Genomic DNA, 57,671 nt, shown 5'->3' on the forward strand with positions numbered 1-57,671 from the left:
AGCTGCCATCTTCTTCGACAATCGCGGTCGCCGTAACCGTGTTGCCATTTTTGTCCGTTACCGTGATTTCTAACTCAGAGCCTGGTGGGATATCCGTGGTATCGCCCGTGACTGTAATGCTTGGCCCCGTATTGTCGACTTCAGTCTCAACAATGATTTCAGACTCAACAATATCTAACTCTACTGTTGACTGATCCGTTACAGGATTACCATCGGTATCAGTCGTAGAGGTATCTATGGTAATTGGACCGTCCGTGAGGTCCGTGACATCAACTTCTTCTGAAGTATAACTACCATTTTCCTCAACTACGGCTGATGTTGTTACCGTATTATTGTTTTTGTCTGTAATTACAATTATGACAGTATTTCCGGGTGGCACATTCGTTGTATCACCAGTCACAACAATAGATCCAGTGTTCGGATTATTGACAACCGTTGTCAAGGTACCTGGATCATTTACAGTTGAACCATCAAAAATCAACCCATCAAAACTCTCAGTTCCTGAAATACCGAACTGGAAAGAAAGCGGATCAACAGCTTCAACAATTCGTGTTAACTGAACAAAAGAAGCACCGCCTCCATCTGGTGCACCATCTGTACCAGCGGCAGGAGCCTCTAACTCATCAAGCAAATCACCTTCACCATCAAGAGCTGCCAGAATAGCATCCAACGTAGGATCGACAACGACACTTTCATCAGAAACATCAGGTGCGGTACTGCGCTGAGACGCTGACATTAACAGCGACTGCTCTGAGCCCACCGAAACCTGCTCACCACCAAAGTCAAGAACAGCTTCAGATCCCGTTGCTGTGACTAATGTTTCACCAGGTAGCAACACATCACCAACTTGAAGCAAACGCAAGCTACCATCTATCGATCTTGCCCACACGTCACCAGTCAAACTGGTTACAATAGCTACATAGTTTTCCATAAAATCAGCACCTTAGGTTAAAACTGCATTTGACAAGAGATAATAACAATCACTTATCTATAGGATTTATATGATGTACATACTAATCATTAACTGACAAATAGGTATTGTACCGATGTACAATCTGCATCTTTCTTCATAACATTATTGAAACACAAAAAAATAGATAAGAAAGAAAACACTTTCCCAACACGAATAGTTAAGCCCAGAACAGAACAAAATACGGATAAATTAAAACAAATGATTTATTTTTAAGCGCAGCGACTGTAATAAACCGCAAATCAAAAAAAGCTACAATTCAATGATCCCTAGCAACTATTGTGCACTCTTCCACACTGTTTTATGATAACGTACTTGATTCTAATTACTTAAAAATAAAACAAATCCAAATACAGAAAAAAAAGAAAAAACAGAACTTTCTAGATCGGCTATTCTACTTAACAAGGACTTCGGGAATATGATCAACAGTCGAAAAAGTAACACTCTATGCGCTCTAATTGCTAGTTTATGCTTATACTCCACGAGCACACTTAGTCAAGCTGAAACAGCATCCACCCATTTTCCCGATGTTGTTAAACACGCAATTGAAAGCAATCCAGAAATCCAAGCCAACTGGCACAACTTCATTGCTTCTGGATATGATATTGATGGAGCACGAGGCGGTTACCGCCCAACCATAGATTTTCTTGCATCCTACGGCTTCGAATGGAATGACTACAAATCCAAACGCAGCTACGATGGCGCTTCAGCTCAGATAACACTAACACAGATGCTGTATGACGGATTACGCACGTCTAACGACGTTAAGCGCTTTAGTAATTTTCAACTTGTTCGCTACTTCGAATTGCTTGACAGTATTGAGAACACGACCCTTGCTGCATTAAAAGCCTATGAAGATGTGCTTCGCTTTCGAGAACTCACCAGATTGGCAGAGGAAAACCTTGCTGAGCATATTTCTGTCTACAATCAAATTGAAGAAAGCGCTAGAGCTGGCGTTGCGCGACGTGCTGATTTAGAACAGATCAGTGGCCGACTGTCGCTCGCAGAAACAAACTTGCTCATTGAGCTATCTAACCTTCACGATGTTAGTGCTCGATATTTACGTATTGTTGGCAAACTTCCCGAGGACAACCTCAACACTTTACAACTTAATGACAGTTTAATTCCAACCAGTACTCGAGAAGCCATCAACTTAGCCTATCAAGCCAACCCTGGATTCCAAGCTGCTATTCGTAATCTAGAAGCAGCAAAAGCCAATGAAAAACTCCAAAAAGGATATTTACTTCCAGAGCTTAGCTTCAACGCCAGACACACAACCAGAACTTTTGACTCGCAAGGGTTGAACAACCAAGAGTCGGAAAGCCGTGCAGCGCTTGATTTTCGCTTTAATATTTACAAAGGTGGGCGCGATATTGCCAACATCAATAAAGCGGGTCATGAACGCTTAGCAACGGAGTCTCAGAAAGACAACTCCTGTGTTATTTTACGTGAAGCTGTTCAAACTTCGTTAAACAATATACGTAAGCTTGATGAACAAATTCCATTTTTAAATCAACATCGAATTTCTTCTGACAACGTGCGTACAGCTTACAAAAATCAATTTGATATTGGACAGCGATCTCTACTGGACGTGCTTGACTCAGAGAATGAGTTCTTTCAAGCCAGCCGTGCCTATGTCAATGCACTCGCGGATAGAAATATCGTGGCAGCCGAATCCCTAACACTGACTGGACAACTTCTGACGGCATTAAACATTGTACGTGAGGGCATACCAACTCTTGAAGAACTTAGGGCTGATGATCTAGATCCTAATAATTTTGCTTGTGAAGCCCTTGACATAAAGCAACTTACAACTCAGCGTTAAGATTGATAAGAACGATTTGTCATTTACATGACTATCGATACTACCCAAAGCGATAGTCATGTTATTCACATTTAAGGGACCTTATGTCGACAACAGCAGCTTCAGAAAATCGTGGCGGAATTCTTGTAGATTGCTTATTAATTATTTGTAAGCATCATGACAGAGCCCTTTCACGCGAGTCTGCTATTGCTGGCCTACCGCTTGAAAAGGGCATTCTAACTCCTTCTGTATTCCCTAGATCAGCCAAACGAGCCGATTTATCCTCTCGTTTCTCAAACACAGCTCTGCATTCGATCTTACCTGAAATGCTGCCTGCTATTTTAATTCTCAAAAAGGATAATGCCTGCGTACTATTGGAAATTAACCAAGAATCAAAAACAGCTAAAGTTATATTCCCACAGATCAACTCATCAAAAGCATTAACCGTTCCCATATCAAAACTGGAATCAGGCTATACAGGCAATGTCATTTATGTCAAACCCGAACTTCAATTTGATAAGCGTGCCCCGGAGATTAAACAACTAAAAGAACGTCATTGGTTCTGGAGTGTTATTAAAGACAATCGCCGGATTTATCGTGACGTTATACTATCTGCAATAATGATTAATCTCTTCGCTATTGCCATGCCGCTATTTATCATGAATGTGTACGATAGAGTCGTACCCAATCATGCAACAGATACATTATGGGTGTTGAGCGCCGGTGTATTCCTCGTTCTTTGCTCAGATTTAGTTTTAAAGCTCATGCGAAGCTGGTTTATTGACTTAGCTGCAAGCCGAGCCGATATCAAACTATCATCCTCTATTATGGAGCGTGTGCTGGGCATGAAACTTGTAAATCGCCCTGCATCATCAGGCTCCTTTGCCTCAAATGTACAGTCGTTTGAATCGATCCGAAGCTTTATCGGCTCCATGACAGTCGTTTCACTCGTTGACCTTCCCTTCGTCGCTTTTTTTGCCATTATAATAGCGATTATTGGATGGCCGCTGGTTTTACCCATTCTTTTTGGTGCAACCTTAATTCTCCTATATGCACTCTCAGCACAAAGCAAAATGCATAAGCTCTCCGAAGACTCCATGCGCGCTGGCGCAATGCGAAATGCCACATTGGTTGAAAGCATTTCAAATATTGAAACCTTAAAATGCTTTGGCGGTGAAAGCAAAATCCAATCAATATGGGAAAAAACAACACAATTTTTATCACGCAATACATCTCAGATGCGCTTGATCGCCTCCTCCATCACTAGCGGCGCTCAATGGGTGCAACACAGCGCTGCTGTTTGCATCATTATTATTGGCGTCTATATGATCATTGACGGCCAACTTACTCAAGGCGGCCTTATCGCAGCTTATCTTTTGTCTTCTCGAGCAATGGCCCCTATCAGCCAAGCTGCTGGTCTTTTATCACAGTATCACAACGCCGCAACAGCTATGCAATCTCTTAACGATTTAATGGAGCGTCCCGTAGAGCGGCCTGCAGGGAAAAACTGGGTGAGTCGCCCGAGATTAAAAGGCGATATTGAATTTAAGAATGTTAGTTTTCGCTATCCTGATGACGAAAGACTCGCGTTATCTCGTGTTAGTTTTAAAATCAAGGCTGGTGAGCATGTCGCTATTTTAGGTAGAAATGGCTCTGGCAAAAGCACCTTAGAAAAATTAATACTTGGACTCTACGAACCTGAATCCGGAGCCGTATTAGTTGACGGAGTTGATATTAGACAAATAGACCCTGCAGAACTTAGACGAGATATCGGATACGTCCCGCAGGATATTGCGTTATTCTTTGGCTCATTAAAAGACAATATAATCACCTCATCATCAAATGCTACAGATGAAGAGATTATTCAATCTGCCAACATTAGTGGCTTAGCCCCCTTTATTAATGCTCACCCTGCCGGGTTTGATATGCCTGTGGGTGAAAAAGGACAACTCCTTTCAGGTGGCCAGCGCCAAGCTGTTGCCATCGCACGCGCTGTTATCAACAACCCACCCCTTCTGCTATTAGATGAGCCCACAGGCTCCTTAGACCACTCAAGCGAAGAGTATATAAAACAAAATCTTCAGACGTTTGGTCAAAATAAAACTATGATCATCATCACACATAGAACATCACTGCTTGCACTAGCTGATAGAATTATAGTGATTGATGGCGGCATGATTATGGCGGATGGCCCCAAGAACGATGTAATGGAAGCCTTACGACAAGGGCGCGTCGGGAGTGCATCATAATGGCCGATACTAAAACGTATAAAACAACAGAGCAAAAGGGTTTTGAAAAGCTGGGCACTCTTACAACAAGTGTTGGTGATAAAGGCATATCCGTTATTGAAAAGCTCTTCGGACGCATTTTAAATCAATCGGACAACTCTGACTGGTCCGCTGATGCTGAATGGGCTCATATTCAACAAGAACCGGTCCGCGGTCGACGTCTTTTGTATGTCATGGCCTGCACTCTACTACTCTTAATCATTTGGTCTGCATTTGCCCCCCTAGATGAAGTTGCACGTGGAGATGGAAAGGTGATTCCATCTCAACAACTGCAAATCATACAATCGTTAGATGGCGGCATTGTAGAGGGAATTCTCGTGCGCGAGGGTGAGATTGTTGAACTAGGCCAAACACTGATTAAAATTGACCCAACTCGCTTCATTTCCAGCTTTAGAGAAAGCCGTGCTCAATTTTTAGCCCTAAGCGCTGAGGTTGCTCGTTTGCGCGCCCTAACAGATGGCGTTGAACCGACTTTCTCTGAGGAACTAGAGCGCGAAGCTCCTGAAATTGTTGCACTCGAAAGACGTCTTTACTTTTCAAACCTAGAGGAGCTCCGTGAGCAGAGTGGTATTTTTGAACAACAGCTTGCCCAACGCCAACAAGATCTTCGCGAAGCTCGTGCGGCACGTGATCAGTACGCCCGCTCCCTTTCATTAAGCTCCCGTGAACTTGAGGTCACTCGCCCCTTGCTCAGATCAGGTGCAGTGTCAGATATAGACATCATACGCTTAGAAAGAGAGGTCTCGAATGCTAGAGGTGAAGTTAATCGTGCAGAAGCCGCGATCAGCCGTGCCTCCGCAGCTATAGAAGAAGCCCGCAATAAAATACGAGAAGCTCAACTCAATACATCCAATAAATGGCGTGCCCAACTCTCAGAAAGCCGAGCCAGACTTGAAGCACTCTCTGAGGCAGAAACAGGACTCGCTGATAAAGTGACTCAAACTGACATTCGCTCACCCGTTCGAGGTACCGTACAACGTTTGTTTGTGAATACCGTCGGAGGGGTTATCACACCCGGTAGAGACATTGTAGAGATCATCCCCTTAGATGATGCCCTGATTATTGAAGCAAGGATTCAGCCAAAAGATATCGCATTCATTCGACCAGGGCAGCAAGCCATGATCAAGTTCACGGCCTATGATTTCGCTATTTTTGGCGGCCTAACAGCTGAAGTTCAGCACATAAGTGCTGATACTATAACAGACGAAAAAGATAACACTTATTATCTTGTAAGATTGCAAACACACAACTCCGGCTTCGCAGATGACCTGCTAATCATTCCAGGCATGACAACACAGGTCGATATTATGACAGGCAAAAAAACTGTTCTTGAATACTTACTAAAACCCGTGTTACGTGCGACTTCTCAGGCGATGACAGAACGATGAATATAAAAAATACATTTATTACGGACGATAATCTAAAAATTTCTCGCTGGTCTATGGCATTTCCAGATGCTGAGATTATTTCAACAACACAATTTGAACCACAGTTTCATCAGTCTGACGTTGTCTGGATCGTGGTTGGCATCAAGAATTGGCAATCTCTCATTTCTGGATATACACAGCTGGGAATACCCGTGATTGCATTATCTAAGCGCATGACACTTCCAGAACTCCGTCAAGCTTTAGAAGCAGGTGCACGAGCCTATGTCGAAGCACTGGCTAACGTTAATACATTAAAACAAGTTGCGGAAACGGTAACCAATGGCGCTATGTGGTTACCCGCCCCCCTACTCACGCGTATTATTGGTTCACTATCAAATATACTATCAGAACCAACAAATCGTCAGAAGTCCCCCTTAGACGCTTTAACGCAAAGAGAGCGCCAAGTGACGGAGGCCGTTGCGCAAGGAGCCTCTAATAAAGAAGTTGCGAAGTTATTAAACATTACTGAGCGAACTGTCAAAGCCCATTTAACCTCTATTTATGAAAAACTTCAGGTTAAAGATCGGATGCATTTGATGCTAATCGCTAGAGTCGGGTCTTAGAGACCTTCTTTAATTAACGAGAATAAAGGATGTTCGCATGTACGTTAAACGCAATCACGAAGCAAGAATCATAGCCGTAAGCGTTGAGAAAAGTGCTGACTTTTATGAGTGGATTGAAGATGACGCTAGTGAGCTCATCAGCTTTCTACCTTTTTCAGCACAAGACTCAAAGACGGGTTCACTTGCGTTTAACGATACGGAACTGATCCGTGTTGTTGATGACTTGATAGATCTGCTCACTGAAAAGCAAATCATTCAATTCACAGAGCTTCCTCAAGCGGCTCAGTTAAAGCTGTTACGACGCCAAACACTCAGAAAAAAAACAAATAGATTAGATCTTCTCTCCGAAGACTCAGAAGAGGAGACGATTCATTTAAACTAACACGATACCCGACTAGACTGATTATTAACGGCTGCAATGATTAAGTAATCTTAGCAAGATTGTTGAGTAAAATTGCAGGCAACCTAAAATGTCTCTAAAAGAAACGCCTTCTAGAGCTCAGATGCATGGAAATATGGATATGATAACTCAGCACAAAAAAAAGCTTCTTCCTCGCGTAGTTGCAGGTCTATGCTTATTATCGACAGGTCTTCTAACCCAAGCACACGCAACCACTATTGCTGACATCGCCAAAAGAGCGATTGAAGGCAACCCTGAAGTGCAAGCAAGCTGGCATACGTTTTTAGCCTCCGAATATGATGTTGACATAGCACGCTCAGGCTTTCGCCCCACCTTGGATTTTTTAGCCAGCTATGGCTATGAGTGGCGTGATTACGGCCCAAACAGCAGTTTTGATGGCGGGGCTGCAGAACTGTCAATGACACAGATGCTCTACGATGGTTTTAGAACCTCAAGCGAAGTAAAACGCCTCAGTAGTGCTCAACTCGTTCGGTATTTTGAGCTAATGGGCACCATTGAGTCGACAGCTCTTAACGCGCTCGTTGCGTACGAAGATGTCATGCGCTACCGTGAGCTCGTGAAGCTTGCCGAAGAAAATTTGGCAGAGCATATTTCTGTCTTTAATCAAATTGAAGAAAGTGCTCGCGCAGGCGTAGCAAGACGCGCAGATCTTGAGCAAATCAGTGGACGCTTATCCCTAGCAGAATCAAACCTGTTAACAGAAATGTCTAACTTACATGATGTCAGTGCACGATTCTTAAGAATTGTTGGTGAGTTACCGCCTAGCGATATGTCTCCTATTGGCATGACTTCAAGCCAAATCCCTGCATCTGTTGTTGAAGCATTAAATTTGGCTTACCAAGGCAACCCAGACTTTCATGCTGCGATTCGGAACATCTCAGCCGCCGAAGCTGCTGTAGGGACTGAAAATGCAAACTTCCGCCCACGTGTTAACCTAAATGCACGTTATGGTATGCAAACATTTGACGATGTTGGAAACAGCAACAATCAAGCAGATGGACGTGTTGCTATCGAGTTTCGTTACAATTTACTAAATGGTGGTCGTGACCAGGCCTCATTGCGCAGAGCCTACGAAGAGGTCAATATTGCAAAAGACCTACGTGATAAAGCCTGCGTCGATTTGCGTCAAACCGTTCAGATTGCATATAACGATGTTCAAAAACTTGATTTGCAACTCCCTGCGTTGAATCAGCATCGCTTATCATCTAATAACGTTCGTAATGCCTATAAAAACCAGTTTGATATTGGGCAAAGAACATTATTAGACGTCCTTGACTCTGAGAATGAATACTATCAGGCAAGCCGTGCCTATACGAATGCGCTATATGACAAAAGCATTGCGATGGCAAGAACCTATACAGGCATGGGTCAATTGCTACCCGCACTCAACGTTGTTAGGGACGAACTGCCTTCATTAGCCGAACTAGGTGACGAATCCACTCAATTGGATACCTCTTCTGCCTGTCCAATTATTGAAGTTCCAACACCCGCTCCACGCTTAAGCGCTATGGATCAACAAGAGTCTTCATTACGTCAAAACCTCCAAGGCAGTGGTGTTGATGTTCGTCGTATTGGTGATGCTATACAGTTAATAATGCCTGGTAACATTACGTTTAACACTGATCAATCAACTATACAGCCAACCTTTATTCCGACGCTCAATGAAGTTGCCAAGATTTTAAATGAATACCCAGAGTCACGAGTAACCGTTGAAGGACATACGGATAATCAAGGCTCCCTGCAATACAACCAGCGCCTATCGGAAAGACGCGCGTCCAGTGTAGCAGATTACTTAGTTAGTCAAGGCGTCAATCGTCCCCGATTGAGCACTGCAGGCTACAGCTACAATCGTCCTGTAGCAGATAATGCGACGGCCGCTGGACGTGCTCAAAACCGTCGAGTTGAGATTACCATTCGTTAAGTAAAACAAGGCACTGGAGCGGGCTTTCTTATTTAAAGAGAGCCAACTCCAGGTCCCGTGATTCCATCGACCCCAATTTCTTTTAATCGCTTAGCCTCTTCCTGATTCTGAACACCATCAGCAATTAAGAGCAGGCCTATTGAATGGCCTAACGTACACAAACCTCGCAAAAAAGCTTCGCTCGAACCGCCATCCGCTAAATCTCTAACAAAGGCACTATCGATTTTGATGTAATCTAGTCCCAACTCTTGCAAGCTCTTAATCTTAGCAAAATCAGCCCCTGCTCTCTCTAAACCTAACTTACACCCAGTTTGCCTTGCCATGGCACAGAACTCTTTAAAGACATTTAAGTGCAAAATGGCCGACCGTTCAGGAAACTCTAACCACAGCTGCGAAGCTTGTTGTGGATAGGCATTTAAAACTTCGATCACTTTTTGTCTTGCACCCACATCACACAAGGTCTCAACTGACATGTTTACTGCGATAGAGTGGTGCTTTAACTCAACTCCCTCATCGGACAAGACATGATTAAGCATAGCTAAATCTAATGTGGGCATCATACCTAAGCGACGTGCCCAAGGTATAAAATACCCAGCATTTCTTACAACGCCACCCAACTCAAGTCGCATCATAGCCTCACTTTGAAGTAGGTTATTCTCACTGCTCATAACGGGATAATACACAGCTCTAACACCCTGATGCCCAACCGCTTGATACAAAGCTTGTCTCCACTCATCAGCCGAATGAAAACAGGCATCTATCTGACGCACATCGGACACTTCTCCACAGGTTTTCTCACGCTGCTCTGCAATCGCTAACATGCTATCAAGATGAACAAACAGGGTGGCACGCTTATCCTGCGAGGTAAAATAACAGGCGGCATGAGGAAGCATTATCCGTATGGTCTCATACTGATTTGACAAGTCTAATAATTTTGTTTCCAACGCTGCGGAGATTAAGCGCAAATCACTGGCCTGACTTAACAACAACGCAAAGTCACTTCCATTTAAACGCCCGATATAACCATCACTGTATTGCTCAGTATACTGCTCAGTCAACTCGCGCAGGGCTGACGCAACTTGCTTTAATAATTCATCTGTATGTTTATGTCCCAACGCTTGGTTAATATCGGCCAAGTGATGAACACGCACGAGAAACATCGCATGATGACTATCAGAATCAACGCCACCTAAATGAGCATCCAATAAATTAATAAAATACTCGCGATTGGCAACCCCCGTTAATGGGTCGTGCTGATATTTGTAACGAAGTGCCTCCAATCGCTGAGCTTCACTTTCTAACATCTGGCGAATGCGACTAGATAAAATATTCATAGCCCTTACCACTCGACCAAACTCAAGTGTTTTAGGGACATCCGACATAATAAAGCGCCGCCCGCCGATGGCTTCAGCTTGGGTTACGACATCGTCCAATGGACGCGTAATCACTTTTAGAATGAATGTTCCTAACAGCCCGCAGGTTAACGCCACGGCGGATAACCAGAACAATAAGTTTCGTGTTGTAGCCCATAAAGCCTCATAGGCATAGCGAGTGTGACTCTCGACATACAAGGTACCAAACTGATGCCAACCATCCTGCACCTGAGCGACACCAGGCTCAATACTTAAAGGTGCCAAGCCCAAAAACCAACCGGGTATTTGTGAACCCACTTCTCCCTCATAGAACTTACGTTGCAAGCTATTGCCTTCAGGATCAATCAACTCAATACGGTTATAATGGCCAGTATCAAATTGAGCCGCTATCAACAACTCAAGCGTCACTGGATCCTTCTCTAACTGGGATAGCGTGAGCGCTAGAGAATTGGCATTATCAATATTTTTAAGTGTTAACTGCTCTTCAAAATACGCTTTTGCCGTATAGGTACTGATTGAAAAACTGCTAATGAATGCCAATATCATTAGAACAACAACGGCTATCCATAACTGCTTAATAAGGGACATTAAAAGTGTCCTCCCTCACGATGGTTAAAAACATCATTAAAAACTAACCCCTTCTTGTTGAATTCGATCCAGAACACTTCTCCATCTTGATAAGCGCGCCGTCGAACTGGCCGCGGGTGTTGCAGAATTACCTGCCCACAAACCCTCGCTATTAAAGCTGAATACAGGAGTTAAGTCGGGACGCCTTGAGGCGGGTTCCACTGTCGAGATCAAACTATCCAGAATCAAAGGCTCGGCAGTGGGATGCGGGTAGTAACCAAGAACCATGTGAGCTTCGGTCACAGTGCTTCGCGGGCCACCTGTTCGTGCTCGAACATATATTAATCGCAAATTATTATCGCTAATCCCTGCTTTTCGTAGACTAATGTACTTAGCGATGGCGTAGTCTTCGCAGTCTCCCATCCCTTTCCCTAAGGTTTCAAGAGGACTCGCCCAATAATCCTCAACGCCCCATAGACGAATATCGGTTTGATAGCGAAGGTGACGATGAAAAAACTGATTCACACGCTGAATTTTATCTTGATCGGATAGGGATGCTATCTCGTTCAGCATGCGCTCCCACTCCCGCGAGACACCCACTCTTGAGGCACCATACCGACTTTCCATTAACTGATGAAAGCGTGTAAAATCAATGGCGACACGACTGAAGGCAATAGCGGACAGCTGCCAATAGACCAGCAGCACTGACAGTACCAAAAAGCTGGACACTTTTGCCCAGGTCTTTAACATAACCATTCGTCTTTGTATTTAGACATAACGCTTAACATCCAAGTTTGTCATCTTCAAAGAATTCACCTAGATCGCGTAAAAAAATTTACGTTACAGGAATAAGTACATACCAAGTTAGTATAAACTAAGCTTTCAATTTCACTGACTGATTCTATAGAATACAGCGTCCGTAATAATACTTTAGTCACAGGAGCACTCTATTGGCCTCTAACGTCAACACCACTGAGCCTCAGGTCAATGCATCTGGATCTGACAACTTAGCGCTCATGAAGCAAAATGCTGCTGAAGCAGCACGCCTTCTTAAGGCACTTGGCAACGACAGCCGCCTACTTATTTTATGCTATCTGGATGGAAAAGAGCTATCGGTCAGTGAATTAAATGCCTGTCTAGATCTTAGCCAATCCGCTCTATCACAGCACCTTGCGGTACTTCGCAGAGACGGCTTAGTCAAAACACGTCGCGAGTCGCAGACAATTTATTACTCATTGCATGGTGATAAAGCCATACGATTAATCGGCACCCTCCACGAGATTTTTTGTCCACCAGAAGCCTAAACTCGTAAAAGACCTGAGGCTACTGTTGTAGCCTTAAGCGCTGCCAATCCTCTGAAGGCTCATTTAGCATCATTTTCATATCAACCACATCTTCTTCTGGGTTGTAGCTATTCTTAAATCCCAGCTTTCGAGCTAACCCTTGCATCCCTTTATTCGCTGGTAACGTTGACCCAGCCAACATGAGCGTTCCCTTAGCTCTGCAATACTCTATCACTTTTTCCATTAACACAACACCAAGTCCCTCACCCTGCAAATCATCTCGAACCACTACTGAAAACTCTGCTTTAATATTGTCTGCATCGGTTACTGCCCGGACAACACCCAAAGTTTCCACTCCCTCCCCTTCTAGTTTTGGCGCAGAAACAATCAATGCCATTTCACGATCATAGTCAATCTGAGTCCAATTCGCTAACTCTTGATGCGTGGGTACACCTCGGCTATAGAAATAACGCAGCCGTATTGATTCAGGCGATAGCTGTTTATAAAACTCAAGATGCGCAGGCTCATCTTCTCCACGAATAGCGCGCAATACTGCAGGCCGACCTGATTTCTTTAATTGTATGAACTCGGTTAAGTGCTCTGGATAGGGCGAAACTGCTGGCAGCATAGGGTCCGCCAGAGAAACACATACATCAATTACCAAAATACCTCTCTTATTCAAAAGCAAAGGATTGATCTCCAATGCTTTAATCTCTGGAAGATCTATTGCTAATTGACTCAATTTTATCAAAACATCACATAAATTTTTGATATCGCGCTCTAACCAGTCACTATTCTCCTCAATCACTTTATAAGCACGCGATTCTTTAACCAACTGATAGGCTAAAGCGCTATTCAACGGAGGTAGCATGACTTTTCTATCCGCCATACTATCCACAACATAACCACCTACCCCAAACACAATTAACGGACCAAACACAGCATCCCGCGTAATACCTAAATTTATTTGCAAAGATTGAAAGCCACGTTTCATTTGCTGAATCGCAAACCCAAAGGTCTGCTCAGATCGATACCGCTCACTCACACGGTAGGCTAGTTTTGTAGCTGAATGTCGAACCTCAGGAATAGAATACAAATCGAGCGCTAAGTCCTGCCAACGCATCCGCTCATGTTTTTCATAACTAAATGGATAAATATTGCCCTCATGCAAAGCCTTGATCGCAATTGATCCGCCTAATTGACTGGCAATATCAACAATGGCCGAGATATCTGTTGCATAGTGTGTGTTAGCGGTAGGAATATCATACAAGTCCAATAAATGACACGCTTCAGCATGTGTTAGGTAATCTCGATCACTCTCTTTGGCTTGCTGAATCAAATCATAGGCTCGCTTGCGATTTGGGGCATTGTCTAACTGATAAGGTGCTGGCGTTTGTCGCATGACGGCTTGATTACGGTGGTATTCAACCATGTACATAAACGCGTCAATCGCTTCCTCCGGCGTCAAAAACGTTGTAATACCTGCACTATTGCACGTATTACGTGCGGCTATCGCGGTTTCTCTTCCCATCCAGCAGGTTAAAACATTACGAGGGGTTTTACGAACGGCTTTAATCACCTCAGTTGCCGTAGCAACACTTGGCGCAAATCGTGTCGGCGCATGGATGGTCAAAATAACATCCACCTCAGGATCCTTGCTTAAAATACTAATGGCATCAGCATACTGTGCTGGCGTTGCATCGACATTGAGGTCAATAGGGTTCATACCATTCCAATGGCCGGGCAACTTATCAGCAAGAAGCTTGACCGTCTCGGGACTAAGCTGAGACAACTGACCTTGTTTGCGAATCAAACGATCATTGGCTAGAGCATTTGGCCCCATGCCATTGGCAACGATAGCAATCCGCTCACCGCGCATGGGCTTCATACGGGTTAATGTTTCAAGCGCATTAAAAAGATGGTCTGACGTTTCAACTCGAACAACACCTGCGCGCTTAAGCGCAGCATCAAATGCCAAATCAGCATTACTTAAGCCATCCGCCACGTCAACTTTAATCCGACCATCGTTGATAACACCGGACTTCAACACCAATACCAGCTTGTTTCGAGAAGCCGCACGTAATGCCGAAATAAAGTTACGAGATGTTCCAATGACGCGATCCATCTGAAGTAAAATGGCGTGAGTTGTAGGCTCGCCTGCTAGATAATCGATGATTGAAGGCACATCAACATCTATACCGTCACCGAGCGTCAGAAAGTGAGAAAAACCAACCTCCTGCCCATTGGCCCAATCAATCATAGCGGCACCAATCAACCCCGATTGCCCTATATACGCAACTCGCCCTTTTTTAATATTGATATGAGATGAACTTGCGTTCATTTTTGAACCCGGCACCAACAAACCAATACAATCCGGCCCCAGAATTCGAATACCAAAAGAGCGCGCAGCATCTTTAACTTCATCTTTGACGCTCTTGTGCGTAGCTGAAGGAAGATACGCTAACCCAGAGGTGAGTATCATAGCCGCCTTAACTTGATAGGCTCCCAATTTACGCACCCAGGAGGCAACTTGCTGAGCGGGCGCACAAATAATTGCAAGATCTGGCACCTCAGGGAAAGATGCTAGAGAGTCGTAGCACTTAACGCCTGCAATACAAGAATCCCCATCCTCCCCTATGGCCATTAGCGGCCCAGCAAAACCGCTGTCAATCAAGTTTCCTAAGACTATATTTCCAAGGTTATTTGACTCGGCCGTGGCACCAAACACTGCGATAGAACGAGGCTTGAAGAAACGCTTGAGGTATTTGGTTGACATGTCGTTTACCTTACTCAATGTTAGTCTTAGGATCTTCATTTATGCTATCTTACGCGCTTAGCAACTGCAGCAAAAGTACAAATATCCCCATATAGCTGATGCACATCAATTGAAACAAGGGTAGTCGCTTAGTGTTAAAGTACAACTGCTAAATGGCGCAAGATCTCAATGTTTAGGTGTTCATTTTTCTTAGTTAAGAGTATTGATGCATAATACTTCATTAAGTTTTAAACTTAGGCTACAGAACAACCTATTGATCGATACGCTAACGAACATACGGAGAGCTTCATGCGCGAAAAACAAACGGAACTTGATTTAGCAATTAAATGCTGTCGCTCCAGTTTTATCCATGTCGGAATTTTTAGCCTCTGTATCAATCTTTTGATGCTTGTTCCTGCTTTATACATGTTGCAAGTGTATGACCGTGTTATTGCAAGCGGCAGTGAATCAACACTTCTGATGCTGACACTGATTATGGTGGTTTTATTAACAACAATGGGCATACTGGAATGGGTTCGTTCCAGCATCATGCAAAAAGTTAGCAACCGCTTAAACCACCAACTATCACCAAAAATGTTTGATGTCAGCTACCGCCAAGCACTCTATTCAGGCGGAACATTGGTCTCCTCCCAACCCCTTAAGGATCTCAACGGAATACGTCAATTCTTATCTAGCAATGGCCTGTTTGCATTCTTTGACTCACCTTGGGTTCCTGTATACATCTTTATCCTATACCTCTTTCATCCGTGGATAGGTAGCATGGCACTCGGCAGCGTGATCATCTTAACGGGCTTGGCTCTGCTCAACGAAAAAGTCACACAATCCGCTCAAGCAGCTGCAAATAAAGAACTCACTCAAGCCGCTAACTCGGTTAGTAAAAACTTACATAATGCCGAAGTTATTGAATCCATGGGGATGCTGTCCCACATTCGCCATCGATGGTCCGTTAAGAACAAATCAGCACAAGCGTTTCAAATTCTCGCAAACGAACGTGCCGCTATCCTCTCTTCCGTCTCTAAAACCTTTCGGATCATCATTCAATCGCTCGTCCTAGGACTCGGCGCTTACCTCGCCTTGCAGCAGGCGATATCGCCCGGAATGATGATCGCAGGCTCGATTCTGTTAGGACGCGCTTTAGCACCGATAGATCAAATGATCGGCGTTTGGAAACACTTTATTACGGTCAGGGAGCAGTATGCGCGCTTGCACAACACGCTTGAAACCGACATAGGCCCACACGAGCAAATGTCACTGCCTGAACCGATTGGCGAAATTACAGCTGAAAACGCAGTCATCTGCGCTCCAGGGTCTCGAGTTCCCATCTTAAAAGGCTTGTCTTTTTATGTTGCGCCTGGCGATATGATTGGTGTCATAGGTCCAAGCGCAGCCGGAAAATCCACCTTCGCAAGAGCCCTATTGGGCATTTGGCCAGCGTTAAGTGGAAAAATCAGACTGGATGGTGCGGACATTTTCACATGGGACCGTGAGGAGCTTGGTCCTCACATTGGATACCTCCCACAAGACATAGAGCTTTTCGAAGGAACCATTAGCGATAACATTGCTCGCTTTGGCAAAGCAGATCCTAAAGAAGTCGTCACAGCCGCTCGATTAGCCGGTGTCCATGACATGATTCTTCGACTGCCGGACGGGTATGATACGTACATTAGCACACAAGGAGGTACGCTCTCAGGTGGTCAACGTCAACGAATTGGGCTTGCGCGCGCACTGTATGGGAAACCAAAATTTGTAGTACTTGATGAACCTAACTCAAATTTAGATCATCAAGGAGAAGCCGCGCTTGCACAAACCCTGAAGTACTTAAAACGCATTCGTGCAACCGTCTTTATCATCACCCATCGAACAAATGTTCTCAGTCTTGTCGACAAACTCATGGTATTAAATCAAGGCACTCTAACGCTCTATGGACCTAGAGATAGAGTTATTGCTGAGCTCAACAAAGCCAACGCAGGGCAAATTAGCCAACAAAACAACCCAAGCACCTCAGATGCTAAAGAGGCGGAATAGACATGAAACTACCTTCCCTCTCGCCTTTGCCCATTTTATCCGCGGAAGATACCGAGACAGCACGCGCACTGTCTGACGCGCATCCCAAACGCTTAGGGTATATTCTTTTACTGCTGACCTTCGGTATTTTTGGAACCTGGGCAAGCTTAGCGCCCCTTGAAGGTGCGGCACATGCGCCTGGGATAGTAACCGTTGAGAATTATCGAAAGACCGTTCAACACTACGAAGGAGGACGTGTTAATTCTCTTCATGTACGAGAAGGGGATTGGGTTGATGAAGGAGCGCTCCTACTCACTTTAGATGATACGCAGTTTCGCGCAGAACTAGACATTATCGGCGGTCAACTGCTTGCCAGCCGAGCCAGTGAAGCCAGGCTTCGAGCCGAACGCGATAAGCTCGACTCGATTGTCTTTCCAGATGATTTTGATAGAAACGATACAAGAGTAAGCGAAACATTAGCCAATGAGCAGCAATTGTTTGCAGCACGTCAAAACTCGCATCAAGGTGAAATCGACGTTTTAAAACAACGCATCAATCAGCTTGAAGAGCAAATACGTGGCTTAGAAGCAATTTCTCGTAGCAAACAGTCTTTAATTTCCTCTTATCAATCTGAACTTCAAGACTTAAATCGCTTACTGGCCAATGGCTTTGTTGATCGCCACCGTTTGAAAATAGTCGAACGCAATATTTCGGAGCTTCAGGGAGAGGTTGCCGAAAACCGAGCCATGATAGCTGGTATCCGAGTTCAACAAGGCGAAACTCAGCTACAAATCCTTTTGGTTGAAAAAGAATACCATACCCAGATAGTTAATCAGATTTCAGATATCCAAACTCGCATCTTTGACCTTCGAAAACGCTATGAGGCCACGCTAGACCGAGTGGAAAGAACTCATGTTTTTTCACCCGAATCAGGTCGCGTCATAGGCATGAAAGTCAACACTATCGGGAGCGTTGTGCAACCGGGAACTCAGATAATGGATATTGTTCCAGATACCGTGGACTTAATTATTGAAGCCCAGATATCGCCTGTTGACATAGATCGCGTTTTTACGGGCAAACTGGCAGACATTCGCTTTAGTAGCTTTAAAGCTGCCACTACACCGGTTATTCAAGCACAAGTCGTTCACATCTCGGCGGATAGACTTATAAACGAACAAACGGGCGCCTCCTACTTTTTAAGTCGTTTAGAATTGACAGAAACCGGACACAAAATGCTAGAAGACCATCAGCTGTCCCTAGTACCAGGCATGCCCGCAGAAGTGTTGATCAATACAGGACAAAGAACCCTTCTTCAATATCTGACTCAACCCATCACCAACACTCTCGCGAGATCATTTATTGAGGATTAACACAACTCCAGCTGTTTAAAATCTAAAGGTACAATATTAGTACAATACATTTATAGTCTATAATCGAAGCAACGTTTCACCAATCTAAACACATTAACAAGGAGCAAAGACATGTCTCTCTTAAAAGGCATCGTTAACTTACTGACTGGCAACGGTCAAAAAGTGATTGGTACTAAAGATAACGATCAGATTACCGTTGACGGAGATGTCAACATCGCAAAGCTGAAAGCAGGTGACGACACTCTTAATGTGTCTGGAAATGCTGACTTTATCAGCGCGGGATCTGGGAATGATACCGTCAACGTCCAAGGTAATGCAGGCCATGTTTACCTAGGCAAAGGCGATGATGAATTAAATATTGGCGGAGACCTGAAAAAAGTGTTTGCAGGCTCCGGAGACGACACAATCAATGTGGATGGCAACCTTGGCAAAGCGTTTCTTGGAAAAGGTGATGACGAATTAAATGTTGCTGGTAGTGCTGGAATCATTTTTGCCGGATGTGGCGACGACAAAGTAAAGGTTGATGGCAACTCAGGCCTTGTGTCACTTGGTTTTGGCGATGACGAATTAGACATCGGCGGCAACTCCAAAATTGTGTTTGCCGGCCCTGGCGATGACAGTGTAAAAATCGGTGGTGATTCTGGCAAAGCCTTTCTTGGAAGCGGCGATGACACCCTTTGCGTTGATGGCAACTCTGGATTTGTTTCAGCCGGATCAGGTAATGATACTGTCAACATTCAAGGTAATTCGGGTATAGCGTTTTTGGGCAGTGGCGACGATTGCATCGAAGTCGGTGGAAGCTCGAAACTCATTTTCGCTGGTTCAGGCAATGACACCGTTGTCGTTGATCAGAATGCCAAATTCACTTCGCTAGGTAGTGGCAATGATCAGCTCTACGTCGGCGGCGATGCAGGCAAGGTCACATCTTGGAAAGGTGACAACCAAGTGATGGTTGAAGGCAACCTGAAAAGCGCATGGTTTGCACTGGGATCAAATGATCTTTATGTTGGAGGTGACTCCACTGGAATCATTCGCACTGGCGCAAAAGACGATCTTGTCTGGATTGAAGGCAATGCCAATAAAATTTTTGCAGGCCTTGGTAATGATAAAGTCTATGTTGCTGGCTCTGCTAATTACGTCGACATGGGCTTTGGTAACAATGAGGCCAGCATTGGAACACTCAATAAGGTCTTTAAGAGCTGGGCTGGCAACGACAAAGTCGTGATTGGAACGAATGATGGCTGTGTAAGCACGGGTGCAGGGAAAGATCAGGTATACATAGGCATCAATAACGGAAATGTGGATCTTGGCCTTGGCAATGATACCCTAACCTTAGGGTCCTTCGAGAATGGCAGCTATGCCAACGGTGGACTGGGCTATGATGTATTGAACATTGTCGGCGATGCAGACAACTTCTCAATCAAATCTAAATGGGGCTACCAATACATTACAGATTTGACCAGCAATGCCACAATGAAAACCAAAAACTTCCAAGAGATCAATTTCATAGATGATGCAACTGACAATCTAATCTCTGACTTCGACCTAAGCTTCACTAAGGATCTGAAAGCTCTGTCTTGCGGGTGCACAGGCGATGTAATCACCCTCTAATTCTTCTGCAGCAAGATCTACAAAAAGCAGGCCGAGTGCCTGCTTTTTGCTGTCTTTATCTTTTGGATCAACATAAATAGTTTTTCACATACTCCAACAATAAACCTTATAAAATATTTCAATTTTGCTAGCTGCCGTTTCAGCACTATATTCCCGTTTAAGGGGAAACAAAGCGGGATATAAGCCTATATCACGTTTTAAACCTTAAACTTGGATATCAGCAATTAAATTGCTATTTATTAACACTTGTCTGTGAGAGCAGAGCCGATGGGCACAAAAATCCGTGTCGATCAGGTCCCTATCGATGAGATAGAGGACTGGAACGAACAATTTTCAGAAGATGAAGATACAGGCCGCAGCCGTTTAAAATACAATGGAAAGCGTCGTCGTCAAATTGAAGACCTCATGGAAGAACGTCGTTTAATGAAACAAATAAGCGATGTCTTTGATGTGGCTGATGATCGTCTGTAACGTCTGATCACTTCTTCAAACCAACCGGATTATATACATCCGGTTGGTTTGTGTGGTCTTTGATCCTTAAGCTGCAGCACAAATGACATCGCCATGATCTTCTTGCTCTATAAGCGCGTGATGTAAAGCTTTAACGGCCCCTTCGTAATCACCTTCATCTACTATACACTGCATCTCAACTTGCCGTATCGATTGGTGTAAAGCTTGAATGCTAATATTATGCTTGGCCAATGCCGACACGGTTTTCGCTAAGATCCCTGACACTTTAAGATCCGAACCTATAGCCGATACAATCGCTACTTTATGCAACGTCACATCGGCACCTGAATACGCATCAGCAACTAAACGAACAGCTCTGTTCACCATTTTCCGTGAGCCTGCGACATAATACGTAATACTATTCGCATCCGAATCTCGATTAACAACATACAGTTTCAACTGATGCAACAGTGCCGATAGTTCAATGTCATATTGACTATCCCCTAGCATATCTTGATCAAAGATTTCGATAGCGAAGACATTGCGACGCCCGGCTATGATTTCAACACAGGGCTCGGCGCTCTTATAATCCTGGGTAATCAACGTCCCTGTATGATGAGGCTCAAACGCATTTTTTATGCGCAACTTAATGCCTTTTTGGCGTAACCCTTTTGCTGCTTTTGGGTGTATAGCCTCCATCCCTAGGTTAGACAACTGATCCGCAACATCATAATTTGTGCGCCCTATGGTCACTATTTTATCAACACCAACCACAGCAGGGTCTGCGCTGCTTAAGTGATACTCTTTATGAATAATTGCTTCAGCCGCTTGGGTCAATGTTGCGATTTTACTAAAGGTCATTTCACTATAACCACGATCAAACACCTTCATTACACCCTCTTTGCAGTGGGTATAACCTGTTACGATCGGCAATTCCGTTACCAAATCAACCTTTGCAAAATGCTCAATAATTGTCTCGTCAAAGGACTTAGGCTGACTCTGGTGCCAACCGGACAAGTCAATCAGCTTGGCATTAACACCTTCATTTTGTAAGGCTAATACAGTATTAAACGCACTATGACTTTCACCTAAAGACGCTAACATTTCTCTCACTTTCAGCAAGTGCTCGTCGAGCTGAAAGTGGCCACATGCGCATAACGATTGCAAACTCTTCATCCATGCTATGGCTTCATCAATTCGTGTGCTAATAAATGCATCTGACTGCTTACACACGCCTGGTTCAAACAGACTGGCATTGATCTCTAGCATTTGCGAGCGAACCAACTCTAGTGCTTGTATCCAAGCCGTCTCATTTTCGGCTTCGGCAAAACTGGCATAAACACCAGGCTCACCTGTTTTTTTATGTTCCAGTAAACGATTGGTTATCCCAGCATAAGCGGATACAACAAAGATGCGTTGATATAATTCAGCACCTTGACGCTCACCAATTAAAATAGTCTTTAACAATTCATCAAAGCGACTCATAGACGTGCCGCCAATTTTTTCAACCGTGTGCATGTCAACTCCTGTCATTACTTCGAGTCATCAACGGGGTAAACACCGTTTTCATCATGCACTTCTTTACCACTCAAGGGTGGATTAAAAACACATGCCATCTTCATTTCAGTCGTTGCACGCAATAAATGCTCGTCATGCTGATCCAGTATGTATAACATCCCCGGTTCAATTGGGTACACCTTTCCATCCGCTAAGGTTTCAATTTCACCCGTTCCGCTCATGCAATAGACAGACTCTAAATGGTTCTGGTACCAAATATGCGTTTCGGTATTGGCATATATTGTCGTGATATGAAATGAAAACCCCATTTGATCATCTTTTAACAACATCCTTGTGCTTTCCCAATTTTCTGAAACAACACGTCTTTCAGAGGCTTCACAGTCCTTCAAATGCCTGACAATCATATACTTCTCCTCAGCTTCAAATTAAGATGCTTTTCTTTGCTGTTCTGAAAGCGCTTTCGCAAAACACTCATTCAAAACACTCAATCCAAACTCAATCTGCTGATCCGTGATCACCAAAGGCACCAAACACTTAACAACCTGCCCATGCGCACCACTGGTCTCTATTACCAATCCTTTTTCAAATGCCAAACGGGTGACTCGATGCGCAAGCTCGCCGTTTTCACATTCGATACCACTCATTAAACCACGCCCCTTGAGCGTCATGGTTTTGAAACCATGTTTACGAATAATATCGGATAAACCTTTTCTGAGCATTTCAGCTTTACGTCTCACCTCAGATGCAAACACATCATCTTTCCAAAACGTCTTGAATGCGGCTGTCGCCGTTACAAATGCGTGATTGTTACCGCGAAAGGTTCCGTTATGCTCACCCGGAGACCATTGATCTAGCTCGCTACGGAAAATAGTCAATGCAAAAGGAAGACCGTAACCGCTGAGCGACTTTGACAAGGTCACTATATCAGGCTTAATGCCTACATCTTCAAAGCTAAAAAAGCGCCCAGAACGACCGCAGCCTGACTGAATATCATCCACTATTAGTAACATTTTATGCTTACGGCAAACGCGCTCTAAATTTCTTAACCAATCAAAGGACGCCGCATTTAAACCACCCTCACCTTGGATAGTTTCTACTATCACCGCCGCAGGATGATCAACACCACTACTAGGATCAGAAAGAACTTTATCTAAGTATTCAGTGGTATCAACCCCTTCACCTAAATAACCGTCGAACGGCATACGAGTTACGTCGGATAAAGAAGCACCCATTCCGCCTCTGTGGTGTTCATTACCCGTGCAGGCTAACGCTCCACCAGATACGCCATGAAAACCATTTGTGAACGAAATAATTTCGCTTCGACCTGTCACTTTACGTGCGAGCTTCAGCGCGGCCTCTACTGAGTTCGTGCCTGTGGGACCTGTAAACTGGACACGAAAATCCCCCATTCCTCTTGGTGCTAAAATAATATCGTGAAAGGTATTTAAAAAATCCTCTTTTGCACTGGAATACATATCAAGCCCATGCGTAATACCATCTGACAGGATATAGTCAACCAACGCCTTTTGTAGTACAGGGTGATTGTGACCATAATTTAACGTCCCTGCCCCGGCTAAAAAGTCCACATACTCAGCTCCTGCTTCAGTATAAAGCGACGCACCTTTTGCTCGATTAAACACGACTGGAAATGAACGCGAATAGGTACGTACAGTGGATTCTAATTGCTCAAAAATATTCATACTTGATTCCCTTTTACTTGTTAGTGTATTTGTGTCGTATTGCTTTGCATCGTGCCGCATTGCTGAACAATGAAAGGACCCGCTCGATACAAAACCTCATCTTCATGCTGCCCAGAAAAATGCTGCTCTTTTGAAAACAAAATCGATGTTTCCACGGGCGCAGACAATTCATTGAAGAACCCTTTAAACAACGCCTCAGATGCTTGATTACCAGGCGTAATAGTCGTTTCTAAATACGCAATGCCTTTATTGGCAGACACGCGTCTGACCAGCGCATGCAGCATACGCTTTGCAAGCTGCTGGCCACGGCACTCAGGTGCCACGGCAACCTGCCAAATAAACAGTGTTTTTAGACGTGCAGGCGGCACATAACCTGATATAAATCCGAGTAAATGCCCATCTGCCGACTTCACTGCAATTGAGGTTTGCGCAAAATCCGAGCACTGCAATAGATTGCAATAAACGGAGTTTGTATCTAAAGGTGGGCAGCGTTTAACCAACTCATACAAAGCTGGACCATCCGCTGGCTCGGGTGTACAAAAGTTTAATTCAGTATTATTCATAGCCTTTCTATATATTTGCATTCCTATGCTTTTTATTATAAAACATAATACAGAGGCTATTTCAACCCTAAATATGGGCATTCCATACAGAAGATGGCAAGAAAAGCACCCTAACACACAGAGAAACACGCACTAAATTCCATAGAATTGCGCTGAATACTATTGAAAGGTTTGACGATGATAAGTTTGCAATGCAAAGCGAATAAGGTTAAAAATCACCCTCAGATTTTGTTACCTAGCCCCCAACACAACCTCGCGAGCCTTATGCAAAAAAGTCAAGAACTCTTAGTCATGCTACGCCAGATAGTCAGAGCAACGGATATGTATGACAAGCACCTTAGCCGCATGACGGGCCTTACCCTACCGCAACTCTTGTTGATGCAAACATTGGAATCGAATGGGCCTATCACGGTAGGCTCATTAGCGAAGGAGATGAACTTAACACAAGCAACCGTGACCAGCATTTTGGATCGTTTAGAACGGAAGCTATTGGTAAAGCGCGAACGCAGTCAAAGTGACAAGCGTAAAGTGCACGTTGTGACGACTGAGGAAGGCATCGAACTGCTTAAATCCGCGCCAACGACGCTACAAGACGTATTCATACAGCAATTTGATCACTTACAGGCATGGGAACAATCAATGGTTCTTGCATCCTTCCAGCGTGTTGTAGAAATGCTGGACGCCCATCATATCGATGCGGCGCCAATGCTCGATATCGGCATATTAGACCGTAGTGAAGAGTCAAATTAACCCTATCTTCTCAATGAGCAGACCCGCACACATCTAAACGAGTGCGCTTGACTGCTCTATTTTGTTAGAATTGCCGTATCTTCTTTTTTTAATGGAACGCACTGCACTATGAGTAAGTTTTGGAGTCCGGCGATTCGTTCACTCGTTCCCTACACCCCCGGTGAGCAGCCAAAGGTGTTGAACTTAATTAAACTCAACACCAATGAAAACCCCTATCCACCCGCACCAGGGGTCACTGACGTCATTCGCGAATTCGACACCTCACGATTACGTTTATACCCAGACCCTGATGCGTCCATTTTAAAGCAAGGGTTAGCGGAATATCATAACATCGATAAATCTCAAGTATTTGTTGGAAACGGCTCGGATGAGGTCTTAGCCTTAGCATTCATGGCTTTTTTCCGTCATGGAACCCCCTTGCTCATGCCGGAAACCACCTATAGTTTTTACGAAGTCTACTGTGATCTATTCAACATAGACGCAGACAAGATTCCACTCAATGCAAACTTTGAGATCAATCTTGACGACTACACCTCAGAAAACACTGGCATTATTTTTGCGAACCCCAATGCGCCCACTGGCATCGCGATTACTTTAGATGAAATTGAAACCCTCCTAAAACGCAATACAGAAACGCTCGTATTGGTTGATGAGGCTTATGTTGATTTTGGTGCGAACAGCGCTATTGCGTTAATCAATCAATATCCAAACCTGCTGGTTTCACATACTTTTTCAAAGTCTAGATCTCTAGCAGGCATGAGAGTGGGTTGCGCTTTTGGCCATCCAGACCTCATTGCAGGCTTAGAGCGAGTCAAGAACAGCTTTAACTCCTACCCGCTGGACATGCTCGCCATCGCATCAGCCACTGAATCGCTTAAAGATGAAACCTACTTTCAAACCACCTGCCGACGCATTCAATCCACACGTGAGCAGGTATCCAATGAACTGAACAATCTAGGTTTTAATGTTTTACCTTCAGCGGCAAACTTTATCTTCGCGTCGCATCCCAACTATGATGCAAAAGAACTGATGCAATATTTGCGGGACAAGAACATACTGGTTCGTCACTTTACGCGCGCGGGAATTGATCAATTTTTACGCATCACTATTGGTACAGATGCTGAAATGTCAGAACTCATCACCGCTCTTAAAACGCATATTCATTAAACGACATGCACCAAGCCCGCCATACAACGCGCTTGGTGCACTTTACGCTCAAGATGGAATCATCAAGAGTCGCCTTCAACTCGATTTCCACCACAATGCCTGGCAATCGCAAGATTCTCAATGATTCTCTTCATCATTTCAGCAGCCGTATCTTCGGGACCGGATAAGCTCGACACCCCAACACTGACCGTACACGAAACATTCCCCGACGCTGACGGAATGTCCAACTCACTCACTAAACGACGTGCCCGCTCGCCAGCAAGAACGGCCTGTTCGTGATTTGTTTCGGGTAAAAACAGGCCAATTTGATCATCACCAAATCTCACTAAGAAGTCAGCGGTGCGCTTCATTTGATAAAGCGAGGTCACAATTTGGCGCAATAGCTGATCACCTGCATCCCAGCCAAAATCATCATTGACACGACTAAAATCATCGATATCAATCAACAACATACTGCATATTCCATCATAACGCTGCGCTTGCGCTATATTTTGCTCCATAACCGGTATCAAGGCTCTTCGGTTATACGCCCCCGTCAATGAATCACGCTGGGCTTGATGGCTGATTTTACGTTCTAGTTTTTTACGCTCATTAATATTGCGCAAAGACCAAACATAGGTGCTTGCATCAACACAGTTTAAACGCGTTTCAAACCATATCGTCTCTGATAGCCCCAAATTTTTTAGCTCGGGTAAATGCTCAGGACGAAAAATATAACGTGCTTTACTGACGTCTCCAGACGCCTGTGCAGAGGACACCTGCTCACGCAAGGTTGTTAAAATCGTTTCTGACAACAGATTTTCAATTGATACACCACGTATTGAATCAGGCTGGAGCCACACTTCATCGCCAACACTTACATACTGAATACATTGATCTTTGATAATAAAAACACAATCGGCCGTCACGGCTAGAACAGATGCAAAACAGGATTCAGGAAACGCTTGCCCATCAGACATACTTCACCTCAAACATTTGAAAACCCTACCTCCTGTTAGGAAAATAAGACGCAGGGCACATTCATTACGCTATAATTATTTAAATGGCTGAATCATCAACTCAACGGCAGCTTTTAGCGTGTCATCAGAACAACTAAAGCACGTGCCTTTAGGGGGCATGGCCCCTTTTCCGGAAATGACAGTTTGAGTTAGGACATCCAAGTCTTTTTCTAGACGCGGAGCCCAAGCAGCAACATCATCCATTTTGGGCGCACCCGCTAACCCTGCATTGTGACAGGCTAGGCAATGACGATCTAAAATACCCTGTAAATCATCCTGAGACCATGCCATTGACGCGCTTAGACACACACTTATAACACCTACTGATGAAAGCACTTTTTTCATTTTTATAACCTCATCGACAGCTCTTTAACCCGAGGATACCCGAGAAGAGCCAACAAATCGATAGATTAAGTTTCGGTTTTTGCTTTGGATCATTTAGAACGAAAAAAGCCTGATGCAGCCGTAAAACCGCATCAGGCTTTTTAGTAAAAACAGAGATTAAGCGCTTAACTCCAGCAAAAGCTTATTCAATCGAGCAATATACGCTGAAGGATCATCTAACTGGCCTCCTGCAGCAATTTGAGCCTGATCAAACAGGATTTTAGCCAACTCAGAGAAACGTTCCTCATCAGGCTCCTGATCCAGCTTCACGATCAATGGATGCTCAGGATTCAGCTCAAAAATAGGCTTGGTGTCTGGAACCTTTTGACCGGCCGCTTCCATAATCTTACGCATCTGCAGACCCATATCATAGTCGCCAAGGACAAGGCATGCAGGCGAGTCCGTTAAACGGTGTGTCACTCGCACATCTGAGACTTGCTCAGTCAGTACAGGCTTGATGCGTTCAATGAGTCCGTCCAACTGCTTAGCCGTTTCTTCCTGTTGCTTCTTCTCTTCTTCGGTTTCAACCTGACCAAGATTCAACTCTCCTTTCGTCACATCTTGGAAAGACTTACCCTCGAAATCAAAGAGCTGCCCCATCATCCACTCATCGATACGATCTGTGAGCAATAGCACTTCGATCTCTTTTTTACGGAAGATTTCAAGGTGCGGGCTGTTTTTGGCCGTGTTGTAGTTATCAGCCACCACGTAATAGATCTTTTCTTGCCCTTCTTTCATGCGGGCAATGTAGTCCTCAAGACCTACAGACTGCTCTGAGTTTCCTGTATGCGTTGACGCAAAACGCATCAGCTTTAGAATTTTCTCACGATTAGCATAGTCTTCCGCAGGGCCTTCTTTAAGAACCTGACCAAACTCTTTCCAGAAAGTACTGTATTTCTCAGCATCGTCTTTCGCAAGTTTAGACAGCATGTCAAGTACACGCTTGGTCAAGGCCGAACGCAACTTATCGACATTCGCGTCTTTTTGTAAAATCTCGCGAGAAACGTTCAAGGATAGATTATTGGTGTCAACAACCCCTTTAATGAAGCGCAGGTACAAGGGCAAGAACTGATCGGCCTGATCCATAATAAAAACGCGCTGAACATAGAGCTTCAAACCTTTTGGCGCTTCTCTATTCCACAAATCATACGGCGCTTTTTCTGGCAAATAGAGCAAGCTTGTGTATTCAAGATTCCCCTCAACCTTGTTATGAGACCAAGTCAGCGGATCGGTGAAGTCGTGGGAAATATGTTTATAAAACTCAGTGTAGTCCTCATCTTTAACGTCAGACTTGCTGCGTGTCCACAGCGCGGTTGCACGGTTGACGGCTTCAAACTCAGGCGCCGCTGCAACCTCAGTTTTTTCGCCTTCCTCGTCATCCGCATCCTGCATAGGCGCATCCTTCTGCATCAGCACTGGGAAACTGATATGGTCTGAGTATTTACGAACAAGTGAGCGCAAACGCCAGCCATCGGCGAACTCTTCTTCGCCCTCTTTCAGATGCAATACAATACGAGTACCACGGCCCGCTTTTTCAGTGGTCGCTATCGTGAACTCGCCTTCACCTGTGGACGACCAATGAACGGCATTCGTAATGGCCTCGCCCGCACGGCGTGTGAAAACATCCACTTTATCCGCTACTATAAAGGCAGAGTAAAACCCTACACCAAACTGCCCAATCAACTGGGAATCTTTAGATTGGTCGCCCGTCATATTGGATAAAAAGCTCGCCGTTCCAGACTTCGCGATGGTACCCAGATGATCGATTACCTCTTGACGAGTCATCCCAATACCATTGTCTTCAATCGTCACTGTTTTAGCGTCTTTATCAAAGGTGATATGGATTTTGAGATCAGAATCGCCTTCGTAAATATCACCCTTAGAGACCGCTTCGAAGCGCAACTTTTCAGCGGCATCAGAGGCGTTAGAAATCAACTCACGAAGAAAAATTTCCTTATTCGAATACAAGGAGTGCACCATAAGGTGCAGTAATTGCTTAACTTCTGTTTGAAAGCCAAGTGTCTCTTTGCTGGTTTCTGTACTCATCGCTACCTCTGTTCATGTTAAGGATAAAAAACACACGCCTGGACACCTTCGTGACCCGTGCGTTATCTCCAAAGTATCTTGGTCAACCGCTTGTGTAAGAAGCTGATCCTCTGATTCTCATGAATGATGAGGGCGCAAACCTGAATTTCAAGTCTTCAGCGTGTACCATTTTCGCTTGTGTTCACAATGGGACGATTTAACTCTGAACTCATCGTGAGCGTTTTCATTGTGGAAGAGGTAAATTCACGTCGGTACAGAACGAACACCACAATGCAGCTAAGGAGTATAAAAAACCAAGGGTTAATGAGCCACACCATGACTGGAATACTGAAATAATAGGATCTGAGACCTATATTAAAACTATTGGCAGCCATCGATGTCATTTTTGCAATACGTGCAGCATGGGCATCACGCTGGCGCTCACTGATCGTCTCGGAAGGCAGAGGGGCACCGCCGATCATCACTGACGCAAAGCCATACTGTCTCAAACTCCATGTGAATTTGAAAAAGGCATAAACAAACAACATCAGCATTACCAATAGTTTTAACTCCCACTCCTGTTTAGTCGCCGACATAGCAAATGGAATTTCTTCAATTAGATTAATCGCCTCTTCCGTTGAGCTCATCACGGTCAATATGCCAGCCATAACTAAAATGGTTGTACTGGCAAAAAACGATACACTTCGCTCCAGGTTAGCAATGGCCGTGGTATCTGCAATGCGATTATCTCGCGTGAGCATGCGAATCATCCACTCAGTCCGATAGATATGCATGATGCTCGCAAGACAGGGTGTGGTATAGCTTTTTGCTCTCGCGTAATACATATAGCCGTTAAAGCAAAAGAGAAACCAGGCCAACGCCATAAGGTTAACCCAGTTATGGGTTACAAACTCGAGTAAAACGTCCATAAATCTCATCTCGGCAAGGGTAAAGACCCTTTAAATATACAGTAAACATGCATTAAATCCATTGCTTTTAATGGATCGGAAAGCAATTAGGTCACTGATATCAAAGTATATTATTGACTTAATATATTAAGATGAACAGGTTAAACAAATTGCCGCTGCCCAATCGGGAGGAGCTTGCGTAAAAGATGTCATCTCCGGTCGCAAATCAGTCGGACAACGCAACAGCGGCATTAACGCATTCACTTTGCGATAATCACCTTGCTCAGCCTCGCGAATAGCCTCCTCTGCCATGTAGTTTCGTAGAATATAGTAAGGATTTACTGCACGCATTTGTGCACGCCGAATCGCAGGACTCGCCGCTTCTAACTTGGCGCGCTGATAATATTTGTCCAGCCATTGTAAGAAAGCCGATGCTTGAGTCGGAAAATAGCTGACTATTGAGGTTACATTCAACAATTCAGAAAGAGGAATATCAACCAAGTCACTAAAGAATCGATGAATGTCCACTCGGTCTTTTTTAAATAAGTTCCAAAGCTCAGCAATTAAATCTGTATCATCAGGCTTAGGCTTCAAAAGTCCTAAACGTGCGCACTTTCGCTCCAACTCAAAGCATGCTTGTCGCTCAGAAAAAACCGCCAATTCGGCTTCCAATGCTTCACGCTCAACCAAGGGTAACAGTGCCTGAGCGAGGCATGCCATATTCCATAAGACAACGGAGGGCTGGCGGAAAAACGCATAACGCCCTGCATCATCATTTTTGTTGGCAATGTGATCGGGCTCATAATAATCAAGAAAGGTGAAAGGGCCATAATCAAATGTTTCGCCAATAATCGACATATTGTCCGTATTCAAAACACCATGAACAAAGCCATAGCTCTGCCACCACGCGACCAAACGCGCGGTACGATTCGAAATCTCTTTGAACATCTCTAAATACGGATTTTCATAACTTAATAAATCAGGATAAAAGCGATCCAGACAATAATCGGCTAAGCGCTTGAGATCCTCATGGCGATGACTGTAATAGAAATATTCAAAATGCCCAAAGCGTATATGACAAGGCGTCACCCTAACCACTAGAGCGCAGGGCTCCATACCAATACGCCGCGTATACTCCTCACTGCCAAGCAAACAAAGGGCTTGTGTTGACGGAATACCGAGACCTGTCATCGCTTCACTGACCAAGTATTCTCGAATACTGGAGCGCAGAACCGCCCGCCCATCACCAAAACGCGAAAAAGCTGTTCGGCCCGAACCTTTGAGATGCAAATCCCAACGCTGCCCTTTTGCGTTGACCACCTCACCCAGTAACACCCCTCGACCATCACCTAAATCTGGATTGTAATGGCCAAACTGATGCCCTGTGTATTTCATGGCCAAGGGCTCGGCACCCGGTAAAGGTGTCATTCCCGAAAAATACTTCACAAGGTCTTCTGGGTGTATTTGACAAGGGTCTAAATCCAGCAAAGTAGCCACCCTCGGATTAAAGCTAATCAAGTGCACATTTTTAAGGGGCTCAGGCTCTCTCAACTGATACCAAGTATCCGGTAACTGCCGATAGGTATTATCGAAATTGAGCTCTTTAAGGGTTCTGTTGTGTGCCATCACTTAGCCTCCATCGTTCGACCATCGCTTATACCTTACCATTTTTATCAGGTATTAACAGCGTTGCAAATGTAAGGTTTTTAACAAATACTTCGCCTCAAACATCAACGGCCTTTGATAATAGGTACATTCGACCATGACATTGGATTTAATTGATCTTCTGGTTTTTCTTGGCATTGGCGTCATTGCGCTGGCGTGGTGGAACAATCTAAAGGCAAAAGAGCAAGCACTAAAAGCGGTGATGCACTACTGTGACAGACATCATTTACAGTTACTTGATCAAAGTATCGCCCTGATTAAAATAAGACCTGCTCGAAATGAAACTGGCCGTCTACACTTGCAACGAACCTATCTATTTGAGTTCACAAGCACAGGAGATGAGCGCTACAAAGGCAAAGCCTTTATGCTGGGATCCAGTGTTTATCGACTGGACGTAGACGCCCACAGAATCGACTAGACAAGAACCAGACTGGCCCATTGCCCTTGTGTTAAAGCCTTAAAATCGGATGGATTTAGCTCAACTTCTAACCCTCTGCGTCCAGCACTCACAAACATCGTCGCTACGGTTTCAGCTGATTGGTCAATAAAGGTTTTAAGCCGCTTTTTTTGGCCCAGAGGACTGACACCTCCCAGCACATATCCGGTTACACGCTCGACTTGAGCCTTATTGGCCATTTCAACTTTTTTGGCGCCACTGGCTTTCGCCAACCGCTTTAAATTTAAACGCTCAGCAACAGGAACAAGCGCTACCGCAAGCTCTTTTCCATCTAAGCTGACCACAAGGGTTTTAAAAACACGCTCGGCTGACACTCCAAGTTTTTCAGCGGCTTCAAGGCCATACGAGTCAACACTTGGATCGTGTTGATATTCATGAACCTTAAAAGAGACATTTGCTTTTTTTAATAGGTTAATACAAGGCGTCATATAGTCCACATACGTGCGTTATCGGGCTCAACCCATCAAATCTGACGATAAAATCACACGTTAGCAATTGAGCCTAACGGGTGCAAGGACTACAGAGGCATTAATGAGGCCTAGACTGCTGCTCGCGTTGTAAAATTTGATCCGCATCAAGCGATGCAATTGGAACTCTCGGATTGATTGGAATCTCTCCTTGAAGCTGCAACGCCTGATAACGCAAAGCACAGACTCGCAAAAACGAGGTAAAGTTACCCAAATCATGCCCAGCATCTATCGACTCATGGTAAAGCCGGGTAATCAGTTGAGGGGTTTGCATACCATCGCGCTGAGCTATTTCTTCCAATAATTTCCAGAAATACTTTTCCATCCGCACGCTGGTGACCATTCCATCGATACGCAATGAATGCGTGTCACTTTTCCACAAATCTGGGTCGGCATTGATGAATAATCGGCACATCCCCCTCTCCTTCAATCAGATTTACACCAGCAGTTTTTGGAACTGCGCTAACCAGTCCGGATGCGCTGGCCAAGCTGGGGCCGTCACCAAATTACCGTCCGTTATGGCCGCATCTACCGCAATATCAGCGTACTCAGCTCCACTGGCCTCGACTTCTGGCCGACAAGCTGGGTAGGCTGAGCAACGCTTCCCTTCTAACACTTTAGCAGCTGAAAGCAATTGTGCACCATGACAAATGGCCGCAATGGGTTTATTTGTTTCCGAGAAATGCTGCACCATTGCCAACACCTTTGGATTCAAACGAAGGTACTCGGGAGCACGACCACCCGGAATGACCAAGGCATCATAGTCACTTGCTTCAATAGCGTCGAAGCTGGCATTTAATGTAAATCGGTGGCCAGGTTTCTCGCTATAGGTCTGATCGCCTTCAAAATCATGAATCGCCGTAGCAACACTGTCACCTGCTTGCTTGTCAGGACAGACAGCATGAACCTCGTGGCCAAAGGCTTGCAAGGCTTGAAACGGCACCATCGTTTCATAATCTTCGGTGAAGTCTCCGGTAATCATCAATATTTTCTTGCTCATTTTGGGTCTCCTTTACTTGTTATAACCCCACAACAAGACTCTCATAAACGGTGACCTTAGAGGTATTACAGTGTTACTACGTACCCGACCAACTCACTCATTTGAGTCGACGGCGTAGAGGAATTCGATGCCCCCAAAAGAACAGAGCTAAACCACCCACCACTAACAAGCACCCTTGCCATAACCGAGGCGTCAAGGGTTCTGCATTCAACAGGTGTCCTAGCATCAAGGCAAAGATGGGCGTAATCAATGTTACAAGAGCGACTGTACTCGCAGGTAAATGACGCAACACATGAAAATAGCTGACAAAACCCACCAAGGAGCCAAAAATAGCCAAGTATAAAACAGACCAAAAGGCTCGACTCGATGGATCGATGACCAAAGGCGCCGCCCCCATTAACCACCAAGTAATGCCAAAGCCTGGTAAAGACCATAGCAGAGCCCCTACCGTATGGGCTAAAGGGTGAACCTGAGCACTGGCACGCTTTACTAACACCCCACTGAGGCTAAACAGGAAAACAGCCAGTAACAATAGAAACACACCGGGCAGACTCTCACGCCCCAATGCGACATCGTCAGTAAAAATGATCCCAAGCCCCAAAAATGCCAAAACACTGGCAATCCAACGATACGTCTTCAAAGCGGGCTCGTTCAACAACCCCATACCAAAGATTGCGGATAAAATGGGGGCCAGACCAAAAATAATCGAGATTAAGCCCGAGGGTACATATCTCGAGGCAATATAGGTACAGCACATAGCCCCAAACACGCCGAGTGATGCATAGGCATAGGTTAATTGCGCTTGAAAATTCAATGGCAGACGAATACGAAGTATTCCTAACAACCCCAAACCGAGTACGGCGGCGATGCCCATGCGTAACCAGCCGGCGAGCACCGGATCTATGGTTTCACAACTCCATGCAATCGTCAGAGGTGTGGTGGACCAAATGAGCACCACTGCAAGATAGGCAACAGGTATGGACATCATGTCTCCAGAGTCGTGATTGAAACCGCATTATAGGTTAAGCTCAAAGAAGATGAGCTATTTCAAGCCGAGTTTTCTTTTACTTTCAGATGGATGCCCCATATAACCAACCTATTTTTTAGTGGTATTTTTTCTAGAGCGACGCACACCTTTGCGTTTCTGGCGAGTTTCCGTGCTTACAGGAACCTTCACTGTTGTTTGCCCAACTTGGCCAATCAAATCGCCGAGCGTAGCTTCTAGGCTTTGCATAAATGCCTGATAGCTGTCTTCTCGCTGACTGATTGCATTCAAGCGCGCCTCCCATTCGGCGGTCATATCTGGCAATGTGGTCGACTCAGGTAAGCTATGAATGAGGGCTTTACCTGCAAGCGTCGCCAGTATTTGTTTGCCTTGGCGCATTAGAAAATGTCGTTTGAACAATAACTCAATTATCCCTGCACGGGTCGCTTCGGTGCCAAGTCCATCGGTTTCTCGCAAAATTTTTCGGATATCGGGATCCTTGACATACCGCGCAATCCCCGTGATGGCGGCAAGCAAGGTTGCGTCGGTGAAATGCTTAGGCGGTTGAGTCATTTTTTCCTGTAACTCTCCACTGAGGCACTGCAGCACTTGACCTTGCTGAAGAGGTGGCAAAGCAGACTGTAAACCTTCACTCCCCCCCTCATCATCACTTGAACGAGATGGAAACAATACCTTCCAACCATTTTCCACGGTTTCACGCGCACGCGCGATGAAAGAGCCACCGACAATATCGAGCATCACTTCTGTATCTAGATAACGCCAATTTGGATAAAACTGGAGCAAATACTGACGAGCAATCAATTCATAGAGACGCTGCTCATCGGTTGACAAACGGGTACCATTGGCCTGTTTTTCCGTGGGTATAATCGCGTGATGCGCATCAACTTTTTTATCATTCCATGCTTTGCTGCGCAAATTAGGATCCGCACCCTCCACCGCCTCAACCAAAGAAGAACACGTATTACGAATAGCCTGCATGACACGGGGTGCTCGTTCATAATGCTCCTCAGGCAAATAACGACTGTCTGATCGTGGGTAGGTGATTAAGGTGTGCTTCTCGTAAAGGCTTTGACAGACATCCAACACCTGCTGAGCACTCATGCCATAACGCTTACCGGCATCAATCTGCAATGAAGACAAGCTGTAAGGTAAAGGCGGGGGCTGCTGTTTTGTTTTACGAGTTAACTGGGTGATATGAGCAGGCTGCCCAGTAATTCGACGCACTACATTTTCAGCCAAGGCTTTTGAGACAACTCGTCCCTCCTCATCCTGATACGCGGCACAGGCTTCACTTGGCTGCCACTTAGCCTGAAAGTGCTCACCTGCTTCCGTTTGCAGATTAGCCAATACCTCGTAAAAGGGTTTACTGACAAACGCGGCTATTGCATCATCTCGCCGTACAACCAGTCCCAGAATAGGGGTTTGCACTCGCCCTACTGACAACACCCCTTGATAGCCTGACTTTTGCCCCTGAAGCGTACACGCACGTGTCAAATTAATGCCATAAAGCCAATCAGCTCGCGAACGTGCTAATGCAGATGTCGACAGAGGTACAAACCCTTGATTGGGCTTAAGTTGAGCGAGTGCTCGACGAACAGCATCAGGATTGAGGTCACTGATCAAACAACGTTGAACCTTTGCACGTTTTTGAGGGGCAACCTTTAACCATGCAATGACTTCATCGACCAATAACTGCCCCTCGCGATCTGGATCTCCCGCGTGGATTAACTCATCCGCCTCTTTGACCAGCTTTTTAAGTACCGTCAGTTGCTTTCGCGTGTTCGCTTTTGGCTGTAACTGCCATTCACGAGGAACTATCGGTAAATGCTCAAATCGCCACGCTTTAAAAACCGGGTCATAGGCATCCGGCTCCACTTGCTCTAACAAATGACCGATACACCAACTGACAAGGGTGTCTGTACCGCACTTAATAAACCCTTCCCCTTTTTGTTGCGGGCCAGGCAATGCGTTGGCAATGGCTCGCCCTAAGGATGGCTTTTCTGCAATAAATAATCTCACTTGAACATCCTGTTCTGCATTTGCACGGCTAAAGTGTTATATTCGCTGACTCTCATTTGCGAACTATGGACACGCCTCATGTCTCTTCCTATTACTGTCTGGGGGCTTGCTTTAGGACAAGCCTTACTGGTCTCAGGTAACATTTTATTGGTTTCCGTTACAGCACTGATCGGGCAGCACATCGCTCCATCACTGAGTTTAATCACCCTTCCTGTCGCTTTACAATTTCTTGGACTGATGGGCGTTACCCTGCCCGCCGCTCTTTTAATGAGATGGCTAGGGCGAAAAACGGGGTTTATGCTCGGCAATCTCATCGGTGTGAGCGGCGCATGCTTGGCCTACTTCGCGCTGTTAAATCAAAATTTTACACTATTTTGCCTGAGTACTTTCTTATTAGGAATGGCCATCGGCGTTGGTCAGCAATATCGCTTTGCTGCAATTGAAGGCTGCCCCCCAAATTTACATCCTCGAGCCATCAGTCTTGTCATGGTTGGCGGTGTACTTGCCGCCATTTTAGGGCCCAATTTAGCAATATGGGCTGAAGATTGGGTATCCGATATCCCCTATTTGGGTGCCTTTGCGGTGTTAATTGCTCTCTACAGCTTAACCACGCTACTCATTGCTTTCTTACCCCTACAAAAACCAAACCTTGCAGAACAAAAGGGAGCGACTCGCTCATACCGCGAACTCTTTCAGCAACCCCGCCTGTTATCAGCGGTCTGCGCTGGCATGATTGGTTACGGCGTGATGGTACTGGTCATGACGGCAACGCCTTTAGCAATGCAAGCCTGTGGTTTTAGTTTCAGCAGTACCGCCAGTGTTATTCAGTGGCATGTACTCGGCATGTTTGCCCCATCGTTCATCACGGGTCGATTAATTTCGTATTTTTCAGCGACCAAGGTTATACAAGCGGGTTGTTTATTGCTTATCAGCTGTGTTCTTTTAAATCAATTGGGCACAAGCTATTGGCATTTTTGGACAGCATTAGTTGCACTCGGTGTGGGCTGGAACTTTACATTTATTGGTGCCACAACACTGCTAACACACACCTATGCTCCAGCCGAAAAAGCAAAGGTACAAGGAATGAATGACTTGCTCGTCTTCGGCTTTGCGGCTTTAGGCAGCCTGCTCGCTGGTTATTGGCAAAGTGTATTGGGATGGGAGTTACTGAATTTACTCATGCTACCGGCCATTGTAGTCGCCATGTGGCTCGTCTGGTCAAGTAACCGACGAGCCACGTCCTAGAGGTCAATCAGTGATCGCTCATTCCGACACTATGATCACACGTAAGGCATCTAAACGCAGGCTTGCTCGTTCAAGGGCAAGCCTCATCATCTCCGTCTCATCTGCATACTGAGTTAACTCTTGAGGATGGATCGCCGGGTTAACCGCCGCCAGTGCTTTAAGGCGCTCAAATTCGTTCGCTCGATCACTCAACAAGCTGTGCAAAGCCGACTCAATTAAACTTGGCAACTGCTTATCTGCAATCGCTTGCCCATGCTTTAGTTGCGAGACGATATTTTCGCGGGCCACTCGAGCCATGTTACGGCTGGTCGCCAAGGGTACAGGCTGTACCAGTTGGTTTAAGGGTTTATGCGCCAATACAGCGGACAAGTCCTGACCTTCCGGTCCGGTTAAGACCCTTAAATAACCTGAGGGCAAATAACGTGCAAGCTGGAGTGATCTCGGCACGGCGAGATTGAGCGTAAACACCGCTTCAACCAACAGCGTTCCTGCAGGTAAGGCCGGTAGTTTCAGTACGCCCAATGCATTATTACCAAGATCATTGCGGGTGAGTAACTCCATTAGCTCTAGAAGCAATGGGTGTTCCCAACTTAAAAACTCAACGTCCTCTCGTGACAATGCCTCTTTACGACTAAAAGTTAAGGTCATTCCATCTTCCGGAAGCTCAGACAGCTGGTACAACATCTGCTCTCCAGGATGAACGACCAACCCCCTTTCGCCATGAGGCTGAATTGCAATTCCAAACCGATCAAACAACTTTTCGGCATAGTCTTGCAACGCCTTACCATTTTCCAACTCATGAATTTGGCTAATGACGGAGTCGGCTTTTGCTGCATTGAAGCTAGACATTTCAAGCAAGCGATCTCGTCCAAAGGACAACTCACTTTCCAGTTCTTGTCGCTCTTGCTGGGTTTCCTCAAGCAGTTTTTGCAAAGCATGACGCTCGCCCGGGTGACGCATTGCATCTCTAAGTGGCTGAGCAAAGCGATGATAGAGCGCATCTCCTGTTGAACAAACCCGTGTAAATGCTTCCAGCCCTTCATGATACCAACGCATTAACACTTCAGTTGCGCTGTGTTGATAATACGGCAAGTGTATTTGCACACTGTGATGCTGCCCTATGCGATCCAAGCGTCCAATCCGTTGTTCTAGTAGATCTGGACTTAAGGGCAAGTCAAACAAAACCAGGTGATGGCAAAATTGGAAGTTACGTCCTTCGCTACCAATTTCAGAGCTGATCAACACTTGGGCTCCGAGCTCTTGCTCAGCAAAGTAGGCAGCACTGCGGTCCCGATTAACGAGGCTCATTCCTTCATGGAAAACAGTCGAGCGAACACCCCCTCTCAGATTGAGAAAATCTTCAAGCATGATGGCTGTTTCTGCATGCGCACAGATGACGAGCGCCTTTTCCTTTTTATTGGTTTTGAGCCATTCGAGCAACCAAGCAACACGAGGATCACTGCTAATCCATGTCTCCCCTAAGCGCTTTTCCGGATGTAAAAGTGGCTCTAAGGCAGGCTCTTCTTCACCTTCGGATGAAAACAGGGTCGGGGCAATGAGCGGATAGGTATGAAGCACTCGCTCAGGGAAGCCATCGATATTTTTTCGAGTATTACGGAACAGTACCCGCCCCGTTCCTTGACGATCCACTAAATCCGCAATCATTTTATGGAGGTTCGCAGACTGCTCAATTTCGGAAAGCCCTTTCCAGTGTTCAAGTGTATCTGCACCCAAGCGTTCAGCTAAAACAGCTTGCAAATGTGCATCCCGTTTTAGTAGCGGAGCCCCCTCGCTCATCAAGGCTTCAATCAAAACGTTTAGATGTCGATAGTCCGACTCTTCATCTAAGAACAGCTCTAAATCAGGGTAACGAGCAGGATCCAACAACCTCAAACGGGCAAAATGACCCTCTGGCCCTAACTGCTCAGGCGTAGCAGTTAAAAGCAGTAAGCCATCGGCAACACTGGCAACTTGCTCAACGCATTGATAAGCATGACTGACGACTTCTCGGCTCCAACCCAGATGGTGAGCCTCATCTACGACAAGAATATCCCAGTGCACTGACGAGGCTTGCTCAAGCCGCAGCTCACTCCTGGAAAGTAACGAAACAGGCGCCAAAATAAGCTGTGCAGAATCAAAGGGGTTCTCGTGTCCAGACTCGCTTATCGCCAAACAACGCTCTTCATCCAATAACGTAAACACCAAGTTGAAGCGTCTTAGCATTTCAACCAACCACTGGTGCAACAGCGAATCAGGCAATAACACCAATACGCGTTTAGCACGCCCTGATATCCAGTGCTGATGCAAAATCAATCCAGCTTCAATCGTTTTTCCAAGTCCAACTTCGTCAGCCAACAACGCCCTTGGCACCGCACGCGAGCTAAGCTCCGATGCAATGTACATTTGGTGTGGCAACAACTGAACACGAGCCCCCATGAGCCCATACGCTGATGACTTTTGTAGCCGATACTGATGTTCTAGAGTATCAACACGCAATTTGAACAAACTATGGCGATCAATCTGACCGGCAAATAACCGTTCTTGCGGTTTACTGAAGTGTACTGCACTGTCTAAGTGTATCTCTGGCACAATCATTTCTGTGCTCGACTCATCTACACCTAAGTAAATAAAGCAGCCATTATGTTCAATGCGTTCACGTATGGTAATGAGAACCCCATCATCATTTCGTATTTGCTCGTCGGGCTCGTAACAGACTCGACTCAAAGGAGCGTTATCCGTCGCATATGTCCGGCTATCTCCAGCTGCCGGAAAACTAATTTCCACACGTCGGTTGGCACATTCAACCACGATACCTAACCCCAGCTCAGCTTCTGTATTACTGATCCAACGCTGCCCTGGAACAAACTCTGTATGAGCCAATCTGCAAATCCTCTACAACACTTTGAATAATGAGTGCAATGATAGGCGTGATTGAAGCTGAGTTCAAAGCCTGATCGTGCTTAACCGTTATGTCTGTGCAATAATTGCGTTTTTAAATCGGCATGACGACGAACGATTATGAATCAATCCAATGACATTATTGCCTACCAAGGGCATAAGGGCGCGTATTCACATTTAGCCTGCTGCAGAGTTCATCCAGAATTAAGAGCACATGCCTGTGCAAGTTTTGCCGAAGCCATGTTTATGGTGGAACGTGGTGAAGCGCGTTTGGCCATGATTCCACTGGAAAACTCCACGGCAGGAAGAGTTGAAGAGATCTACCGCTTAATGCCTAAAACCCGACTTCATATTATTGATGAGCATTTTGAGCCAGTTAACCACTGCTTGCTCGCTCTGCCAGGCACTAAGCTTCAGGACCTTCGCACCGTTTCATCACACCCACAGGCACTCGCTCAGTGTGATGGCAATATCAAGTCCCTTAAGCTTGAGCAGACAGCTGCTCTGGATACCGCTGGTGCGGCTGAGGAACTTTCCCTTTCACGAAACCCAACGCACGCCGCGATTGCGTCGAGTTTAGCTGCCGAGCTCTACAACCTTGAAATCATCAAAGACAACTTTCAAGACGTAAATGGCAACACCACTCGCTTCATGATCTTGGCAAAAGAAAGCCGCATGCCTGCTTTTGAACCGGATAAGCGCTATTTAACCACCTTAATGTTTAGAGTTCGCAACATACCTGCAGCGCTTTACAAAGCCTTAGGGGGATTTGCGACGAATGGACTTAACATGGTCAAACTCGAAAGCTACATGTCATCAGACACAATGCAAGTGTCCAGCTTTCATTTGGATGTTGAAGGCCATCCACATCAACCTTCAATGCAACATGCTTTGCAAGAGCTAAACTTTTTTGCCAGTGAAGTCAGAGTGATGGGAACCTACCCCGCCCACCCTTTCAGAACATCATCTCTAAGCATCGAGATTTAGTTTTGATTTTTTTAGCAGGAATAGAGACAAAAAAATGGGTACTTATACACAATCAATATTAAAAAATTAGGGTTTACCCTATTGTGCACCGCACAAATTTAAACTATCTTTAAGGTGTCCTGTTCTACAGGGCATAGAAAGCTGACTCTCCTCTAGAGGCAGCTTTCGCATCCCATCTCTCAACTCTTCCTGAGTTGTATGCACTTTGCTTGCCCCTCTTATCGAGGGGCTTTTTTTTACAATCCCAGAACGGCGGTCGCTATAGCGAAATAGACTAGAATACCAGCGGCATCGGCAATTGTTGCCACTAAGGGAGCACTTGCTGTCGCAGGGTCTAAGCCCACTTTTTTGAGCACAAAAGGTAAACTTAAGCCTAGCAAACTACCCATCATCACCACAGCCACCATACTCAACGCAACAATGAGAGCAATATCCGGCCCTCCTCTAAAGGCACCTATCATCGAAACAGCGAGCGCCATTGTGCAGCCAAGCGCCAGTGCAATTGCCAGTTCACGACTAAAAAGCTTGAACCAGTCGGACATTTGCACATCACCTGTTCCCAAGCCCCTCACCATTAAGGTGGATGCTTGCGAGCCTGCGTTACCTGCACTGCCAATCAACAATGGCATGAAAAAGACCAATACTGCATATTTAGAGATAGTGTCCTCATAAATGGCAATACCTGCAGCCGTAAAGATATTGGCAAACACTAACAACAGCAGCCAAAAAATACGCTTTTTGTACAATGTAAAACCACTGGCATCTCTGAAGCTCCCTTCTAGGTCTCCGATTGAGCCGCTTTTTAAGATATCTTCCGTTGCTTCTGCTTCAGCAATATCCATCGCGTCATCATAAGTAACAATACCCACGAGTCGCGCCTGCTCGTCAACAACAGGAACGGCCAATAAGTCATAACGACTGATGCATTTTGCTGCGTTTTCCTGCGCTTCATTTGGGTCTAGTGTAATCAGCTCAGTGGTCATAATTGAGCTGATCGCAGCCGAAGGTTTGGTTAGAATCAGTTCTCTTAAAGAAAGGGTGCCAACCAACCTATGCTGCATATCCAAAACATATATTTGATAGATGGTTTCGGCATCAGGAGCTGTTTTACGCACCCGCTCTAACGCCTGTTCAACACTGCTTAGCTCAGGAACACTGCAATAGTTGCTGGTCATAATCGCACCAACCGTTCCTTCTGCATAACTCGCCATTCGACGAAGATCTTCACGTTCTTCCTTTGCCATTCGCTTTAACACAGATGTTTGGCGCTCTTCTGACATCATGTTAAACAGGTCTGCACGCTCATCTGATTCCATTGAAGAGAGTAGTTGAGCCAGTCCCTCAATGGTCATCTCCTCCGCAATTTCAAACTGCAGAGACATAGGTAAATAGCCAAAAATTTCGGCTCGCTCAGTTAGCACAAGATGAGCGAGCACCTTCAAACAAACATCAGTTGATTCATGTCGAAGAAATTCAGCAAGATCGGCAGGCTGGAATTCAGTTACCGTGTTTTCGATGGCAACCGTGTCTTGTTTTTCCATGGCGCTGCGAAGGGCGTTGGCAAGATCAGCGTAGGTCATAAAGGTCTCCGTTGTGCGAGCGTTACTCGCCGAAGACAGGTATCAGAAAGATACCCTTAGCGGGCGAACAAACTCGATGTCAAGGTTCTGTGAATGAGTAAGCAGCAACTGCTAGGGTCCATCAGAGTTCTCATTTGATTTAAGGGATAGTTAGGGTTCGCGAATATATTGAAAATCACTTAAATAGTCAACCTAAGCCAAAGTTTTTCAGACACTTGGCTTAGGTTACAAGAATCCTATGCATAGGGACTATTTGCGCAACAGGGCTTGAGCAGCTGTCTCTCCTACATAGGCTTTAAACTCACTGGAAATATGGGTCAGCCATGTATCTCCAGAGCGTTCTAGCATCAGCACTTTTAAGTTTTCACGCTCAGCAACCGCAAGACCAGCCTCAACACCCATGACCATCATCGCGGTTGCCCAGGCATCTGCACTGGCATTGTCCGGTGACAAAACCGTAACTGAGGCAAGGCTGTGATTGACAGGCCAGCCCGTCACAGGACTGATCGTATGTGAAAATCGCTGTCCATCCACTTCAAAATAATTGCGATAATCACCTGAGGTCGCAACCGACATATCTCGAATTTCAATGATATGATGCGCTTGCTGGACACCTTCGTGTGGCAACTCAATTCCCACTCTCCATGCCTCTTCTGCCGAACGCGCTCCTTTTGCAAACAAATCACCGCCGATATTCACCAGGTAGTGCTCGTATCCCATTTCTGAAAGATAACGCCCGACTTCATCAACGCCATACCCTTTCGCAACCCCCGACAAATCAACAAAAAAATTCTTTAAGCGTCGAGCCTGCCCTAGCTCTTCATTTAAAATCAACCAAGCGTATCCTGACTCATGAAGCCGCTCGTCAAGCAAATCTGGATCTGGGATAGCATCAGGCCGCCGCTCAGGACCAAAACTCCAAAGGTTCACCAAATTTCCAACAGTCACATCGAATGCACCCTGGCTTTTCTCTGAAATTGACTGACTTAACACCAACACCTGCATCAACTCTGGCGACAGGGGTTTCCACTCACCCACAGGATGGCGGTTAAAACCAATTAACTCAGAATCATCGCGATATGTAGACATACTTTTATCAACGGCCTGCAGACGCTCAAGAATTCCTTTGCGAAGGGTTGCTTGGACATCATCCGTCAGATTGCCAGAAAGCGTCACTTGCCAAAAAGTTCCAAAAATATGCCCTTCTAAGCGAGTCACCGTTTTTTCGGGCTGAGAAGGACTGCATCCAACAAGGACTAAGAGCAACAGTAACAAGGCGAGTGAGCAATAAGCGCGGTAAAAAGAGGAAGAAGACATGAGTTGATTTCCTAGAATTTAAAGCTTGTGCATGCGCTCAAAGCGCGCTTCCATTTTCTTGAGTAAACGTGCCACTGCAAAAAATGCAAAGGTCGCGGTTACACAAGTTGCAGCACCAAAGCCACCTTGGCAATCAAGCTTTACGGACTGCCCCTGTTTTGGTTTTTGATGGCAAACCTGTCCATCCGGTTGCGGATAGCGCAACTGCTCAGTTGAAAATACACAGTCAACGCCAAATTTCTCGGTCTTGGAGAACCCATAATGGCGACGTAAAACCGATCGAAGTTTAGCCGCCAAAGGGTCTTGAGAGGTTTTGGTTAAATCATCCACTCTGATTTGAGTCGGATCGATTTGACCACCGGCCCCTCCGATGGTGATGATGGGTATTTTACGGCGGCGGCAATGGGCAACCATAACGGCCTTATCACGCACACTATCGATTGCATCAACAACATAGTCGATATCAGAAGCAATTAGGTCTGATACATTCTCTTTACTTAGAAAGGCAGCAACCTCATGCACTTGGCAGTCAGGATTAATGTCTCGGATTCGAGCCGCCATCAACGTGGTTTTTGGCTGACCAACGGTAGATTGCATCGCATGAATTTGACGATTGGTATTACTTGTACACACATCATCCAAATCAATCAGCGTGATCTTACCTATCGCCGTTCGCGCCAGCGCTTCTGCCACCCAAGAACCAACGCCACCAATGCCAACGACAACAACATGAGACCGCGTAAAATGCTCAGTTAAACGCTCACCATACAAACGCTGCGTTCCACCAAAGCGCAAATTAAAATCATCAGACACGTTTCTCTGCCTTAAAAGCTATCGTCGGTTAATTCTGTGTATACGGGCTGACGGCACACCAAACAGCGACCTTCAATTGTGATAATGCCCTTATACTCATACTCAATCGGCTGATCCATGCCTAAATCGGCTTCTGAGCAATGATTGCACCAGGTATGCTGTAAAAAATCGGCTTTATCTTCATGTGAACGCTCTTCAAAATCGCGTGCAACCATGCCCTCAAGTGTTCCACTCAATGAATTATCGACCACACTACCAACCCATAACTTGTTTAACGAAAGGAATTGTAATTCGACGCTGGGCACTTAAAGATGCATGATCCAGCTTTTCAAGCACGGACAACAAGTGCGCCATATCACGACTGCCATGATGCAACAAATATCGAAGCACTTCTTGACTCAACTCAAAGCCCCTCTCAGCGGCTCTGGCTTTTAGTGCTAGGATTTTTGCTTCATCATCAATGGCATATGCATGCAGCACCATCCCCCAGAGCAATCGCGACTCCAAATCAACCAACGTAAGCCCTAAATGAGCAGGTGCTTTTTTTCCAGCGATTAAGAGCGTTTTTCCGGCAGCGCGCATCCGATTGTACAAATGAAATACCGCTTCTTCCCACTCTTTACGCCCAGCAATCAATTCAATATCGTCAATACACACCAGATCCAACTGGTCCATATTTTCAAAGATTGACGGATCATGATCAATTAAAGTTGCGATAGGCAAGTACACAGAGTGTCGACGGTGTTCATCAGCTAAATGGCAACAACTTTGCAAAAGATGTGAACAACCATGACTATGTCCACCCCAAAAATACGCATACTGCTCACCACGACCACTGGCCGCTTGCTTAAGCGTTGAGATCAATAAACCGTTATCACCCACTACAAAGTTTTCAAATCGCGCCTCATCACGAAGAGCGATGCCAAGAGGCAACTGAACAGGCGCCTTAACATGAGCCATAACTTAGTTCCAATCAAACTCCAATAAGGATTGCCCTCTAGGCACCAGACGCTCAAACTTGTTTAGCTGCTCGCTAATTTCGTCTCGATTTTCCACTTGCAATCTTAACACGACCACACCCTGACTGAACAACACAGGCTGAATCGCTGAACGATCAACCAACTCAGACAAGAGACTCGTTAGTGCTAGATAACTGGCTGCATCATGAACACCATACACACTCATTTGTAGACTGCCATCTTCTGGTTGGGGCAACTCAACTCGATCAGGACTCAGACTCTCGGTATCAATAGGTGCAGGACGCATACTCAAGTCCAGCGAAGGATCAATTAAACCCTCGTCTTGATCAAATAACTGCGTTTGCAACCACGCAACCAACGCATCAATCTGCTGCTCTATCTCACCTTCTGTCTCAAGCCGGGCTTGACCTTCTGGAGTGTACAACAACCACTGTGCGTTTAAGTTCACCCCCGGATCACGCCAGTGCCCTATCAGCAATTGATCCGGCTCGTAACGTGCCACACCGTCTAATAACGCTTGGATACGCGACTCAATCACATCCTGTTCACGCAACGCTTGTTGATCGACAAGATCCATCAAGGGCAACAAGAAAGTGTAAGCATCGCTGGAGTGCTCAACCAACGCGTGAGCAACAGGGTGGGCTGGACGTACAAAAAGACTCTGTTGGTCATTCGACTCAACCAACAAAACAAGTGTTTTTTTGGGGACAACGACTTCAGCAAAACCGACTTGAGCCTGCAAACCCAATACAACCACTAAAATTGCGTTTAAAAAACTCCGCATAACATTCGTTCAACACTCAATAAAAGCCGATAGCTGTGAATTAATTTATGTTCAACTTTAACACACAATAGCCCCTTCACCATCAACCTGATAAACTATTGTACTAAATTTCTATTGAGTCCATCCGGTTTTAAAGGTCAGGTACGTAATGTCAACAGGTTCTGAAAAAACTTCCCTAAGCTACAAAGATGCTGGTGTCGATATCGACGCAGGTAACGCGCTGGTTGAGCGTATCAAGGGTGTGGCCAAGCGCACAGCACGTCCAGAGGTACTTGGTGGGCTGGGTGGTTTTGGTGCGTTGTGCGAAATACCCGAAGGGTATAAAAAGCCAGTTTTAGTGTCAGGCACTGATGGTGTGGGCACTAAACTTCGCCTTGCGATGGATCTAAACAAACATGACACCATTGGTATTGACTTAGTAGCAATGTGTGTCAACGATCTTGTGGTGGCGGGAGCCGAACCCCTTCTATTCCTAGACTACTATGCAACAGGCCGCTTAAATGTCGACATGGCTGCGGATGTTGTCACTGGCATAGGCCGTGGTTGCGAACTCGCGGGCGCAGCTCTAGTCGGTGGTGAAACGGCTGAAATGCCAGGCATGTATGAAGGCGACGATTATGATTTAGCGGGCTTTTGTGTCGGCGTCGTTGAGAAGGACCAAATTATCGATGGCTCCTCAGTACAAGCAGGCGACAGCCTCATCGCGCTCGCGTCTTCTGGCCCTCACTCCAATGGCTACTCATTGATTCGTAAAATCATTGAAGTGTCTCAAGCTGACCTCCAACAGCCTATCGGTGATACCACCTTAGCGGCAGCTCTACTTGAGCCAACTCGCATTTATGTAAAATCCCTGCTCAGTTTGATTAAACAAGTCCAAGTCAATGCCTTATCCCATATCACTGGTGGCGGCTTACTTGAAAACATACCGCGTGTGTTACCCAAGTCCACCAAAGCCGTCCTCTTTACCGATAGCTGGCAGCTTCCACCTGTCTTCCAATGGCTACAAACCGCAGGCAATGTAGAAATTCGCGAAATGTACCGTACATTTAACTGTGGAGTGGGTATGGTGATCGCGGTACCAAGTCACACCAAGGATCAAGCACTCAGCTTACTTAGAGAGCTAGGTGAAAATGCGTGGGAAATTGGCGTTATCGAATCTGCTGATCCAGAAGAAGAACAAGTTGAAATGCGAGAAGGCCGCACGGCATGACACAGCGCATCGTTGTCTTGATTTCAGGCAGTGGCTCAAATCTTCAAACCTTGATTGATCACTCTCAAAAGGGTGATCTTCATGGTAATATCGTGGGTGTCATCAGCAACAAAGCGGATGCCTTTGGCTTGGTAAGAGCTCAGAATGCCAGCATTCCGAGCCTTGTCTTAGATCATAAGACATTCGCAAGCCGCGAGGACTTTGATCTGGCGTTAATCGAACATATTGATTCATTTAAGCCAGACCTCGTTGTTCTTGCAGGCTTCATGCGCATCCTCAGTGCAGAGTTTGTTCGCCGCTACCAAGGGCACTTAATGAACATTCACCCATCTCTGCTGCCTAGGTATAAAGGACTGAACACCCATCAACGCGCCCTTGATGCAGGGGATGCCGAGCATGGTTGCAGCGTGCATTTTGTTACTGAAGAACTAGATGGTGGACCTATCATCATTCAAGCAAAGACCCCAATATTAATGGAGGATGATTCAGCCAGCCTTCAGGCACGCGTGCATACTCTAGAACATAAGATTTATCCTTTAGCCGTGAGTTGGTTCTGCAGCGGTCGCTTACGCGTCACAGATGATGGCGTGATGCTAGATGACAACTGTTTACCCAGTTCTGGATTTGAACTCAAGGCCTAACCTACAGCATTTTGGGAGATTGTATGGGTGTAAGCAAGAAGTGGTTAGCGCTAACAACTCTACTGCTACTCTTGAGCTTTTCAGCAACAAGCTCTGCTCAAGCATCGCTTATATCCCTGCAGCCTTTCAAAGCAACCTATGCTTCAGAAATTGATGCCGCACTTACCATCAGTGGGGAAGCGTCTCGTGAGCTAACCCGTATGGATAACGGGGACTGGAAGCTGTCCGCGGTAGCCTCAGCAATGATGGCAAGAGCGGAAGAAACAACACAGATTCGCCTGGCTGATGGCTACATTCTACCGATCCATTACCACTATCACCGTCGCATTCTAGGCAAACGTAGAACGGCTGAGCTTAAGTTTGATTGGAATCAAAAAAAAGTCACAACCGACATTGACGACAAGCCATGGAAAATGAACATATCTCCCGGTGTTCACGATAAACTGAGCTATCAACTGCAAATACCTATTGATATTGCTGCAGGAAAAACACTCCTTTCCTACCCTGTCGCTGACGGTGGACATATACAAAACTACGTCTTCAATGTCATAGGACAAGAGCGCGTTTCAACCCCTGCCGGGGATTATGACGCCATTAAAATTGAACGTGATAGAGGTGAAAACTCCGATCGCGAGACATTTATTTGGTTAGCTCCAGAATTGAACTACATGATTATTAAGCTCACGCAAATTGAACCTGATGGCAATCGCATGAGCTTAATGCTTAAAGAGCTTTTAGTGTACGATTAACTTGCGCACTAAAAGCCTCAAGATAATGCAGGTATCAGATCGCTGTGGCAGGATATCAGAGACGCCAGACGCCCCTGAGACTTACGCTCTTCACGGATATCAACCAGTAAAATCCGCGCATCATCCAATGACAATGAAAGTGTAGAGCACTCTTGCCCTGTTTCCAGATCGTAATAAGGCGAAGAACTCATAATCCGCCGTTCAAAATCAGTAGCCCCTAATAACTGGTAAAAGTAAGGTCTCCAGCTCCAATTATGGCCTGCGTAAGCCGCATCTTCCACCCAAACACCCTGAGAGACGTCGTAGGTAAAGTTTGAAGAGATCTGGGTTCCATTGCGATTGCAAATATAAAACCGAAGAACATCTGGGTCTGGATGCCAAGTATTCAAGTTGTCCGTTCCACCACTGAGTAATAAATCTTTTAACAACATTAACTCACTGTGAAGGCCCTCAGTGTAAAACTGCCGACGCGCAACCTCATCAATGGCCATATCCAGGTGCTGACTGATGAGCTCCATCGTCTGCGCCTTCATGGAATCAACACCCATAAACTCGGCTCTTGCGGGTGAAAAGATAAACCCTTGAATATAGCTTGCATTGCAGTGCAAGGCGGCAAAAAATTCATCAGGCGTTTCAACACCTTCAAAAATCACTTTGCACCCTAATCGTGCACTCATCTCCCCAACCGTCTGCATAAGTGCACTATGAAAGTGCGTTTTAGGACCTCTTTGGAACATACGCATATCCAGCTTGATAAAATCTGGAGTAAATGCCAATACCCGATCCATCTGCTGAAACCCAGCGCCAAAGTCGTCATAGGCAATCTTGACCCCTTCCGAGCGATAACGCTCGGCAAATAAGCATATTCGGTCTAAATCACCATCGAGCTCTGTTATTTCAAGAACCACTTGTTCAGGGCGAACACCGACTTGCTTCAGCATCTCTAGGGTTGGCAACTCACCCGTTGCCGTAACGGAATTAATCCACTCAGGCGAGATATTCAAGGATAAAAACTGCCCCTGAGGCAATGAGTTGAATTTTGTTAAGGCCTGCAATCGGATATCTCTATCGAGACTTAACCGCTCTTCACGACTCAAACTTGAAGACGAAAATAAATTGGCCGCTGAAATAATCTGTCCCTGTACATCGGCGGTTCTAGCAAGGGCTTCATAGCCCGCCACTTCGCCACTGGCGATTTCAATGATGGGCTGAAACCAAGGGAATACGTTCATCTTAAGACCTTGTTGTGTAATGATTGAATGTTTCAATGAATCTAAACGTGTTTATTAAGCAAGTCATAGGCCACTCTCATCAATTGGTATAGTAGACTTTCAACCTGACCGCCAGCGCACTAGACTGAATTATAAATAAATATAAAAGGAGTACAGCATGACTAAAGTGCTGGTCGTAGATGATGAACCGAATATTCTTTTATCGCTAGAGTTTTTAATGGAGCAAGCTGGATTTACTGTGTTCACGGCTGAGGATGGCGAGACCGCCCTACAAAAAATTCACGAGCTCGACCCTAACCTTGTCCTCTTGGACATCAGCCTACCCGGTATCAGTGGTTTTGACGTACTCGCAGAGCTAAGAGAAAACGAACGTTTTCAACACCTCCCCGTAATTATGCTGACAGCACATGGGCGAGAGGTCGAGCGTGAAAAAGGCATGGCTCTAGGGGCTGATGATTACATAACAAAGCCTTTTTCAACCCAGGCTCTAGTTCAGAAAGTCAAAAACCTCTTACACACAGGTTAACATTATGCCAAAGCGTCAGCATTTACTTGGTATCTGGCTCGCTCTAACAGGCATCACAGCTTTGGTCTGTTTGATTTTAGGGCTGTTACTCGATTCCATTTTACCGACAACATCGACATCTCATCGCATAATGCTAGTAATCCTAGCCTGCATGACTCCTGTGCTAATGACACTTGGAGGGATAATTTTAGAACAAAATCTTTTTGCCCCCCTAAGACGACTACAAGTCCAGTTCTCGCGCTTAGTTGCTAATCCTGATGCAAACGATGATTTTACACCAGAAGGCTGGTTAAACCATTTAGCACCCGATTTCGACCACCTAAAAAAAGGCTGGCGAGAAGATCGACAAAAACTCATTTCAGCAAGACAATCGGGTGCGGAAGATGCCATGCGCATTCGCCACGAGCTTGAAGCTGTCGTTCAGTTTCTTGAGGTCCCCCTACTCCTATGCGACCAACACCAGCGCGTTTTAATGCTAAATCCCGCGGCTGAGGCTTTGTTTCATGATCACCCTGCACTTGGACTGGGCCGCCACCTACAACAACTACTCCCTTTACCCAATCTATCGGAAACCCTCAAAAAACTGCCTGTTGATGGCAGTCCTCGTCAACTGCTTCTCCACCATGAAGACAGATGGCTTAGATGCAACATACGGCGAGTAAGCGCTAACCAAGGTGAAGCCCTGCTAACCCTAGAGGACACAACAGAAGCGCACACGACTCACCAACGTTGGCGCCAACCACTTGCCGAGCTACTGCCCAAACTTAGAGGCCATGCCGCAACCTTATCAACCACAGCGGAAGCACTCTCCAGCGCTGCAAACAACAGCCTGATTAAAGAAAAACTTGAAAATGCAATGCACCAAGAAAGCCAAAAACTAGGGGGATTAATTGATCAACTTGCGCATCTTTTAGAGTCTTTACAACTTGATCAAGGCCGATTAAGCGACACTTGGTCAAATGACTTCATCAGTGCGTTGGTCGACAGCTGGCAAAACTCCCATGTCATGATTGTCCCAATCGGCATTCCTGCATGGTTTCGTGCCGACAGCCCAACACTTTTAGCCATGCTTGAACGCTTGTTACCTGAGCTCATTCAAACCACTCAAGCGTCAAGCATTGAGTTTGAGATTTGCCTTGGCAATAAGCGTGTATACCTAGATATTATCTGGAAAGGAGCCGCCTTAACGCAGCAGACATTGGAAACTTGGAGAGATTTACCTCTAAGTGAGCAACCTCTCGCTCCTCGCATCTGCGATGTACTCAACCAACATAACTCAGATTGGTGGTCTCTGCCCGACCATGACCGTGAACATGCTCGTCTGCGTATTCCTCTACCGGCTACCGACCGACATGCAGAGCCCAATAAATCCATTCAACCTAGACCCGAGTTTCATGATTTCAGTATCGCCGACCTCCCCCCACCCAAAAGTGAACTGGCTGATCTAAACCTCAACCAACTTGAAATGATTGTCTTTGATACAGAGACCACGGGGCTAAAACTGCGTTCAGGCGACACGATTGTCAGTATTGGAGCCTGCCGAGTTGTCAACGGACGACTACTGGCAACAGAGAAGTTTGATCAGCTAGTCAACCCAGAACGCCCCATTCCAGCAACAAGCACGGCTATACATGGTCTAACAGATGAAGATGTCAAACACGCCCCTCCCTTAAAAATTGTCCTGCCTCGCTTCAGAGCCTTTATAGGCCAAGGTGTATTAGTAGCTCACAATGCCGCATTTGATCTTTTAGCCATTCAAATGCATCAAGAGGAGTCAGGCGTTGTGTTTGACATGCCCATTCTTGATACTCTACTGCTATCGCGCGTCATTGATCCTGATATTGATGAGCATAGCTTAGATGCATTGGCGGAACGCTTCCAAATACATTTTCCTGCAGGCACCCGCCATACGGCACTCGGCGATGCCCGCGTAACGGCCGAACTCCTGCTGACATTACTTCCAAGGTTAGAAGCGCGTGGTGTTCATACTCTTCAACAGGCACTCGCCCTGCAAGCGAAGGCAGAAACCATCAGAGTAGGCTAAAGCCCCATGCAAAAAAAAAGCTTATCCAGCCGCATGATCGCCATCGTCCTATTATGTGGCCTGTTGTTTTCACCGCCGTTCATTTTCTTGTTTGACACTCCGTCAAGCTCAGGACTGTCACGCCTAACCATTTGGATATTTTCCGTTTGGCTTGGCATCATTCTTATCGCTGCCTATTTTTTGGAAACCTCTGATGAGTGAAGCCATTATTCTCGTCTTTGCATTTGGCTACTTGGCACTGCTCTTCATAATCGCTGCTTTTGGCGATAAACGAGCTGAACAAGGACGGTCCATCATTGGTTCCCCAACGGTATATACCTTATCCATTGCCGTTTATTGCACCGCTTGGACGTTTTATGGAAGTGTAGGTCGCACGACTGAAGCAGGCCCCAGCTTTTTATTAATTTATTTAGGGCCAACACTGATTATGCTCAGTGGCTGGATGCTGATCCGCAAAATGGTACGGATTGCTAGAGCGCAACGCCTAACCTCCATTGCAGACTTTATCAGCGCTCGCTATGGAAAGAGCCAACGCATTGGCGCCATCATTACCGTTATTGCAGTGATCGGGATCATCCCATACATTGCGCTTCAGCTGAAAGCCATCACCTATAGCTACTCAATTCTTGCAGACTTTAACCTACCCACAACAGACGCAAGCCAATCAATGCTGTTCTTTGCCGATAAATCTTTTTGGATTTCGCTCGTACTGGCCGTGTTTATTATTTTATTTGGAACGCGGCAACTCGATGCCAGTGAGCGCCATGAAGGAATGGTCTCAGCCATCGCGTTTGAGTCTTTAGTTAAGCTCATGGCGTTCTTAGCCGTGGGTATCTTTGTCACCTTTTATCTGTATGCAGGTCCTGTTGACCTATTTGAACAGGCTGCTAACCATCCAGCGCTCATGTCGACACTCGGTCTTGAAAAAATTCCTGGTGGCGCTTCCGGTTGGGTTGGATTGCTGATTTTATCCATGCTCGCATTTATCACACTACCACGACAATTTCAGGTAATGGTGGTCGAAAATGTTGATGAAAGTCATATCAAACGCGCCTCTTGGATGTTTCCTCTCTACCTACTGGCCATCAATATTTTTGTCATTCCTGTCGCGCTGGCAGGCATGATGTTAAACGATCCCAATCTAAGTCCGGATAGCTACGTCTTGACACTGCCCCTGATTGAAGGCGCTAAAACCTTACCGATGCTGGTATTTATCGGTGGCTTATCAGCTGCAACAGGAATGGTTATCGTTGAAACCATTGCGCTCTCAACAATGGTCAGCAACCAGTTAGTGATGCCCATTCTATTACGCTGGCGGCGCTTGCATCTTGATCGACAATCGGATTTGAGCCCTTGGCTGCTGGGAATTAGGCGCATCACAATTCTATTCATACTCTTACTTGGGTATTTGTATCATGCACTCATAGGGGAGTCCTACACCCTTGTAACGATTGGCTTGGTTTCATTCGCCGCCGCCGCACAGTTTGCCCCGGCACTTTTATTAGGACTGTACTGGCGTGGCGCCACTCAAACAGGGGCTATGATAGGATTGATCGGGGGGTTTATTGTATGGTGTCATACCTTGTTAATTCCGGGTTTTGCCCAATCTGGATGGATTGGAATTGAACTCATTACCCAAGGACCTTGGGGTATCGAAGTACTCAGGCCCTACCAATTGTTTGGATTTGACGGCTTAGATATCTATACCCACTCCTTGTTTTGGAGCTTGTTCGTCAATATAGGATTAATTGTCCTAATTTCCCAATTCACCCGACAAACACAATTTGAACAAACGCAAGCCGCCATCTTCTGTGGAGCTCTCGAACAAGACCAGCTACATACACCTATGTGGCATGGACACACCAGCCGCGGTGAATTACATGAACTCGTCCATCGATACTTGGGCGCCTCCGCAACTGAGCGGCTTTTTTCTTCATTTATTCATGAGCAACGAACCGGCGGTGCAGAAGACCCTGCTTCTCCAGCGTTGATTAATGCGGCTGAAAAACAATTAGCAGGGTCTCTTGGAAGCGCGTCCGCACGCGTTCTGATTAACTCAGTCGTTAAAGGAGAGGCCTTAGATCTACAGGCCGTTTTAAGCATTTTAGATACAACCTCGCAAACGCTCGAATACAATCGTCGTTTAGAACAAAAATCTACCGAACTATCCCTAATCGGCAAAGAGCTACGTGAAGCCAATGATCGACTGAGAGAACTCGACAGACTCAAAGATGAGTTCATCGCTATGGTCAGCCACGAACTCAGAACCCCACTGACATCAATACGCGCATTTGCCGAAATACTCAGAGACACACCCAACATTGCTTCAGAAAAACGCGCCCATTTTTTAGATGTGATTGTGAGAGAAAGCGAACGACTGTCACGGTTAATAGAAGAAATTCTTGATTTAGCCCGAATCGAATCGGGGCGTATGCAGCTGAAACCCGAGCGCATTAATTTAATTGAAGCCCTAGAGCAATCAATTGAGGCCGTTATTCGTCTTTATGAAGAGCGAGACATTAAAATCCAAGTAAATCTATGTCTGGAGGAGGCTTGGGTGATTGCAGACACTGATCGACTACAGCAAGTGATTATAAACCTGTTGGACAATGCTCGTAAATTTGCGAACTCAACGAAAGGAAAAGTTAACGTCACACTCACTCAAAACAAACGTTGCTTTCGACTCAGTGTAGAAGACAATGGAGAGGGAATACCTCAAGACCAACGCGAGCTGGTGTTCGAAAAATTTCATCAAGTTAAGCAAGGCAATCAAGCTAGACCCAAAGGACGCCCAAAAGGGACAGGATTAGGCTTGCCTATTTGCCGCGGCATCTTAGCCCATATGGGAGGGCGGCTCTGGATTGATGACCCCGCCTCGCTTGAAGGGGCTCATATCATAATGGAATTACCGAAAGCACCTGATCTATGAACGCATCGCTACTCTTCCAGACTAAATCAGACGGAAATACGCGCTTTCTTTTGCAACTCCTTAATGGATAGTAAACCTAAGCGCAACACCTGCTTACTCATAGGATTCAATGTTCGTAAATCCACCCAGCCATCGATCGGACGCCCCTCTTTAAAAGCGCTCAATTGCGAGTGAAGCAGGAGATCTTGTATATGATGCAACGACAGCAGCAACGCCTCTGCATGATCCTGATGAATCACCCTCTGCTCGGCCAAGGCCGCTAAACGCGCTTGGCAACTTTG

The 57,671-nt window shown here is 45.6% G+C and carries 50 protein-coding genes (1 of these 50 running past the window's edge); 23 read left to right on the top strand and 27 right to left on the bottom strand.

The features are described 5' to 3' along the window. A partial coding sequence (locus F5971_RS15535) for a retention module-containing protein (protein ID WP_193495888.1) occupies positions 1 to 931 on the bottom strand: 931 nt, incomplete at its 3' end. 457 nt (positions 932 to 1,388) lie between these two features. On the opposite strand from F5971_RS15535, the gene F5971_RS15540 reads away from it, so the two are divergent. The 6 genes from F5971_RS15540 (at position 1,389) to F5971_RS18585 (ending at position 9,394) form a co-directional block, all read left to right on the top strand. Then, entirely contained in the window at positions 1,389 to 2,795 is a 1,407-nt protein-coding gene (locus tag F5971_RS15540; RefSeq protein WP_193495890.1) for a TolC family outer membrane protein, read from the top strand. Between the two features lie 83 nt (positions 2,796 to 2,878). Beyond that, positions 2,879 to 5,023 (top strand): type I secretion system permease/ATPase, encoded by a 2,145-nt coding sequence (locus F5971_RS15545; RefSeq protein ID WP_193495892.1) that lies wholly within the window; start codon positions 2,879 to 2,881, stop codon positions 5,021 to 5,023. Beyond that, positions 5,023 to 6,450: an HlyD family type I secretion periplasmic adaptor subunit gene (locus tag F5971_RS15550; protein WP_036509855.1), complete on the top strand. Its 1,428-nt coding sequence runs from the start codon at positions 5,023 to 5,025 to the stop codon at positions 6,448 to 6,450. Before F5971_RS15545 ends, F5971_RS15550 begins: the two co-directional genes overlap by 1 nt. Then, entirely contained in the window at positions 6,447 to 7,052 is a 606-nt protein-coding gene (locus tag F5971_RS15555; protein WP_051514333.1) for a response regulator transcription factor, read from the top strand. The genes F5971_RS15550 and F5971_RS15555 overlap by 4 nt, the downstream gene beginning before the upstream one ends. Before the next feature lie 37 nt (positions 7,053 to 7,089). Next, positions 7,090 to 7,434, top strand: coding sequence for a hypothetical protein (locus tag F5971_RS15560; RefSeq protein ID WP_036509852.1), 345 nt, complete (start codon positions 7,090 to 7,092; stop codon positions 7,432 to 7,434). A 139-nt stretch (positions 7,435 to 7,573) separates the two neighbouring features. After that, positions 7,574 to 9,394 carry a YiaD family glycine zipper/OmpA-like lipoprotein gene (locus F5971_RS18585; RefSeq protein ID WP_281348327.1) on the top strand — a complete coding sequence of 607 codons (1,821 nt, stop codon included), beginning with the start codon at positions 7,574 to 7,576 and terminating at the stop codon, positions 9,392 to 9,394. 32 nt (positions 9,395 to 9,426) lie between these two features. Here the strand turns inward: F5971_RS18585 and F5971_RS15570 are convergent, their stop codons facing one another. Both F5971_RS15570 and F5971_RS15575 read right to left on the bottom strand, forming a co-directional pair. Continuing rightward, positions 9,427 to 11,355, bottom strand: coding sequence for a bifunctional diguanylate cyclase/phosphodiesterase (locus F5971_RS15570; RefSeq protein WP_036509849.1), 1,929 nt, complete (start codon positions 11,353 to 11,355; stop codon positions 9,427 to 9,429). 36 nt (positions 11,356 to 11,391) lie between these two features. Then, entirely contained in the window at positions 11,392 to 12,084 is a 693-nt protein-coding gene (locus F5971_RS15575) for a transglutaminase-like cysteine peptidase (RefSeq protein ID WP_036509907.1), read from the bottom strand. A gap of 266 nt (positions 12,085 to 12,350) precedes the next feature. Here F5971_RS15575 and F5971_RS15580 point away from each other — a divergent pair, with 266 nt between their 5' ends. After that, positions 12,351 to 12,638 carry an ArsR/SmtB family transcription factor gene (locus tag F5971_RS15580; RefSeq protein ID WP_193496019.1) on the top strand — a complete coding sequence of 96 codons (288 nt, stop codon included), beginning with the start codon at positions 12,351 to 12,353 and terminating at the stop codon, positions 12,636 to 12,638. Between the two features lie 19 nt (positions 12,639 to 12,657). Here F5971_RS15580 and F5971_RS15585 read toward each other — a convergent pair whose 3' ends face one another. Beyond that, positions 12,658 to 15,393: a bifunctional acetate--CoA ligase family protein/GNAT family N-acetyltransferase gene (locus F5971_RS15585; RefSeq protein ID WP_193495894.1), complete on the bottom strand. Its 2,736-nt coding sequence runs from the start codon at positions 15,391 to 15,393 to the stop codon at positions 12,658 to 12,660. Positions 15,394 to 15,681: 288 nt separating this feature from the next. On the opposite strand from F5971_RS15585, the gene F5971_RS15590 reads away from it, so the two are divergent. The 4 genes from F5971_RS15590 to F5971_RS15605 all read left to right on the top strand — a co-directional run bounded on the left by F5971_RS15590 (position 15,682) and on the right by F5971_RS15605 (position 20,849). Further along, positions 15,682 to 17,418, top strand: coding sequence for a type I secretion system permease/ATPase (locus F5971_RS15590; RefSeq protein ID WP_193495896.1), 1,737 nt, complete (start codon positions 15,682 to 15,684; stop codon positions 17,416 to 17,418). 2 nt (positions 17,419 to 17,420) lie between these two features. Next, a complete protein-coding gene (locus tag F5971_RS15595; protein ID WP_193495898.1) occupies positions 17,421 to 18,767 on the top strand; it encodes an HlyD family type I secretion periplasmic adaptor subunit in 1,347 nt (448 codons plus the stop codon). A gap of 111 nt (positions 18,768 to 18,878) precedes the next feature. Continuing rightward, entirely contained in the window at positions 18,879 to 20,378 is a 1,500-nt protein-coding gene (locus tag F5971_RS15600) for a calcium-binding protein (RefSeq protein WP_193495900.1), read from the top strand. A 267-nt stretch (positions 20,379 to 20,645) separates the two neighbouring features. Then, entirely contained in the window at positions 20,646 to 20,849 is a 204-nt protein-coding gene (locus F5971_RS15605; RefSeq protein ID WP_193495902.1) for a PA3496 family putative envelope integrity protein, read from the top strand. Between the two features lie 66 nt (positions 20,850 to 20,915). Here F5971_RS15605 and F5971_RS15610 read toward each other — a convergent pair whose 3' ends face one another. The 4 genes from F5971_RS15610 to ectA are packed head-to-tail and all read right to left on the bottom strand — an operon-like array spanning position 20,916 to position 24,609. Continuing rightward, positions 20,916 to 22,346, bottom strand: a complete 1,431-nt coding sequence (locus F5971_RS15610) for an aspartate kinase (protein WP_193495904.1) — start codon at positions 22,344 to 22,346, stop codon at positions 20,916 to 20,918. A gap of 14 nt (positions 22,347 to 22,360) precedes the next feature. Beyond that, positions 22,361 to 22,750, bottom strand: coding sequence for an ectoine synthase (locus F5971_RS15615; protein WP_036509838.1), 390 nt, complete (start codon positions 22,748 to 22,750; stop codon positions 22,361 to 22,363). Between the two features lie 21 nt (positions 22,751 to 22,771). After that, positions 22,772 to 24,046, bottom strand: coding sequence for a diaminobutyrate--2-oxoglutarate transaminase (gene ectB, locus F5971_RS15620; RefSeq protein WP_193495906.1), 1,275 nt, complete (start codon positions 24,044 to 24,046; stop codon positions 22,772 to 22,774). Between the two features lie 20 nt (positions 24,047 to 24,066). Continuing rightward, on the bottom strand, positions 24,067 to 24,609 hold the full coding sequence (gene ectA / locus F5971_RS15625) for a diaminobutyrate acetyltransferase (RefSeq protein ID WP_193495909.1): 543 nt from the start codon (positions 24,607 to 24,609) through the stop codon (positions 24,067 to 24,069). Between the two features lie 264 nt (positions 24,610 to 24,873). Here ectA and F5971_RS15630 point away from each other — a divergent pair, with 264 nt between their 5' ends. Continuing rightward, a complete protein-coding gene (locus F5971_RS15630) occupies positions 24,874 to 25,359 on the top strand; it encodes a MarR family winged helix-turn-helix transcriptional regulator (RefSeq protein WP_036509901.1) in 486 nt (161 codons plus the stop codon). A 108-nt stretch (positions 25,360 to 25,467) separates the two neighbouring features. Continuing rightward, complete coding sequence (hisC, locus tag F5971_RS15635; protein ID WP_036509836.1) at positions 25,468 to 26,526, top strand: histidinol-phosphate transaminase; 1,059 nt, start codon at positions 25,468 to 25,470, stop codon at positions 26,524 to 26,526. Positions 26,527 to 26,588: 62 nt separating this feature from the next. Here hisC and F5971_RS15640 read toward each other — a convergent pair whose 3' ends face one another. The 5 genes from F5971_RS15640 to F5971_RS15660 form a co-directional block, all read right to left on the bottom strand. Next, on the bottom strand, positions 26,589 to 27,485 hold the full coding sequence (locus F5971_RS15640) for a GGDEF domain-containing protein (protein WP_051514329.1): 897 nt from the start codon (positions 27,483 to 27,485) through the stop codon (positions 26,589 to 26,591). Between the two features lie 75 nt (positions 27,486 to 27,560). Continuing rightward, on the bottom strand, positions 27,561 to 27,869 hold the full coding sequence (locus F5971_RS15645) for a c-type cytochrome (protein ID WP_036509834.1): 309 nt from the start codon (positions 27,867 to 27,869) through the stop codon (positions 27,561 to 27,563). A 156-nt stretch (positions 27,870 to 28,025) separates the two neighbouring features. Further along, positions 28,026 to 29,954, bottom strand: coding sequence for a molecular chaperone HtpG (gene htpG, locus F5971_RS15650; protein WP_193495911.1), 1,929 nt, complete (start codon positions 29,952 to 29,954; stop codon positions 28,026 to 28,028). Between the two features lie 155 nt (positions 29,955 to 30,109). Next, the gene (locus F5971_RS15655) at positions 30,110 to 30,862 is read right to left on the bottom strand and encodes a DUF599 domain-containing protein (protein ID WP_036509832.1); all 753 of its coding nucleotides are present in this window, start codon (positions 30,860 to 30,862) and stop codon (positions 30,110 to 30,112) included. Between the two features lie 126 nt (positions 30,863 to 30,988). Next, positions 30,989 to 32,467, bottom strand: coding sequence for a protein adenylyltransferase SelO (locus F5971_RS15660; RefSeq protein ID WP_193495913.1), 1,479 nt, complete (start codon positions 32,465 to 32,467; stop codon positions 30,989 to 30,991). 136 nt (positions 32,468 to 32,603) lie between these two features. Between F5971_RS15660 and F5971_RS15665 the strand changes: the two genes are divergently transcribed. Continuing rightward, entirely contained in the window at positions 32,604 to 32,924 is a 321-nt protein-coding gene (locus tag F5971_RS15665) for a DUF3301 domain-containing protein (protein WP_036509828.1), read from the top strand. Here the strand turns inward: F5971_RS15665 and ybaK are convergent. From ybaK to F5971_RS15690, 5 genes are all read right to left on the bottom strand, one after another. After that, a complete protein-coding gene (ybaK, locus tag F5971_RS15670; protein ID WP_193495915.1) occupies positions 32,921 to 33,391 on the bottom strand; it encodes a Cys-tRNA(Pro) deacylase in 471 nt (156 codons plus the stop codon). The two genes, F5971_RS15665 and ybaK, sit on opposite strands and share 4 nt — an antisense overlap. Before the next feature lie 100 nt (positions 33,392 to 33,491). Then, entirely contained in the window at positions 33,492 to 33,845 is a 354-nt protein-coding gene (locus F5971_RS15675) for a ribbon-helix-helix domain-containing protein (protein WP_193495917.1), read from the bottom strand. 21 nt (positions 33,846 to 33,866) lie between these two features. Continuing rightward, positions 33,867 to 34,430 carry a DJ-1/PfpI family protein gene (locus tag F5971_RS15680; RefSeq protein ID WP_193495920.1) on the bottom strand — a complete coding sequence of 188 codons (564 nt, stop codon included), beginning with the start codon at positions 34,428 to 34,430 and terminating at the stop codon, positions 33,867 to 33,869. A 97-nt stretch (positions 34,431 to 34,527) separates the two neighbouring features. Beyond that, on the bottom strand, positions 34,528 to 35,415 hold the full coding sequence (locus F5971_RS15685; protein WP_193495922.1) for a DMT family transporter: 888 nt from the start codon (positions 35,413 to 35,415) through the stop codon (positions 34,528 to 34,530). 111 nt (positions 35,416 to 35,526) lie between these two features. Next, complete coding sequence (locus F5971_RS15690) at positions 35,527 to 37,455, bottom strand: DNA topoisomerase III (protein ID WP_193495924.1); 1,929 nt, start codon at positions 37,453 to 37,455, stop codon at positions 35,527 to 35,529. Positions 37,456 to 37,533: 78 nt separating this feature from the next. On the opposite strand from F5971_RS15690, the gene F5971_RS15695 reads away from it, so the two are divergent. Beyond that, positions 37,534 to 38,700: an MFS transporter gene (locus tag F5971_RS15695; protein WP_193495927.1), complete on the top strand. Its 1,167-nt coding sequence runs from the start codon at positions 37,534 to 37,536 to the stop codon at positions 38,698 to 38,700. An 18-nt stretch (positions 38,701 to 38,718) separates the two neighbouring features. On the opposite strand, the gene rapA is transcribed toward F5971_RS15695, so the two are convergent. Then, entirely contained in the window at positions 38,719 to 41,580 is a 2,862-nt protein-coding gene (gene rapA / locus F5971_RS15700) for an RNA polymerase-associated protein RapA (protein WP_193495929.1), read from the bottom strand. A gap of 138 nt (positions 41,581 to 41,718) precedes the next feature. Here rapA and F5971_RS15705 point away from each other — a divergent pair, with 138 nt between their 5' ends. Then, a complete protein-coding gene (locus F5971_RS15705) occupies positions 41,719 to 42,585 on the top strand; it encodes a prephenate dehydratase (protein WP_193495931.1) in 867 nt (288 codons plus the stop codon). A 236-nt stretch (positions 42,586 to 42,821) separates the two neighbouring features. Here F5971_RS15705 and mgtE read toward each other — a convergent pair whose 3' ends face one another. The 6 genes from mgtE to F5971_RS15735 all read right to left on the bottom strand — a co-directional run bounded on the left by mgtE (position 42,822) and on the right by F5971_RS15735 (position 48,059). After that, positions 42,822 to 44,165: a magnesium transporter gene (mgtE, locus tag F5971_RS15710; protein ID WP_193495934.1), complete on the bottom strand. Its 1,344-nt coding sequence runs from the start codon at positions 44,163 to 44,165 to the stop codon at positions 42,822 to 42,824. Positions 44,166 to 44,414: 249 nt separating this feature from the next. Continuing rightward, a complete protein-coding gene (locus F5971_RS15715) occupies positions 44,415 to 45,482 on the bottom strand; it encodes an FAD:protein FMN transferase (RefSeq protein ID WP_193495936.1) in 1,068 nt (355 codons plus the stop codon). A gap of 18 nt (positions 45,483 to 45,500) precedes the next feature. After that, complete coding sequence (gene tcdA, locus F5971_RS15720) at positions 45,501 to 46,295, bottom strand: tRNA cyclic N6-threonylcarbamoyladenosine(37) synthase TcdA (protein WP_193495939.1); 795 nt, start codon at positions 46,293 to 46,295, stop codon at positions 45,501 to 45,503. An 11-nt stretch (positions 46,296 to 46,306) separates the two neighbouring features. Continuing rightward, on the bottom strand, positions 46,307 to 46,546 hold the full coding sequence (locus tag F5971_RS15725) for a hypothetical protein (RefSeq protein ID WP_237748554.1): 240 nt from the start codon (positions 46,544 to 46,546) through the stop codon (positions 46,307 to 46,309). Between the two features lies 1 nt (position 46,547). After that, positions 46,548 to 47,255 (bottom strand): DnaA regulatory inactivator Hda, encoded by a 708-nt coding sequence (gene hda, locus F5971_RS15730; protein WP_193495941.1) that lies wholly within the window; start codon positions 47,253 to 47,255, stop codon positions 46,548 to 46,550. Positions 47,256 to 47,258: 3 nt separating this feature from the next. Next, complete coding sequence (locus F5971_RS15735; RefSeq protein ID WP_036509808.1) at positions 47,259 to 48,059, bottom strand: DUF2066 domain-containing protein; 801 nt, start codon at positions 48,057 to 48,059, stop codon at positions 47,259 to 47,261. 148 nt (positions 48,060 to 48,207) lie between these two features. Between F5971_RS15735 and purM the strand changes: the two genes are divergently transcribed. The 3 genes from purM to F5971_RS15750 are packed head-to-tail and all read left to right on the top strand — an operon-like array spanning position 48,208 to position 50,659. Beyond that, positions 48,208 to 49,269, top strand: a complete 1,062-nt coding sequence (purM, locus tag F5971_RS15740; protein ID WP_193495944.1) for a phosphoribosylformylglycinamidine cyclo-ligase — start codon at positions 48,208 to 48,210, stop codon at positions 49,267 to 49,269. Next, entirely contained in the window at positions 49,266 to 49,910 is a 645-nt protein-coding gene (gene purN, locus F5971_RS15745; RefSeq protein WP_036509804.1) for a phosphoribosylglycinamide formyltransferase, read from the top strand. The genes purM and purN overlap by 4 nt, the downstream gene beginning before the upstream one ends. A 23-nt stretch (positions 49,911 to 49,933) precedes the next feature. Continuing rightward, positions 49,934 to 50,659, top strand: a complete 726-nt coding sequence (locus F5971_RS15750; protein WP_051514328.1) for a DUF3108 domain-containing protein — start codon at positions 49,934 to 49,936, stop codon at positions 50,657 to 50,659. A 17-nt stretch (positions 50,660 to 50,676) separates the two neighbouring features. Here the strand turns inward: F5971_RS15750 and F5971_RS15755 are convergent, their stop codons facing one another. Further along, positions 50,677 to 51,891, bottom strand: a complete 1,215-nt coding sequence (locus tag F5971_RS15755) for an EAL domain-containing protein (RefSeq protein WP_036509802.1) — start codon at positions 51,889 to 51,891, stop codon at positions 50,677 to 50,679. A gap of 157 nt (positions 51,892 to 52,048) precedes the next feature. On the opposite strand from F5971_RS15755, the gene F5971_RS15760 reads away from it, so the two are divergent. The 4 genes from F5971_RS15760 to F5971_RS15775 are packed head-to-tail and all read left to right on the top strand — an operon-like array spanning position 52,049 to position 57,390. Then, positions 52,049 to 52,417, top strand: a complete 369-nt coding sequence (locus F5971_RS15760; RefSeq protein ID WP_193495946.1) for a response regulator transcription factor — start codon at positions 52,049 to 52,051, stop codon at positions 52,415 to 52,417. A 4-nt stretch (positions 52,418 to 52,421) separates the two neighbouring features. Next, on the top strand, positions 52,422 to 54,461 hold the full coding sequence (locus F5971_RS15765) for a 3'-5' exonuclease (RefSeq protein ID WP_193495949.1): 2,040 nt from the start codon (positions 52,422 to 52,424) through the stop codon (positions 54,459 to 54,461). Between the two features lie 6 nt (positions 54,462 to 54,467). Beyond that, positions 54,468 to 54,662 carry a hypothetical protein gene (locus tag F5971_RS15770; RefSeq protein WP_036509798.1) on the top strand — a complete coding sequence of 65 codons (195 nt, stop codon included), beginning with the start codon at positions 54,468 to 54,470 and terminating at the stop codon, positions 54,660 to 54,662. Continuing rightward, positions 54,652 to 57,390, top strand: coding sequence for a sensor histidine kinase (locus F5971_RS15775; protein WP_193496021.1), 2,739 nt, complete (start codon positions 54,652 to 54,654; stop codon positions 57,388 to 57,390). Before F5971_RS15770 ends, F5971_RS15775 begins: the two co-directional genes overlap by 11 nt. A gap of 26 nt (positions 57,391 to 57,416) precedes the next feature. Here F5971_RS15775 and F5971_RS15780 read toward each other — a convergent pair whose 3' ends face one another. Beyond that, positions 57,417 to 57,671, bottom strand: partial view of a DUF294 nucleotidyltransferase-like domain-containing protein gene (locus F5971_RS15780; RefSeq protein ID WP_036509796.1) — the 3' portion only. It continues 879 nt past the right edge of the window; only the last 255 of its 1,134 coding nucleotides appear in the window; the start codon falls outside the window, past its right edge; its stop codon occupies positions 57,417 to 57,419.

Source organism: Nitrincola alkalisediminis (genome assembly GCF_009821115.1).
GTDB classification, from domain to species: Bacteria; Pseudomonadota; Gammaproteobacteria; order Pseudomonadales; family Balneatricaceae; genus Nitrincola; species Nitrincola alkalisediminis.

Coding starts and splice junctions, on each gene's coding strand:
- F5971_RS15655 (WP_036509832.1), bottom strand. CDS start 30,862: ATGGACGTTTTACTCGAGTTTGTAACCCATAACTGGGTTAACCTTATG.
- F5971_RS15590 (WP_193495896.1), top strand. CDS start 15,682: ATGCGCGAAAAACAAACGGAACTTGATTTAGCAATTAAATGCTGTCGC.
- F5971_RS15570 (WP_036509849.1), bottom strand. CDS start 11,355: ATGTCCCTTATTAAGCAGTTATGGATAGCCGTTGTTGTTCTAATGATA.
- ectB (WP_193495906.1), bottom strand. CDS start 24,046: ATGAATATTTTTGAGCAATTAGAATCCACTGTACGTACCTATTCGCGT.
- F5971_RS15630 (WP_036509901.1), top strand. CDS start 24,874: ATGCAAAAAAGTCAAGAACTCTTAGTCATGCTACGCCAGATAGTCAGA.
- F5971_RS15540 (WP_193495890.1), top strand. CDS start 1,389: ATGATCAACAGTCGAAAAAGTAACACTCTATGCGCTCTAATTGCTAGT.
- F5971_RS15560 (WP_036509852.1), top strand. CDS start 7,090: ATGTACGTTAAACGCAATCACGAAGCAAGAATCATAGCCGTAAGCGTT.
- F5971_RS15580 (WP_193496019.1), top strand. CDS start 12,351: ATGAAGCAAAATGCTGCTGAAGCAGCACGCCTTCTTAAGGCACTTGGC.
- ectA (WP_193495909.1), bottom strand. CDS start 24,609: ATGAATAATACTGAATTAAACTTTTGTACACCCGAGCCAGCGGATGGT.
- F5971_RS15555 (WP_051514333.1), top strand. CDS start 6,447: ATGAATATAAAAAATACATTTATTACGGACGATAATCTAAAAATTTCT.
- purN (WP_036509804.1), top strand. CDS start 49,266: ATGACACAGCGCATCGTTGTCTTGATTTCAGGCAGTGGCTCAAATCTT.
- purM (WP_193495944.1), top strand. CDS start 48,208: ATGTCAACAGGTTCTGAAAAAACTTCCCTAAGCTACAAAGATGCTGGT.
- F5971_RS15575 (WP_036509907.1), bottom strand. CDS start 12,084: ATGTTAAAGACCTGGGCAAAAGTGTCCAGCTTTTTGGTACTGTCAGTG.
- F5971_RS15770 (WP_036509798.1), top strand. CDS start 54,468: ATGCAAAAAAAAAGCTTATCCAGCCGCATGATCGCCATCGTCCTATTA.
- mgtE (WP_193495934.1), bottom strand. CDS start 44,165: ATGACCTACGCTGATCTTGCCAACGCCCTTCGCAGCGCCATGGAAAAA.
- F5971_RS15545 (WP_193495892.1), top strand. CDS start 2,879: ATGTCGACAACAGCAGCTTCAGAAAATCGTGGCGGAATTCTTGTAGAT.
- F5971_RS15715 (WP_193495936.1), bottom strand. CDS start 45,482: ATGTCTTCTTCCTCTTTTTACCGCGCTTATTGCTCACTCGCCTTGTTA.
- F5971_RS15695 (WP_193495927.1), top strand. CDS start 37,534: ATGTCTCTTCCTATTACTGTCTGGGGGCTTGCTTTAGGACAAGCCTTA.
- F5971_RS15675 (WP_193495917.1), bottom strand. CDS start 33,845: ATGTGCCGATTATTCATCAATGCCGACCCAGATTTGTGGAAAAGTGAC.
- F5971_RS15660 (WP_193495913.1), bottom strand. CDS start 32,467: ATGGCACACAACAGAACCCTTAAAGAGCTCAATTTCGATAATACCTAT.
- F5971_RS15640 (WP_051514329.1), bottom strand. CDS start 27,485: ATGTCTGATGGGCAAGCGTTTCCTGAATCCTGTTTTGCATCTGTTCTA.
- F5971_RS15755 (WP_036509802.1), bottom strand. CDS start 51,891: ATGAACGTATTCCCTTGGTTTCAGCCCATCATTGAAATCGCCAGTGGC.
- F5971_RS15665 (WP_036509828.1), top strand. CDS start 32,604: ATGACATTGGATTTAATTGATCTTCTGGTTTTTCTTGGCATTGGCGTC.
- F5971_RS15735 (WP_036509808.1), bottom strand. CDS start 48,059: ATGCGGAGTTTTTTAAACGCAATTTTAGTGGTTGTATTGGGTTTGCAG.
- F5971_RS15610 (WP_193495904.1), bottom strand. CDS start 22,346: ATGCACACGGTTGAAAAAATTGGCGGCACGTCTATGAGTCGCTTTGAT.
- F5971_RS15680 (WP_193495920.1), bottom strand. CDS start 34,430: ATGAGCAAGAAAATATTGATGATTACCGGAGACTTCACCGAAGATTAT.
- F5971_RS15760 (WP_193495946.1), top strand. CDS start 52,049: ATGACTAAAGTGCTGGTCGTAGATGATGAACCGAATATTCTTTTATCG.
- F5971_RS15645 (WP_036509834.1), bottom strand. CDS start 27,869: ATGAAAAAAGTGCTTTCATCAGTAGGTGTTATAAGTGTGTGTCTAAGC.
- F5971_RS15605 (WP_193495902.1), top strand. CDS start 20,646: ATGGGCACAAAAATCCGTGTCGATCAGGTCCCTATCGATGAGATAGAG.
- F5971_RS15600 (WP_193495900.1), top strand. CDS start 18,879: ATGTCTCTCTTAAAAGGCATCGTTAACTTACTGACTGGCAACGGTCAA.
- F5971_RS18585 (WP_281348327.1), top strand. CDS start 7,574: ATGATAACTCAGCACAAAAAAAAGCTTCTTCCTCGCGTAGTTGCAGGT.
- F5971_RS15705 (WP_193495931.1), top strand. CDS start 41,719: ATGAATCAATCCAATGACATTATTGCCTACCAAGGGCATAAGGGCGCG.
- hisC (WP_036509836.1), top strand. CDS start 25,468: ATGAGTAAGTTTTGGAGTCCGGCGATTCGTTCACTCGTTCCCTACACC.
- ybaK (WP_193495915.1), bottom strand. CDS start 33,391: ATGACGCCTTGTATTAACCTATTAAAAAAAGCAAATGTCTCTTTTAAG.
- F5971_RS15615 (WP_036509838.1), bottom strand. CDS start 22,750: ATGATTGTCAGGCATTTGAAGGACTGTGAAGCCTCTGAAAGACGTGTT.
- F5971_RS15550 (WP_036509855.1), top strand. CDS start 5,023: ATGGCCGATACTAAAACGTATAAAACAACAGAGCAAAAGGGTTTTGAA.
- F5971_RS15595 (WP_193495898.1), top strand. CDS start 17,421: ATGAAACTACCTTCCCTCTCGCCTTTGCCCATTTTATCCGCGGAAGAT.
- htpG (WP_193495911.1), bottom strand. CDS start 29,954: ATGAGTACAGAAACCAGCAAAGAGACACTTGGCTTTCAAACAGAAGTT.
- F5971_RS15750 (WP_051514328.1), top strand. CDS start 49,934: ATGGGTGTAAGCAAGAAGTGGTTAGCGCTAACAACTCTACTGCTACTC.
- hda (WP_193495941.1), bottom strand. CDS start 47,255: ATGGCTCATGTTAAGGCGCCTGTTCAGTTGCCTCTTGGCATCGCTCTT.
- F5971_RS15685 (WP_193495922.1), bottom strand. CDS start 35,415: ATGTCCATACCTGTTGCCTATCTTGCAGTGGTGCTCATTTGGTCCACC.
- F5971_RS15585 (WP_193495894.1), bottom strand. CDS start 15,393: ATGTCAACCAAATACCTCAAGCGTTTCTTCAAGCCTCGTTCTATCGCA.
- F5971_RS15765 (WP_193495949.1), top strand. CDS start 52,422: ATGCCAAAGCGTCAGCATTTACTTGGTATCTGGCTCGCTCTAACAGGC.